This is a genomic window from Arsukibacterium sp. MJ3 (genome assembly GCF_000987765.1).
GTDB lineage: Bacteria > Pseudomonadota > Gammaproteobacteria > Enterobacterales > Alteromonadaceae > Alishewanella.
This window is the reverse complement of sequence record NZ_LAHP01000020.1, coordinates 1-57,671: the sequence shown is the minus strand read 5'-3', so window position 1 is coordinate 57,671 and position 57,671 is coordinate 1. Positions and strand designations below refer to the sequence as shown.

The 57,671-nt window shown below is 46.9% G+C and carries 51 protein-coding genes and 1 pseudogene; 23 read left to right on the top strand and 29 right to left on the bottom strand.

Annotation, left to right across the window (positions count from 1 at the left end):
* Nucleotides 1-88 precede the first annotated feature (88 nt).
* Both VT06_RS13840 and VT06_RS13835 read left to right on the top strand, forming a co-directional pair.
* Nucleotides 89-1,117 (top strand): RDD family protein, encoded by a 1,029-nt coding sequence (locus VT06_RS13840; protein ID WP_046554914.1) that lies wholly within the window; start codon nt 89-91, stop codon nt 1,115-1,117.
* Nucleotides 1,118-1,320: 203 nt separating this feature from the next.
* Nucleotides 1,321-2,877 carry a peptide MFS transporter gene (locus VT06_RS13835; RefSeq protein WP_046554913.1) on the top strand — a complete coding sequence of 519 codons (1,557 nt, stop codon included), beginning with the start codon at nt 1,321-1,323 and terminating at the stop codon, nt 2,875-2,877.
* Nucleotides 2,878-2,932: 55 nt separating this feature from the next.
* On the opposite strand, the gene VT06_RS13830 is transcribed toward VT06_RS13835, so the two are convergent.
* From VT06_RS13830 to VT06_RS13805, 6 genes are all read right to left on the bottom strand, one after another.
* Entirely contained in the window at nt 2,933-3,409 is a 477-nt protein-coding gene (locus VT06_RS13830; protein WP_046554912.1) for an NYN domain-containing protein, read from the bottom strand.
* A gap of 25 nt (nt 3,410-3,434) precedes the next feature.
* Nucleotides 3,435-3,998, bottom strand: a complete 564-nt coding sequence (locus VT06_RS13825) for a hypothetical protein (RefSeq protein WP_046554911.1) — start codon at nt 3,996-3,998, stop codon at nt 3,435-3,437.
* 101 nt (nt 3,999-4,099) lie between these two features.
* Complete coding sequence (locus VT06_RS13820; protein WP_235357436.1) at nt 4,100-4,687, bottom strand: TMEM165/GDT1 family protein; 588 nt, start codon at nt 4,685-4,687, stop codon at nt 4,100-4,102.
* 195 nt (nt 4,688-4,882) lie between these two features.
* Nucleotides 4,883-7,957, bottom strand: coding sequence for an efflux RND transporter permease subunit (locus VT06_RS13815; protein ID WP_046554910.1), 3,075 nt, complete (start codon nt 7,955-7,957; stop codon nt 4,883-4,885).
* Nucleotides 7,954-11,202, bottom strand: a complete 3,249-nt coding sequence (locus VT06_RS13810; RefSeq protein WP_046554909.1) for an efflux RND transporter permease subunit — start codon at nt 11,200-11,202, stop codon at nt 7,954-7,956. The genes VT06_RS13815 and VT06_RS13810 overlap by 4 nt, the downstream gene beginning before the upstream one ends.
* Before the next feature lie 51 nt (nt 11,203-11,253).
* Nucleotides 11,254-12,309: an efflux RND transporter periplasmic adaptor subunit gene (locus VT06_RS13805; protein ID WP_046554908.1), complete on the bottom strand. Its 1,056-nt coding sequence runs from the start codon at nt 12,307-12,309 to the stop codon at nt 11,254-11,256.
* Nucleotides 12,310-12,712: 403 nt separating this feature from the next.
* Between VT06_RS13805 and VT06_RS13800 the strand changes: the two genes are divergently transcribed.
* Nucleotides 12,713-13,393: a DUF4136 domain-containing protein gene (locus VT06_RS13800; RefSeq protein WP_046554907.1), complete on the top strand. Its 681-nt coding sequence runs from the start codon at nt 12,713-12,715 to the stop codon at nt 13,391-13,393.
* Between the two features lie 268 nt (nt 13,394-13,661).
* On the opposite strand, the gene VT06_RS13795 is transcribed toward VT06_RS13800, so the two are convergent.
* A complete protein-coding gene (locus tag VT06_RS13795) occupies nt 13,662-14,840 on the bottom strand; it encodes an MFS transporter (protein ID WP_046554906.1) in 1,179 nt (392 codons plus the stop codon).
* A 132-nt stretch (nt 14,841-14,972) separates the two neighbouring features.
* On the opposite strand from VT06_RS13795, the gene dinF reads away from it, so the two are divergent.
* Nucleotides 14,973-16,370: an MATE family efflux transporter DinF gene (gene dinF / locus VT06_RS13790; protein WP_082122539.1), complete on the top strand. Its 1,398-nt coding sequence runs from the start codon at nt 14,973-14,975 to the stop codon at nt 16,368-16,370.
* 120 nt (nt 16,371-16,490) lie between these two features.
* Entirely contained in the window at nt 16,491-17,102 is a 612-nt protein-coding gene (locus VT06_RS13785; protein WP_046554905.1) for a DUF5610 domain-containing protein, read from the top strand.
* Here the strand turns inward: VT06_RS13785 and VT06_RS13780 are convergent.
* On the bottom strand, nt 17,099-18,394 hold the full coding sequence (locus tag VT06_RS13780) for a hemolysin family protein (protein ID WP_046554904.1): 1,296 nt from the start codon (nt 18,392-18,394) through the stop codon (nt 17,099-17,101). The two genes, VT06_RS13785 and VT06_RS13780, sit on opposite strands and share 4 nt — an antisense overlap.
* Before the next feature lie 200 nt (nt 18,395-18,594).
* Here VT06_RS13780 and VT06_RS13775 point away from each other — a divergent pair, with 200 nt between their 5' ends.
* From VT06_RS13775 to VT06_RS13765, 3 genes are all read left to right on the top strand, one after another.
* Nucleotides 18,595-20,700, top strand: coding sequence for a GGDEF domain-containing protein (locus VT06_RS13775; protein WP_046554903.1), 2,106 nt, complete (start codon nt 18,595-18,597; stop codon nt 20,698-20,700).
* Nucleotides 20,701-20,774: 74 nt separating this feature from the next.
* Complete coding sequence (locus VT06_RS13770; RefSeq protein WP_046554902.1) at nt 20,775-22,664, top strand: propionyl-CoA synthetase; 1,890 nt, start codon at nt 20,775-20,777, stop codon at nt 22,662-22,664.
* 137 nt (nt 22,665-22,801) lie between these two features.
* Nucleotides 22,802-23,125 carry a DUF6170 family protein gene (locus VT06_RS13765; RefSeq protein WP_046554901.1) on the top strand — a complete coding sequence of 108 codons (324 nt, stop codon included), beginning with the start codon at nt 22,802-22,804 and terminating at the stop codon, nt 23,123-23,125.
* 76 nt (nt 23,126-23,201) lie between these two features.
* Here the strand turns inward: VT06_RS13765 and VT06_RS13760 are convergent, their stop codons facing one another.
* Nucleotides 23,202-24,659 (bottom strand): sodium-dependent transporter, encoded by a 1,458-nt coding sequence (locus VT06_RS13760; RefSeq protein WP_046554900.1) that lies wholly within the window; start codon nt 24,657-24,659, stop codon nt 23,202-23,204.
* Between the two features lie 186 nt (nt 24,660-24,845).
* Here VT06_RS13760 and VT06_RS13755 point away from each other — a divergent pair, with 186 nt between their 5' ends.
* Nucleotides 24,846-25,145: a YciI family protein gene (locus tag VT06_RS13755; RefSeq protein WP_046554899.1), complete on the top strand. Its 300-nt coding sequence runs from the start codon at nt 24,846-24,848 to the stop codon at nt 25,143-25,145.
* Nucleotides 25,146-25,161: 16 nt separating this feature from the next.
* Nucleotides 25,162-26,181 carry a UDP-glucose 4-epimerase GalE gene (gene galE, locus VT06_RS13750; protein WP_046554898.1) on the top strand — a complete coding sequence of 340 codons (1,020 nt, stop codon included), beginning with the start codon at nt 25,162-25,164 and terminating at the stop codon, nt 26,179-26,181.
* Nucleotides 26,182-26,197: 16 nt separating this feature from the next.
* On the opposite strand, the gene VT06_RS13745 is transcribed toward galE, so the two are convergent.
* The 6 genes from VT06_RS13745 to VT06_RS13720 form a co-directional block, all read right to left on the bottom strand.
* Nucleotides 26,198-27,298, bottom strand: a complete 1,101-nt coding sequence (locus VT06_RS13745; RefSeq protein ID WP_046554897.1) for a hypothetical protein — start codon at nt 27,296-27,298, stop codon at nt 26,198-26,200.
* Nucleotides 27,299-27,500: 202 nt separating this feature from the next.
* Complete coding sequence (gene rluB / locus VT06_RS13740; RefSeq protein WP_235357435.1) at nt 27,501-28,481, bottom strand: 23S rRNA pseudouridine(2605) synthase RluB; 981 nt, start codon at nt 28,479-28,481, stop codon at nt 27,501-27,503.
* A complete protein-coding gene (scpB, locus tag VT06_RS13735) occupies nt 28,481-29,065 on the bottom strand; it encodes an SMC-Scp complex subunit ScpB (RefSeq protein WP_046554896.1) in 585 nt (194 codons plus the stop codon). Before scpB ends, rluB begins: the two co-directional genes overlap by 1 nt.
* On the bottom strand, nt 29,065-29,886 hold the full coding sequence (locus VT06_RS13730; RefSeq protein ID WP_046554895.1) for a ScpA family protein: 822 nt from the start codon (nt 29,884-29,886) through the stop codon (nt 29,065-29,067). The genes scpB and VT06_RS13730 overlap by 1 nt, the downstream gene beginning before the upstream one ends.
* A 6-nt stretch (nt 29,887-29,892) precedes the next feature.
* Nucleotides 29,893-30,513 (bottom strand): L-threonylcarbamoyladenylate synthase, encoded by a 621-nt coding sequence (locus VT06_RS13725; RefSeq protein ID WP_046554894.1) that lies wholly within the window; start codon nt 30,511-30,513, stop codon nt 29,893-29,895.
* A 39-nt stretch (nt 30,514-30,552) separates the two neighbouring features.
* Nucleotides 30,553-31,413 carry a PHP domain-containing protein gene (locus tag VT06_RS13720; protein WP_046554893.1) on the bottom strand — a complete coding sequence of 287 codons (861 nt, stop codon included), beginning with the start codon at nt 31,411-31,413 and terminating at the stop codon, nt 30,553-30,555.
* A gap of 117 nt (nt 31,414-31,530) precedes the next feature.
* On the opposite strand from VT06_RS13720, the gene VT06_RS13715 reads away from it, so the two are divergent.
* The 8 genes from VT06_RS13715 to VT06_RS13680 all read left to right on the top strand — a co-directional run bounded on the left by VT06_RS13715 (nt 31,531) and on the right by VT06_RS13680 (nt 39,253).
* The gene (locus VT06_RS13715; RefSeq protein WP_046554892.1) at nt 31,531-31,722 is read left to right on the top strand and encodes a DUF6435 family protein; all 192 of its coding nucleotides are present in this window, start codon (nt 31,531-31,533) and stop codon (nt 31,720-31,722) included.
* A 261-nt stretch (nt 31,723-31,983) separates the two neighbouring features.
* A complete protein-coding gene (locus tag VT06_RS13710; RefSeq protein ID WP_046554891.1) occupies nt 31,984-33,555 on the top strand; it encodes an anthranilate synthase component 1 in 1,572 nt (523 codons plus the stop codon).
* 20 nt (nt 33,556-33,575) lie between these two features.
* On the top strand, nt 33,576-34,166 hold the full coding sequence (locus VT06_RS13705) for an aminodeoxychorismate/anthranilate synthase component II (RefSeq protein WP_200897989.1): 591 nt from the start codon (nt 33,576-33,578) through the stop codon (nt 34,164-34,166).
* On the top strand, nt 34,163-35,212 hold the full coding sequence (gene trpD, locus VT06_RS13700) for an anthranilate phosphoribosyltransferase (RefSeq protein WP_046554889.1): 1,050 nt from the start codon (nt 34,163-34,165) through the stop codon (nt 35,210-35,212). The genes VT06_RS13705 and trpD overlap by 4 nt, the downstream gene beginning before the upstream one ends.
* Complete coding sequence (gene trpCF, locus VT06_RS13695) at nt 35,202-36,635, top strand: bifunctional indole-3-glycerol-phosphate synthase TrpC/phosphoribosylanthranilate isomerase TrpF (protein WP_046554888.1); 1,434 nt, start codon at nt 35,202-35,204, stop codon at nt 36,633-36,635. The genes trpD and trpCF overlap by 11 nt, the downstream gene beginning before the upstream one ends.
* Nucleotides 36,632-37,858, top strand: coding sequence for a tryptophan synthase subunit beta (gene trpB, locus VT06_RS13690; RefSeq protein WP_046554887.1), 1,227 nt, complete (start codon nt 36,632-36,634; stop codon nt 37,856-37,858). Before trpCF ends, trpB begins: the two co-directional genes overlap by 4 nt.
* Nucleotides 37,858-38,658, top strand: coding sequence for a tryptophan synthase subunit alpha (trpA, locus tag VT06_RS13685; RefSeq protein ID WP_046554886.1), 801 nt, complete (start codon nt 37,858-37,860; stop codon nt 38,656-38,658). The genes trpB and trpA overlap by 1 nt, the downstream gene beginning before the upstream one ends.
* A 115-nt stretch (nt 38,659-38,773) precedes the next feature.
* Entirely contained in the window at nt 38,774-39,253 is a 480-nt protein-coding gene (locus VT06_RS13680) for a peptidylprolyl isomerase (RefSeq protein ID WP_046554885.1), read from the top strand.
* Between the two features lie 6 nt (nt 39,254-39,259).
* Here VT06_RS13680 and VT06_RS13675 read toward each other — a convergent pair whose 3' ends face one another.
* Entirely contained in the window at nt 39,260-40,354 is a 1,095-nt protein-coding gene (locus VT06_RS13675) for a PQQ-dependent sugar dehydrogenase (protein WP_046554884.1), read from the bottom strand.
* A 1-nt stretch (nt 40,355) separates the two neighbouring features.
* Nucleotides 40,356-40,832 (bottom strand): hypothetical protein, encoded by a 477-nt coding sequence (locus VT06_RS13670; protein WP_046554883.1) that lies wholly within the window; start codon nt 40,830-40,832, stop codon nt 40,356-40,358.
* A gap of 214 nt (nt 40,833-41,046) precedes the next feature.
* On the opposite strand from VT06_RS13670, the gene hemH reads away from it, so the two are divergent.
* The gene (gene hemH, locus VT06_RS13665; protein ID WP_046554923.1) at nt 41,047-42,132 is read left to right on the top strand and encodes a ferrochelatase; all 1,086 of its coding nucleotides are present in this window, start codon (nt 41,047-41,049) and stop codon (nt 42,130-42,132) included.
* A gap of 10 nt (nt 42,133-42,142) precedes the next feature.
* Nucleotides 42,143-45,214 carry a transglycosylase domain-containing protein gene (locus VT06_RS13660; RefSeq protein WP_046554882.1) on the top strand — a complete coding sequence of 1,024 codons (3,072 nt, stop codon included), beginning with the start codon at nt 42,143-42,145 and terminating at the stop codon, nt 45,212-45,214.
* On the opposite strand, the gene VT06_RS13655 is transcribed toward VT06_RS13660, so the two are convergent.
* Nucleotides 45,211-46,200, bottom strand: coding sequence for a GGDEF domain-containing protein (locus VT06_RS13655; protein ID WP_046554881.1), 990 nt, complete (start codon nt 46,198-46,200; stop codon nt 45,211-45,213). The genes VT06_RS13660 and VT06_RS13655 overlap by 4 nt on opposite strands.
* Nucleotides 46,201-46,330: 130 nt before the next feature.
* Complete coding sequence (locus VT06_RS13650) at nt 46,331-46,933, bottom strand: HAD family hydrolase (RefSeq protein WP_046554880.1); 603 nt, start codon at nt 46,931-46,933, stop codon at nt 46,331-46,333.
* Nucleotides 46,934-47,138: 205 nt separating this feature from the next.
* Here VT06_RS13650 and VT06_RS13645 point away from each other — a divergent pair, with 205 nt between their 5' ends.
* On the top strand, nt 47,139-47,840 hold the full coding sequence (locus tag VT06_RS13645; RefSeq protein ID WP_046554879.1) for a YebC/PmpR family DNA-binding transcriptional regulator: 702 nt from the start codon (nt 47,139-47,141) through the stop codon (nt 47,838-47,840).
* Between the two features lie 220 nt (nt 47,841-48,060).
* Here the strand turns inward: VT06_RS13645 and VT06_RS13640 are convergent, their stop codons facing one another.
* A complete protein-coding gene (locus VT06_RS13640) occupies nt 48,061-48,498 on the bottom strand; it encodes a cytochrome b562 (RefSeq protein ID WP_082122540.1) in 438 nt (145 codons plus the stop codon).
* A gap of 117 nt (nt 48,499-48,615) precedes the next feature.
* Between VT06_RS13640 and VT06_RS13635 the strand changes: the two are divergent.
* A pseudogene (locus tag VT06_RS13635) lies at nt 48,616-49,020 on the top strand (membrane dipeptidase); the annotation flags it as partial.
* 36 nt (nt 49,021-49,056) lie between these two features.
* On the opposite strand, the gene VT06_RS13630 reads toward VT06_RS13635, so the two are convergent.
* The 4 genes from VT06_RS13630 to VT06_RS13615 form a co-directional block, all read right to left on the bottom strand.
* On the bottom strand, nt 49,057-49,779 hold the full coding sequence (locus VT06_RS13630; RefSeq protein WP_046554878.1) for a hypothetical protein: 723 nt from the start codon (nt 49,777-49,779) through the stop codon (nt 49,057-49,059).
* Between the two features lie 104 nt (nt 49,780-49,883).
* Complete coding sequence (locus tag VT06_RS13625) at nt 49,884-51,380, bottom strand: hypothetical protein (RefSeq protein WP_046554877.1); 1,497 nt, start codon at nt 51,378-51,380, stop codon at nt 49,884-49,886.
* A 150-nt stretch (nt 51,381-51,530) separates the two neighbouring features.
* Complete coding sequence (locus VT06_RS13620; RefSeq protein WP_046554876.1) at nt 51,531-52,409, bottom strand: PPK2 family polyphosphate kinase; 879 nt, start codon at nt 52,407-52,409, stop codon at nt 51,531-51,533.
* An 81-nt stretch (nt 52,410-52,490) separates the two neighbouring features.
* The gene (locus tag VT06_RS13615; RefSeq protein ID WP_046554875.1) at nt 52,491-52,778 is read right to left on the bottom strand and encodes an encapsulin-associated ferritin-like protein; all 288 of its coding nucleotides are present in this window, start codon (nt 52,776-52,778) and stop codon (nt 52,491-52,493) included.
* A gap of 195 nt (nt 52,779-52,973) precedes the next feature.
* Here VT06_RS13615 and VT06_RS13610 point away from each other — a divergent pair, with 195 nt between their 5' ends.
* Nucleotides 52,974-53,669, top strand: a complete 696-nt coding sequence (locus tag VT06_RS13610; RefSeq protein WP_046554874.1) for a 2OG-Fe(II) oxygenase — start codon at nt 52,974-52,976, stop codon at nt 53,667-53,669.
* A gap of 178 nt (nt 53,670-53,847) precedes the next feature.
* Here VT06_RS13610 and VT06_RS13605 read toward each other — a convergent pair whose 3' ends face one another.
* The 5 genes from VT06_RS13605 to istA all read right to left on the bottom strand — a co-directional run.
* Nucleotides 53,848-54,336 (bottom strand): hypothetical protein, encoded by a 489-nt coding sequence (locus VT06_RS13605; RefSeq protein WP_052750280.1) that lies wholly within the window; start codon nt 54,334-54,336, stop codon nt 53,848-53,850.
* Complete coding sequence (locus VT06_RS13600; RefSeq protein WP_052750279.1) at nt 54,330-54,914, bottom strand: type II toxin-antitoxin system MqsA family antitoxin; 585 nt, start codon at nt 54,912-54,914, stop codon at nt 54,330-54,332. Before VT06_RS13600 ends, VT06_RS13605 begins: the two co-directional genes overlap by 7 nt.
* A gap of 10 nt (nt 54,915-54,924) precedes the next feature.
* Nucleotides 54,925-55,350 (bottom strand): hypothetical protein, encoded by a 426-nt coding sequence (locus VT06_RS18475; protein WP_046554872.1) that lies wholly within the window; start codon nt 55,348-55,350, stop codon nt 54,925-54,927.
* 253 nt (nt 55,351-55,603) lie between these two features.
* Nucleotides 55,604-56,356, bottom strand: a complete 753-nt coding sequence (istB, locus tag VT06_RS13590; protein ID WP_046554871.1) for an IS21-like element helper ATPase IstB — start codon at nt 56,354-56,356, stop codon at nt 55,604-55,606.
* Nucleotides 56,349-57,671 (bottom strand): IS21 family transposase (gene istA / locus VT06_RS13585; RefSeq protein ID WP_046554870.1); only part of this gene is annotated, 1,323 nt, incomplete at its 5' end. The genes istB and istA, both read right to left, overlap by 8 nt.

Genomic DNA, 57,671 nt, shown 5'->3' with positions numbered 1-57,671 from the left:
GCGCCTTAGGCTCTTTTAAGCACAGTGTAGCAATGACTGTTAAGCTTGTTTGCAGTAATTTTAATTTCATTAGTTTGAGTAAACCGGCATGAGCCTGCACCATTTTGACGATAATGTTAGCATTACAGAAGCATCCCCAGGGGTATATATCGACCTTAATGGTAATCAGCTAACTGATAAGCAGGTGCGCCAGGTAGTAACACCGCATGACTTTACCGTCGCTAATGCCTTAATTGGCAGAGATTTAGCACGCCCCTGGCGCCGGGGTTTGGCTATAATTCTTGATGTATTAGTTATTGCCCTGCTTGCCTCTGGCAGCTTTTTATTAGTGTTACCTGTCGCCTGCTATCTTGCATTTCGTTGTCACCTTCAACAACAGCAAAAACGACGAAATACGGTTATCGCTGTGGCAGCGCTGCTGTTAATACTACTGCCGATATTACCTGACAAAGGAGACGACAATAACGAAAACAAAGTTGCCGCCGGTATACTAGTTGCTGCAAGCGCTATCGCCCTTACTAATACTGATTGCAACGCGGTTTGCGCCGATAAGCAACTCGATAATATCATCACACAATTACGTGGCAGCATGTTATCTGATGCTGATGTAGAAGCAATGGTTACAGAATTGCTTAGTGAGTCGATATTAACTGAAGCAGAACAACAAGCGGCGCTGAGTAAAGTGATGCGTGATATTAAACAGCATCGTAAACTCGCGGCAAAGCAAGCAACAGACCAATTGATTCACGTGTCGACGCAAAGTAGTGCACAAGTGTCATGGTGGCAAACATTGCAGCAATCAGATCACAGCGTGCTGAAGTGGCTGCAGGGTATTTTAACCGATCTTGGTATAGGTTATGGGTGGGCAGTGGCTTACTTTACCTTATTTATCAGTTGGAATAATGGTCAAACTATTGGTAAAGCCATGTTGGGTATAAAAGTGGTGCAGCTAAACAACACACCGTTATCACTGTGGCAGTCCTTTGGCAGACAAGGCGGTTACAGCGCCGGTTTTGCTACCGGCTTGCTGGGTTTTATACAAATTTACTGGGATCCAAACCGGCAGGCAATACAAGATAAGGTAGCCGACACCTTAGTGTTGCAAATGAGATTCTAGCGCTAAATTCATAACCTGAGATTAAGGTTAACGTAATTAAAGCAGAGCAAATTGTGGTAACACCGCATAAAAATCGTTTGATATGTTCTTTTTATCTTATCGAGTCAGCCGCGGTGGTGACAACATGGGCGAACAGTTGCATACTCGGCTTAGCTTCTGCCTAAAGAGTGAAGCGAATAATTCTAAAAAAACCTGGGGAATCCATGACTGATTCAAGTATTACTGCGGCGCCACCTGCCAATCAGCCGCAATTTTTCGGCCATCCGGTCGGACTCTATGTGTGCTTTCTTACCGAGATGTGGGAACGTTTTTCGTTTTACGGTATGAAATATCTACTGTTATTATATTTAACAAAGTATCACCTGTTTAGCGATGCTGGCGGCCTGGATGTGCTGGGCAGTTACGCTGGTTTAGTCTACGCCATGCCGGTTATCGGTGGCATGTTAGCCGACCGTTATTTGGGCATGCGAAAAGCCGTTACCTTTGGCGCTATTTTGCTCTGTCTGGGCCATTTAGGGTTAGCCTATGAAGGGTTTCAGGCCTTTGTGCAGGACGGCGTGGTAGTGCAAGATACCGGCGCCATTCAGGTGTTTTATTTCTCACTGGCACTGATCATTGCTGGTGTCGGCTTTTTAAAGCCGAACATCTCTACTATTGTTGGTCAGCTCTATGGCAAAGAAGATGCACGGCGCGACTCTGGCTTTACCATCTTTTACATGGGTATTAACACCGGCTCTTTTATTGCCACCTTATTGGTTACTTTCATCGGTGAACGCTATGGTTGGGGTTACGGCTTTGGTTTAGCCGGTATCGGTATGGTACTGGGTTTAATCGTGTTTTTAACTGGCCAGAAATATCTGTATGGCTTAGCAGAACCTGCTAACCCTGCCAAATTACAACAAAAAATATTTGCTGGTCTAAGCCGGGAATGGATCATTTATCTGGCAACACTACCAGCACTGTTGGTGATATGGCAGCTGGTGCAATACAACCCCATAGTACACAACACGCTACTGGGCATGTCAGTAGTGGTATTAATTGGCATTATCTGGTTTATGGTAACGCAATGTACCAAAGTAGAACGTGACCGGATGATGGTGTTAATCGTACTAACTATCTCTACGGTGGTGTTTTGGGCGTTGTTCGAGCAATCAGCCTCATCGATGACCTTATACGCAGACCGGGTAATGGACCGCAACGTGTTTGGTTTTGAAACCACCGCTGGCCAATACGGCGCCTTAAACCCGTTATTTATTATTACCCTGGCACCGTTTTTTGCTTGGTTATGGGTTTTTCTGGCAAAACGCAACTTAGAACCCAGTACTCCGGTTAAATTTGCTTTGGGTATTATGCAGGCTGGTTTAGGCTTCGGTGCGCTGGTATTAGGTGCACAATTCCCGAACGAAGCTGGATTAGTAGGCGCAGGCTGGATGGTGTTGGCTTATATGCTACACACCATGGGCGAACTGTGTTTGTCACCGGTTGGCTTATCAGCGGTTACCAAGCTGGCCGTGCACAAAGTTGTTGGGGTAATGATGGGGGCATGGTTCCTCGCCACCGCCTACTCTGAGCTGTTAGCAACCCAACTGGCGAAACTGGCCGCTATTGACACGCCACGAGGTGAAGTAGTTGACGTCAGCGCTGCTCTGGCAGGCTACACCGAGCTGTTTAACTTCTTATTGTATGTTGGCATAGGCATTGGGGTATTTATGTTGATTATCAGCCCCTGGCTGAAAAAACGGATGCACGGTGTGCATTAACATTGAGAAGGCCTGCAACTGCAGGCCTTTTTTATGGTAACACCATTAACGGGTATTACTTCAACAGCAACGGTGGGCCTATAGCAACAAACCGACTAGCGGCGTTTACCAGGCCCTGCGCTGTCAGGCTTGGCACACCATATACTTCAACCTCGGTCTGATACTTGTCGATTAGACGCTCAGCCAGTATGGCAAAATCACCATCGCCCGAAGCGAGCACCAACACATCGCTGTGCTGGCCATATTCTATGGCGTCCAAGGTAATACCCACATCCCAATCACCTTTGGCTGAGCCATCGGCACGCTGAATAAAAGGCTTAAGTTTTACCTCAAAGCCAATAGCCCGCAAAATATTCTGAAACTGCCGCTGTTTTTCATCACCACGCTCAATAGCATAAGCAACAGCTTTGGTAACGTTACGATTAGCCGTTACTTCGGCCCAAAACGCATTGTAATCAAAGTTTTGCTGATACGCCTGTCGGGTGGTGTAGTAGATGTTTTGTACATCGACCAGAATGGTAACTGAAGTCATACCGCTCCTAGGGTTTACCTACCGGTTATGGCGTTAAGTTTGCTGCCTGAGCAGGCAATATGCTGCCCGGCAAGCGAGTGGCTAAATTAATTAAACGCTGGCGTTGCTGACCCAATGCCACTTTATCGGCATCGCTTAAGCAAGGCCCAATCACTGTGGTCATATTATCGGTTTGCGCCAGAAACTGTTCGGCCTGCTGGCGCTGTACCTGCGGTAAAAAAGGTAACGTTTGCCGGGTAATACTTAGTACTGGTTGTAGCGATTCCAGTACCGGCCAGCTGCCTTTTGCGCTTAGCTCCATAAACATGGCAGCATTAAGCTGATGCGAGGCTAATATCTTATCTACCTCAACCAGATAATCTTTACCTTGCTGCTGAGCTCTTACTTCACGGGCATGCCTTGGCCAGTCGCAGTGGCGCTGCAATCTGACATGTTGCAGCGAACCAACATCGTCCTGTTGAATTTTAGCCAGCTGAGGTAATGCGCTCTCTAGCCGGCTAAGGTTTTGCTCAGTGAGCACCGTATCGGCCAGCGCCTGCCCGGATAATAACGCCAACATCCCAAAGTTAAACAATAGTGGTTTAAGCATAAAAGTCTCTCCCATTACCCGCTGTCGGTAATATTGGTGTATAGCATAGCAGCCATCAGAACCGATCCTCGCTGAACCCTGGCTGACGGCAAGCCCTAAGCTTAGGCGGTTAAAATAGTAACCGTGCCCAGTATAATAAACACAACACAAGCAACGCGACGAGCCCAATCTAACGATACTTTTTGCAACAGCCAGCTACCGGCATAAATGACCGGTACATTAGCAGCAAGCATCCCCAACGTGGTACCCCAGATCACCAGCCAAACCGCATCATCAAAATTGGCCGCCAAAATAACCGTGGCTATCTGGGTTTTATCGCCAATTTCTGCCAGAAAAAATAAAATACAGCTGGCCGCAAAGGCACCGTATTGCAACACACCGGTTTCGTTACTGTCATCTTTATCAGGAATTAATAACCAGAGCCCAACCACGATAAAAGAGCCACCAAGTAACCAGGGACCTATAGCCGGCGCAATAAACTGGGCCAGCCATACTCCAAGCCAGGCCGACGCAGCATGGTTTAGTAAGGTAGCCAGCAGAATACCAGCGATAATAGCGCCTTTGGCCCGGAACCGTGCCGCCAGAAATAAGGATAATAATTGCGTTTTATCGCCAATCTCGGCGATTGCAACCGCAGTAAATGAAGAAAATAAGGCGTCCATCAATTGCACTCTGGCGGGAAATAACATAAGACACAGAATGGCTCCCGCGGTGGGCCACTATTGTGTCTTAAGTCTCATCAATTCAGCTGGCGCTGAACGCTATGACCATATGCAGGTGGCATAAGTATGTTGACCATAGCGCTACCGTTTAGCACGGTAGCAGATTACTCCCTCAAGAACGGCAGGATGCTATCCCGTTTGCCTGCCAATAACAATATTAATTTATTGTTGCGACGGTTTTGCGGCCAGCAGCACCTTGTCGCTTAACACTTTGCTACGGTTAAATAACCGGCTGGTTGCGCCGCGCAGTTTAAGCAATCCATAATAGGTTAATGGCACCAACAACAGACTGGTGAAGGTAGAAAATAACAAACCACCAATAATGGCAATTGCCATCGGTGCATAACTAGGGCCACCGCCACCTATCTGGGTACCTCCCATCGCTAGTGGCAGTAAGCCCAGCACCGTGGTTGCAACGGTCATTAAAATGGGTTTTAAGCGGGCTTCGCAGGCATCAATAATGGTAGTTTTCAAATCTTGTAATGGCAGTAAAGCCCGGTCTTGATTAATCCGGTCTACCAGCACTATGCCGTTGTTAACTACTATCCCCATTAGTACCAGCATGCCTATCATGCCCATTACCCCCATACCCGTTCCGGTGAGCAAAAAAGTCCAGAACACGCCAACGAGGGAAAACAATAACGAGCCAATAACTGCGGTGGGTAATAACAGCGATTCAAACAACGCTGCCATCACAATATAAATCATCGCTACCGCCAGAAGCATGTTTACCATCATCACCTGTTGCTCTTCATCCTGGCGCTGAAAACTACCACGAAATGACCAACTGTAGCCGTCGGGTAACGCCACGCTTTTCATTAATTTTTCAATATCGGCGCGGGCAATATCAATACTGCTGTCTTTAGCCGGGTTCATCTGAATGGCAATGCCGGTAGCGCGATCAAAACGCCTAATGGTCGATAAGCGTGGCATAATCTGCAGCTTAGCCAATTGTGCCAGTGTAATAGCCACGCCATCAGCACTGGTAACCGGCAGTTGGGCTAACTCAGCTAATGACTGGCTAATTCTCTCATCGTAAATAAGCCGTAGCATTAATTCGCCCTGCTCCGGGCTTCGAAAGGTGCGCAAGTTAACACCGCGCAGCGCCAGAGAGACATTTCTGGCTACTTCATCAGCGCTAACACCGTAACGTTCCAATTGTTGATGATCCAGCATAATTTGCACTTCCTGCTGACCGCGGCTTAAATCAGAAGTAACATCTTCCAGGCTAGGTAAGGCTTTTAATAACGGCTGCACCATTTCAGACAACTCCATTAATACGTCGGTAGAATTACCCAACAAATGCAGCTGCATACCTTCACCACCACCAAAACCAAACACCGGCCGGGCCCGCACTAACGGCGGCCATTGACTGCGAATTTTCTCTTTTAACAGCTCCAGGCTAAGCGGTAGCTGTTCTTTTAGTAAAATAATCGACATGGCATAACCCGCAGTGTAATAACTGTACACCGACTCAATATGCAACTCGTCCTGACGGCTATACAGGTAAGCTTCCATCTGGCTCACTTCAGCACGAACCTCATCCAGGCTGTAATTACCCTGAATATGATAATTTAAAAATAAGCGGCCGTTGTCACCATTATCTTCATTAGCCGATCCCATCGAACCCATCGGAATGGCAATACTCGCCAGCACTAACAAGGCCGCCAGAGTAGCCAGTTTTGGCCAGTTCATTACCGCTTGTAAACTGCGTTTATAGCGCCGATCGAGCCAACTACCCTGACTATTTTCAGCCGGTAACACCTTTAATTTAGTGGTTAATAGCGGAATTAACGTCAGGGCCATAATCAGCGAAATAGCTAAGCATAAGCAAATAGCAATGGCTACATGCTCTAAAAAGATCGTAAGCTGCATTTTCTGGCCAATAATATTAGGTAAAAATACAATTGCCGTGGTCGCCGTACCGGCCAATACTGCCAAACTTACACGGCGCACACCACGCTCGGTGGCCGCGCGCACATCACCACCCGCGGCCCGCTCCCTAAAAATACTTTCGGTAACTACCACCGCGTTATCAACCAGCATACCAATAGCCAGCATTAGCCCCATCATGCTTAAAATATTCAGGCTGTAACCCATAAAGTACATGGCGCCGAGTGCAATAATAATGGCACTGGGAACAGATAACACCACGACTAAGGTGGTAGTTAAATGGCGCAAGAATAAGTACAGCACCACAAAAGACAACAATGCGCCTATAGCACCGGCCTGCAGTAAGTCTTTTAATGAAGTGGTCACGCCGTCCGCGACATCGTCCATTATATAGAGGTTAATGCCATTAAAGGCCGGGTTACTGTCGGCCGCTTTTACAACGGCCATGGTGGCTTTAGCAACTTCAACCAGGTTAGCTCCTGACTCTTTAAACACATTCATACCAACAGCATAGGTTTGATTTAAATGCCGGCCATCTTCGCGCTTAGGGAGTTCCAGCGCGATGCTGGCGACATCACGCAGCATTAAACCGGGTCGCACCGGGAGTTGTTCAATTTCTGCCAATTGCCGATATTCACCCAGCGGTTTAACTAAGATACTTTGCTCAGCGTTACGCAACTCACCAGCAGTAATCGCAAAGTTACTGCCTCTAAGCTGGGCCAGTAAGGCGTTGGCATCAACATTAAGTGCTTTTAGTTTGTCAGGATCCAGCCGAATGATTACCTGGCGCTTTTCTACGCCATATAGCTCAACCTTTGATACACCCTGCACCCGCTCTAACGGCCGCTTTATTTGTTGTTCCAGCAAATCGTAGGCCATTGCCAGATCACGCTCGGAGGAAATGCGTAGCTGAAATATTGGCATATCGTCAGTATTAAACTGAAATACCAGCACCCGCTCAACATCGGCTGGCAGCAAATGACGCACCGTGTCTATGCGCTCCCGCACTTCGAGGCTTTTACTGCTGATATTTTCGCTCCAATTAAATTCCAGCGAGACTTCACCACTGTTTTCATTAGAAAAACTGCGCATTTGTTTAATGCCGCTAACCGTCGCTAACGCTTCTTCTAATGGTCGGGTAATTAAGCGCTCTACCTCGGCCGGGCTGGCGTTATTGTAAGGCACGTTGACATAAAGCTGTGGAATATCAATGCCGGGAAACATTTCCAATGGCAGCATCCTGCTGGCTAAACCACCAAACAATAGTAGTGTAATAAACAACATGGTCACCGTTACCGGCCGGCTTAATGCCAGGCGGGTAATCGCCAGTGGTTTTTCAGTCATAATGCCTCCTGCGTATTAGCGGTTACTGGCTGGCGGCTAACCACACCATACAATACCGGAATAAATACCAGCGTTAACATGGTAGATAGCATTAAACCAAAAATTACCGTTATAGCCATAGGAGCCCTTATTTCGCTGCCATCGCCACCGCCCAGCGCCATTGGCAGTAAACCAAGCACGGTGGTTAAGGTGGTCATTAGTACCGGTCGCAACCGGCTAGTACCACCTTCAATAATGGCCTCGGCCAGCAACACCCCGCTCTGACGCAATTGGTTAATGCGGTCTATCAACACAATGGCGTTATTAACCACAATACCGGCCAGCATAATTAAGCCAATAAATACAATAACGGATAAACGGGTGTCGGTTAGCCACAAGCCTACTATTGCCCCGGCGCCTGCTAAGGGTACCGTAAATAGAATTAACAAAGGCTGCAGTAGGTTTTCAAACTGCGATGCCATTACCAGATACACTAAAAACACCGCCAGTAATAATGCCATGGTCAGTGAACTGTATGCCCGCTGCATTTCTTCGCTTTGCCCTGCTACCACAGCCGTTATGCCAAATGGCAAGGCTTGTGCTGCCACTATTGCCTTAGCGCTAGCGGTAGCTTGTTCTAAATCGCCAAAACTTAAGTTAGCACTAACAATAGCTACCCGCTGCTGCGCTACCCGGGTAATTTCACTGGGGCCGAGCTCGCGGCGAATTTCGGCAACGGCAGATAAAGGTAAAGGCTGCGCACTGTCCGGGTTAATAATAAGCGCCGCTAATTGTTGCTCGCTTTGCCGGAACTGCTCGGCTAAACGCACCCGGATATCAATTTTTCGATCATTTACCGAGTATTGCCCTGCGACCTCGCCCCCCACATAAACCGCCACTCGTTTGGCCACTTGTTGCGCCGTCATGCCCAGCTGAGCCAGTCTGGCATGATCAAAATGCAATGTCAGCTCTGGCTGACCTGGCCGTAAACTGGTTTTAACGTCGGTAAAACGTGGCTCTGCTATCAGGCTAGCCAGTAATTGATCGGCAGCTTGCTTTAGCTCAGGTAGCTCATAGCCGGTTAACTCAATTTCCAGCGGTGTGGCAAAACTAAATAACTCAGGCCGGTCAAACCGGGCTTTTACCCCAGCCATAGTGTCAATATGCTGGCGCAACAACATTATTGTTTGCTGCTCGGCTTGCTCATCGCTACCAGGCTGCATCACAATATTTAAGCGGCCCCAGTGGCTACCACCAATGGCCGGGTCAACGGTCATTTGTGCCCCGGTGCCCACCTGACCATAACTGCGTGCTACGCCAGCCAGAGGCGAGGCCACGGCTGCCAGCTCTTTTAATACGGCATCTGTTTGCTCAATGGCGCTGCCAATAGGCAACTGAATTTCAACGTAAAACTCGCCCTGACTTAACTCCGGAATAACATCAGCACCTAATTGAGGTAATAAGCTGTAGCACAAACCTGCCAGCAGCAAGGTACAGCCAATAGTCAGCGCCTTAGCCTGTAGCGCGCGGGTTAGTAAGCGTCGATAACCCTGGGTAAGCCAATCAAGACCGACTTTGACAACATACAATAACGGCGTAAACAGCAGGCCTAATACACGACTCACTAACCGCCAAAGCAAAGTGAACAAGCTTAATAGTCCTAATAACAGAAAATACAACCCTTTAAACATCAAGCTAAATGGCCATAGAATGCCGCGGCCAAGCTTATGATACCAGCGGTTGCCTTTAACTCTGGTTGCAGCAGGTTCAGCGTCAGCAACGCTCACTCTCCGCTGACGGGCCGCCATAGTGGGAATTAGGGTAAGCGCCACTACCAGTGACACCAGTAAGGCAAAGGTTACCGTAAGAGCTTGATCTTTAAACAGCTGACCGGCAATACCTTCTACAAACACCAGCGGGAAAAATACCGCTACCGTAGTCAGGGTAGACGCGGTAATCGCCATCGCGACTTCGCCGGTGCCAATTCTGGCCGCCTCTGGCGCCGATTTTCCCTGCTCTTTATGCCGGGCAATATTTTCCAGCACTACAATAGCATTATCAACCAGTAAGCCCACTGCCAGGGCAATACCGCCTAAGCTCATCATATTTAAGGTAATACCCTGGCCGTACATCAGATTAAAAGTAGCAATAATAGAGACCGGAATAGACACTGAAATAATCACCGTGGCCCAGACATTGCGTAAAAACAAATACAACACCAGCATTGCCAACAAGCCGCCCACAATACCCGCAGATTTTACTTCGCTAATCGCCTGTTTTATAAAAGCAGATTGATCATAAACCAAAGTCAGGCTATAGCCTTGCGGCAGCCCTTTTTGTAAAGCTGGCAATTGTGCAAGCAACGATTCAGCCACATTAACGGTATTAGCATCACCTTCTTTGTAAATAGCCACTTCAATGGCTTCGGCGCCATTGATATAAGTAACACTTTTTCTATCGGCAAAGGCATCTACCACGGTGGCGACATCCTTTAAACGAATTTGCGAGTCTGCCACGGTAGCAAGGTATAAGTTTTCAATCGCGCTTAAATCGGCAAACTGATTAATAGTACGTACCAGGTAATCATAACCCGGTGTTTCGAGCCGGCCGCCGGCTAAGTTAATATTTTCCTGGGCTAACCGGCTGCTGATTAAGCCAATATCAAGTTGCAACTGGCTCAGTTTATTTGGGTCAATCAGCACCTGAATTTCCTGGCTTAAGCCGCCATCAGGGCGCACCGCTGCAATACCCGGCATGGCTTCCAGTTTGCGGCGTAAATCTTCTTCAGCGTAGGTGCGTAACCTGACTAAATCTTGCTCGCCTTTAATACCGTCCTCACGGCTTAAGGCTAAGCGCACCACCGGATCTAAATTAGGGTTAAACCTTAGCAATAATGGCTTTTCGATATCCAGCGGCAGCATTAATACATCGAGTTTTTCCCGTACTTCTAACATGGCTAAATCCATGTCGGTGCCCCAGTCAAACTCCAATACCACATCTGAGCGGCCAGAGCGCGAAACCGACTGCACCCGATGCACACCTTTGACAATGCCAAGCGCTTCTTCAATCGGTTTACTGACCAGTTGCTCAACCTCTACCGGCGCAGCACCGAGGTATTCGGTACGGATGGTTAAGCTGGGGTAGGATAAATCGGGCAGTAAATTAACAGCTAAGCGGCCGACAGACACCATGCCGAAGAGTAAGATCCCTAAGGTGAACATCCATATTGTGACCGGACGAGCCACAGCTACATCAACCAGTTTCATAATCCATTCCTTTTTAGCATTTTATTATTATTTTATGTTGATGCAGACGCCTTAAAACTGGCGGGTAGTTACAATAGTGACTAGACTTTGCTCTTTTAACGCCCCCTGCCCGGCAATAACCACTTGCTCACCCTCGGTTATACCGGCTAAAATTTCGACAGCAGTATCCGAGCTATAACCCAAATTTACTGACTTGCGGCTTACTTTACTTTCAGTATCGACCACGAAAACACTATGCTGGTTGTCAGTAGTAATAACGGCACGCTTGGGCACCAATAGCGCTGCTGATTTAACATCAAACTTCAGCTCTACCTGGGCAAACATTCCTGGCCGTAATTCGCCGGTGCTGTTATCAATAATTAAGGTGGTACGAACAGTACCAGACTGGGCATCAACCACCGGTGAAATACGGCTAACATTAGCATTTACCGGTAACATGCCGGCGAAATTTAGGATAGCGGCCTGCCCCGCTTTAGCCTGAGCCAGTTGCTGCTCTGGGATATGCACCACCGCTTCCAACTCAGCATTCGCTACTAAATGATATAACGACTGTGGCGCCATCTGGCTAATGAGTTGACCTGTTTTGACATAGCGGCGCGATACCACGCCGGCAATCGGCGCGCGAATTTCAGTTTCTCTGACATTTAACTCAGCTAAAGCAACCGAAGCGCTGGTGGCATCATATTGCCAGCGTAATTTTTCATAAACATCAGTACTTATCAGCTTGCGTTGGTACATTTCAGCCATTCGTTTTAGCTCACTGTCTAACCGGCTCAGCTCGGCTTGCTCTTTAGCCAGCATGTAGCGCTGCCGCTCATTGTCTAGTTGAGCCAATAACTGACCCGCAACAACGTAATCACCCTCCTCCACCAGCACTTGCTGCACTATGCCACTGGTTTTGCTGATAACGTCGGTTTCAGCTCTGGCCGCCAACGTAGCATTAGTATGATAACTGCTACTAATTTCACCGCGACGGGCCAGGGCGGCTTCCACCGGAATAGCGACTATTTCAGCGGTGTCACTATTATTGCTGCTATTAGCCTTATTACAGCCGCTTAGCAACGCTGCAGAGCATAATAACATCGCCACCAGAGATAATTTTTTCATTGTGTAAGTTCCTTGTTATGCCTTGCCGCTTTAGTAAAATGTGAGCGACAGGCTCGAATTTGCAATCACCAGTGCTATCAACTAATGCAGACGGTATGCCAGTATGGATTTTATATTTTTATTATTAATTTTCAATCGGTTAAGTAGCTTTAATGTGTAATGAAATATTTTAGACGAGCTGCTGTTAGCGAATTACGCTAATATTTAGTGAAAAGCAGCGAATTGAAATGTCAGGTGAGCCAAATACCAAAAAACCCTCAGCCGCCATTCAGGCAAACTGAACTACTGTAGCTGTTTGCTCGTTATTACACTATCACACTCTAATTTAACCAAACTTATTGGTTAGCCTTGGGTCTTAGCTACTATACACTTAAGCTACCGGCTTACTCTTAATGAGGCAATTATGGCTATTATTAACAACATTTTAGTTCGCCAATGCAGTCTTGCTGGCGCGCTGATACTGGGGCTTACCGCCTGTTCCAGCCCTCGTCAGGCTACAGTAGACTTTGACCATAATGTTAATTTCCAGCAGTACCAGACCTATGGTTTTTATCAAGCTGAGCCTGTCGAGCAAACAAAAGATCAGCAAACCGCGGCAGCAGCAGCGCCTTTGACCGAGGCAACAAAAGCAGACACCATTAATAACGCCGAAGCCGAAGCCTATACCAGCTTATTGGATCAGCATTTTAAAACCGCTATTAATGCCGAAATGGCCGCGCTGGGGTATCAGTACAGCGAACAAAATCCGCAGTTATTGGTCAACTATATGAGCAATGTTGAAACCCGCAGCGATGTGCGTAGTTCACCGTTTTCGATCAACGCCGGCTATGGTTATTACAACAGAAGCAGTAGCGTTATGTTTGGCATACCGCTATTTGGTAACCAACTGGAAAAAACCAACTATAAAGTGGGCACCGTTACCATTGATGTCATCGATGCCCGCGAGCAACGCTTGGTGTGGCAAGGGCTGGTTGATGGCCGCCTAACCAAAAAAGCCATGGCTAACCCGCAACAGGCAATTAGCGACACGGTGCAGCTTATTTATCAACATTACCCTACCCGGCTAGCAACAGAGAATAAATAACAACAAAAATTAAAAAATTGGGAGCCGAAGCTCCCATCACTATCCAGCGTGAAAATCCAGGAAGGAGGGTGTAACGAGACTTAGTATTACAGCTATTAATGGCAGTAATATGACAAGCCAATATTTTTTGATAATGATTAAAGGCAAAGTGGATTGCCCAAAGTGGTCATTGCTCTCGCCGCTCTGCCGAGCGATTAATTATCGAAAGCCGATTCGATAAAGTCTCTAGTGATTTATTACTGGCTTACCTCGATAAATCAATGTCTATCTATTTTTTGCTACGCCGCCATAGCAATAATGCCAGCACCAAGGTTAGACTGTACATAGCAAGCGATGCTAACACTACCCCCGTCCAGCCAAGCCATTGCCAGAAAGGTTGAAAATAAAAACTACCGATACTGGCGCCAACATAATAAAACACCAGATACAATGCACTGGCACTGGCTTTAGCACGCTGGGCGTGCTGATTAACCCAGCTGCTAGCAAGTGAATGACACAGGAAAAAGCCAAAAGCACTGATAAAAAAACCACAGACAATAATTATTAGCTGACTGTGCAAGGTAACCAGAGTACCGAGCATCATTATGATAATACCCAGCACCATGGCCAGTGGCGAGGACATTTTAGCGCCAATTTTAGCCGACAACGCTGAGCCAACCGTACCGGTAAAGTAGGTAATAAACAGTAGCCCTAATACCCCACTGCTTAACAAATAAGGGGGTGCTGCCAGCACAAAACTGATAAACGTATACTGATTTAAAAAGACTAAAAAATTAAGGCCGCCTATTAAATAGGTTAATAACAGCAACGGCTGGCGCAAGTGAAAGCCCTGATTTTGCAAGGCATGCCACAGCCGGAACCGCTGCGGGATAAATTGGGCTGAGTCTGGCAGATAACGCCAGATAAGATAACAGCTTAGTGCACTTAACCCGGCCATTGGCCAAAATACCCATTGCCAGTGTCCCATATCAGCCAGGGTGCCTGCCAGCAAGCGACCACCAATGCCACCCAAAGAGTTAGCACTAATGTAATACCCCACCGCCGTAACAAGCGCAGCGGGCGAGTATTCTTCACCCATCCAGGCAATCGCCATGGCCGGCAGACCGCCCAAGCAAACCCCTTGAATTGCCCGCCAACACAGCAACGCCGTAAAGCTTTCAACCTGAGTTAGCGCCAACGTGCTAACGGTCATGCCCAATAAGGTTATCAGCAACAGTGTTTTACGACCCCAGGCGTCAGATAACGACGCATACACCAATAAAGACAAACCCAGACCAAAGGTAGCAATGGTATAACTTAAACTGGCCTGCAATGGGCTAAGTTGAAATTCGCGACTTAGCTGCGGCAATAGTGGCTGTAACAAATGCAAATTAGCAAATACCACCATCGCCGCCAAACATAAGGCGAAACAACTGCGATAAAATGCGGCTGACTTATATTCAATCACCTCTTGCTACTCACAACATTGTTATCCATTAGCTAAAAGCAACAGTATACTGGCTTTAGCCATGGCTTTCGAGCAGGTTGCATCAGGCAAAGCCGCTGGCAACAACAGACAGGCCGTGTATGATAACGCCAGATGTTATCAGAACAGGTGACCAGGTTGCTGTCTGTATTGTTAAATGCGCCGCTACATAAAAAAGTGGCTGCTATTGCTCTGCCAATGGTATTTTCTAATTTATCAGTGCCGTTACTGGCATTGGTAGATACTGCGGTTAGCGGCCATTTAGAACATGCCTGGTACCTGGGTGGTGTGGCGTTAGGCTCGAGTTTAATCAGCTTGTTGTTTTTTTTATTGGGCTTTTTACGCATGAGCACCACCGGCCTTACTGCCCAGGCTTATGGCGCCAATGATCAGGCTGGTCAGCTACGCTTTCTAAGCCAGAGCCTGCTACTGGCGTTGCTATTGGCTGCACTACTTTTAATACTGCAATTTCCACTGGCACAACTGGCATTTAGCCTCAGTAAGGCCAGCGCAGAAGTAAACCAACAAGCCCAGCTGTATTTTAGTATCCGAATTTGGAGTGCCCCGGCTACCTTAATCAATTTAGTGCTAATGGGTTGGTTTTTAGGTCGGCAGAATGCCCGCTATCCGATGTGGATGTTAATTTTCACCAATCTGGTGAACATCGTGCTGAATATAGTGTTTGTATTAGGCTTTGGCTGGCAGGTTGCTGGCATTGCCGCCGCCTCGGTCGTGGCGGATTACAGTGGATTATTACTGGGTGGCTATTTATTACTGCGTTTATTGGCTAAAACAACTCAGCACTGCGCCAGCCACACCCAGCTGACAAAAGAGTTATTGGCCGCCATGGGTAGCCATTTGCAGCAACTCGCCGGACTACGCCGTTTATTTACGCTTAATTGTGATATTTTTCTGCGCAGTTTGTGTTTACAAAGTGTTTTTGTATTTATCGCCTTTCAGGGGGCGGCGTATGGCGACAACACGGTAGCCGCTAATGCCGTGCTATTAAGCTTTTTAATGCTGGTATCTTATGCTATGGATGGCCTGGCTTACGCCGCTGAAAGTTTGGTGGGTAAGGCTATTGGTGCGCGCAATAGCCTTTTACTGGGCAACACCTTGGGCTTACTGGCACTCTGGTGTTTGATACTGGCGTTGTTATTTAGTGTCGGTTATGGCCTGTTTGGTAATGGCTTTGTTGCCTTGCTAACGTCTTTACCCGAGGTACAGCAGCATGCCCGGCTGTATCTGGGCTGGATGATACTACTGCCGTTACTGGCCTGCTGGGCCTATTTTCTCGATGGCGTATTTATTGGTGCCACTCAGGGAAAAACGTTGCGCAACAGTATGGTTATTGCGCTACTGGGCTTTACTATCAGTTTTTACTTACTGCAAAGTTGGCAAAACCACGCACTGTGGGCAGCATTAGCGGTATTTATGGCCCTGCGTAGCATAAGTTTGGCCATAGTACTGCGCTACCAGTGGCGTACAGGTAAATTTTTACAAACATCCTGAAACCAGAACACCTGCGCCGATTTTTAAGGTAAAAAAAGCCTAAAGTTTACACAAGCACGGCCGTTAACCTCGTTACGCTATACCTTACTAAACCCCATTAAACCGTAAGAGGTGACCTTTATGGCTATTACTTCCAGTAATAACGCGGCACAAATTGGCAGTACGCCACAAGCTAAACAGCCGGTTAAAACAGATGAAAACCGAACAGCTGACAATAAGAGCATTGATAATAAAGGTATCGAAAATAGTGCTGCTAAAGCCAAGCAAGCCCAAAATGTGGCCATTTTAAAAGCGAATGAGCAAGTGTCGCTTAGCAGTAATAACGACTCGTTAAGCTTGCTTTACAAAACAGCTTTAGAGGGCATAAACGCCGAGCTGGAACCGGTGCTGGGTGAGAATGCTGCGCAAAAAATCTATGATTCAGGTATTGATACTTCGCCAGAGGCTACAGCTGATCGCATTGTGGCTTTTGCTACTGGTTTTTACAGCCGCTATAAAGAACTTAATCCAGGACGCTCCGAACAACAACAGCTAGACAGTTTTTTATCGGTTATTGGCAGTGGTATTGAAAAAGGCTTTGCCGATGCCAAAGATATCCTAAAAGGCTTAAAAGTGTTGGAAGGCGAAGTGGCTGACGGCGTTGATCAAACTTACAGCAAAGTAATGGCCGGGCTGGATAGCTTCCGGCAAAAAATGTTAGAACTGGCTGAACAAACGGCGTTATCTGGTTAAGTTTCCAGGTTTTCTACCCGAGTTACCAATAGCTGGTCTATTTTATAGCTGTCGATATCAACGACTTCAAATTTATAGCCAAAATGTAGCACAAAATCGGTGCGTTTGGGTATTTTACGCAATGAAAACATCATAAAACCGGCAATGGTTTCATAATTTTCTGGGTTAGGAAAGCTGCTAATATCCAGCACCCGCATCACATCAGCCAACGGCGTTAATCCTTCTACCAGCCAGGAATTAGCGTCACGCTTCACTATTTGTTCTTCTTCAGAGCTTACCAGCTCACCCATAACAATACTCATTACGTCTTTTAAGGTAATAATGCCGACCACTAAGGCATATTCGTTCATAATAATTGCAAAATCTACCCCGGTAGACTTAAAGTGTGCCAGCGCTTCGTACAGCGACAACGTATCCGGAATAATCAGTGGCGAGCGCACTATGCCTTCTTTTTTTAACGAGATTGGCTGATCATGCAACACCTGCATCAAAATATCGCGGGTATCAACATAGCCTACCACCCGATCAAGCACCTCGTTACACACAATAAATTTAGCATGCGGATGTTCAGCAATTTTGGCTTTAATGTTGTCTTGTGATTCGTTATTAGTAAAAAAAATCAGGCTTTCCCGTGCGGTCATGGCCGAGGTCACGGTACGTGACTCCATATCAAACACATTTTCCAGCAACTGATGTTCGTGTTGTTGTAATATCCCGGCCTGCGCACCGGCATCCATCATCGCCATAATATCGTCAGGCGTTATATCGTCTTTACGCATCGTTGGCACATTAAACAAACTAAAACATAAATTCGCTAAACCATTGAACAACCAGACCAACGGTTTTAACAACACAATTAATAACGACATTGGCCGGACAATTTTCACCGCAATTTTTTCTGGCGCAATCATCGCCAGCCGCTTGGGCATAAGATCAGCAAACAAAATAAATAGCGAGGTAACAAAAAAAACAGATAAAATAAAGGCCGCAGCAGGCACCCAGCTAGCGTTAGTAAATACCGCCAGCAGTGACGAAAAGTAAGGAGTAAAAGCTGACTCACCCAAAATACCGCCTAAAATAGCTACCGCATTTAAACCAATTTGTACTACCGTGAAAAAATTACCCGGATGCTCCTGCAGCATTAAGACCTTTTCAGCACTGACATCGCCCTGCGTCGCCATCATCCTTAAACGCATTTTTCGTGACGCCGCTAACGCTATCTCAGAGACAGAAAAAAACGAACTAGCCGCCACTAACAACAACATAATAAACAGGTATTCGAGGGTACTCATAACACTTCCACACTAAACCGCTGGCAAAACATAGCCCGCGGTTTTATTAAGATGAGCGTTATTATAGCGTTAATTAGTGGCTAATTACCCTAAGCAGCTGAAAATATTCAGACAGTAAGCTTATTTCAGTGTGGTTTTAAGCTGTAATTGTTGGCTAAATACGCTATCTTCTTAGTTATTGTTTTATCTGGAACTGGCCAATGTTTCTGCTTTTTGTCCCAAATCGCTTTGCTTTTACCCGGCAGATGGGCGCAGCTATACTGCTGCTTAATCTTTTACTCAGCCCGGCTGTTGCACAACTACAAACAAGCGAGCCGTTAGAGCAACAACTGGATCAGTATCTGGTTACTACTTTTGATGATACTGCTGCAGCAGATATATTTATAAATTCATTATTCGAACGCTATTATGTTAACGCAACCACGGACATTGCTTTTGCCAGCAAAGTTCGCTTACTGTCATATCAAGCCAGCGCATTTTTGTACCAACAGCAACAACAACAGGCTGACAACGTACTAACTGAGTTACTGGCGCTCTTAGATCAAAGCAACGACGCTGATGCCCTGAGTGAAATTTATGCTACCGAAATTGAATTTTTAGTTTATCAGCGAGAGCTGACAGCAGCAGTACTAAAGGCTGATCGGTTAGAGTTAATTGTTAAACAAGCCAACACGCCGCGGGTTCGTTATTATGCCCATAACTTACTAGGCCGGCTGCTTCGGGCAGATAGTCAGTATGAACAAGCTCTGCAACATTTTACCGATGCTCTGGATGCGGTTATTGAGACTGATGATCAATTTACCCTGCGCCGCCGCTCCTTTTTAAATTACGCTATCGCTCAGGTTTATACCGATTTAAAAAAATGGCCGGAAGCAAAAACGCTTATCGATCAGCTTATTGTTGATGCTCAAAAATATCAGTTTCAACAGTTTCTACCTGATCTTTATTTAATGCAGGGCTTTATTACTGCTGAACAACAGGATTTCACTGCCGCTATTTTGAGCAATACACTCGGCATTGCCGCAGCGCAAGCCAATAACCAACCTGATATTGAACTGACGTTTCAAAATAACCTTGGTTCTATTTACATGGAGCAGGAAAATTATAGCGCGGCTAAACAAACCTTGCGGCTAGCGGCGACTAAAGCAGAACAACTTAACAACAACTTTATCAGCCATTCCATCGACTTTAATCTGGGTTATATTGCCGTTATGGAAGGCAACTATGACGATGGCCTTAGTGCCATGCTAACCGAGTTAGATTTTTTTAAAAATAACGACAGCAAAGCACAATTTGAACCTACCTTAGGCTGGTTAGCCCGAGCTTATGGCAAAGCCGGCAAGTTTCAGTTACAAGCAGCAACACTGCAGCAACAGTTAACATTACGCGCAGAAATTCTGACCAGTGAACGAGAACAAAGCGTTCTTGAGCTGCAAAACCGTTACGATACTAAAGCTAAAAGCCAGTTAATTACTATTTTAGAGCAGGAAAATAACTTAAAAGCACAGTTGTTGGATAATCAGAAACTGCAGCAGCAACTGACAGGCTTATTTGCCTTGGTGCTTATTTTTGCCGCTATTTTGCTGTACCAGCTTTACCGTAAAGTGCGCCTGTCTAACCGTAAATTACGCGAAGCCAATAAGCAATTAGAGTTCCAGTCGCTGCGCGACCCGCTTACCGGTTTATTTAATCGCCGCGCCCTGCAAGAACATATGCAGCGCCGGGATAAGTTTGGCCGGCGTCAAACTGATGCGAATGAAAAAGCGAATGCCTTTCTGCTATTAGATATTGATTTTTTTAAAAAAATTAATGATAACAATGGCCACGCTGCCGGCGATGAGGTACTAAAACAACTGAGTGACCGCTTAAGCAAAGTATGCCGCGAGCATGACTTAGTGATCCGCTGGGGCGGTGAAGAATTTTTACTGTATCTGGATAATATCGCGCCAGAACAAGTGACTGGCTTTTGTCAGCGGATCCTCGAGGTTATAGCCGGCGAGCCGGTGCCATGCGATAACAAGCTGATTACCGTCAGTGCCAGCGGCGGTTTTATTCATTTGCCGTTCGCTGGAATTGATGAAGCCGAACTTAACTGGGAGCGGGCGCTGCAAATTGCGGATATGGCACTATATTTAAGTAAGGTAAATGGCCGTAATCAGGTATATGCCATTACCGGGCTACGCTGCGATTATGACGCTGCCCGCCAACCACTTACCGATGATTTACAAGGTGCCATTCGGCAAAATATGGTTGATTATATTACGATCAAAGGCCCAGCGTTGACGAATAAGAACGCCGCAGAATAGTAGCCATAAGTCTAAGTGGCAAACCGGGCGTTTTTCTGTACATTAAGGGAAACGTTCGCCACAAGGATCTTCGCATGTCTTATCACACAGAGTACCAAGCCGCCTGTCAACAGCCCGAACAATTTTGGGCTGACAAAGCAAGCAAGCTTGCCTGGTACAAAAAACCGCAGCAAATACTGCAAACTGACGGCGAGCAATATCAATGGTTTGCCGATGGCGAGCTGAACACCGCCTATCTGGCACTGGACTATCATGTTGAGCAAGGCCGGGGCGGGCAAACGGCGCTTATTTATGACTCACCGGTTACTGGCAGTCGCCAACAATTTAGCTATCAGCAATTAACTAATGAGGTGGCATTATTTGCTGGTGTCTTAAAAGCGCATGGGGTTATGAAAGGCGATCGGGTCATTATCTATATGCCGATGATCCCACAAGCCGTTATTGCCATGTTAGCAGTGGCCAGGTTAGGCGCCGTGCACTCGGTGGTATTTGGCGGTTTTGCCGCCCATGAACTGGCCGTGCGTATTGATGATGCCAGCCCCAAAGTCATTGTGTCGGCTTCTTGTGGTATTGAGATAAACCGACTTATTGCTTACAAACCACTGTTGGATAATGCGCTGACGATGGCCAAGCACCAACCCGACAGCTGTATTATCTGGCAACGACCACAATTACTGGCTGATTTAACCACCGGCCGTGATTACGACTGGCAACAATTGCTGCAGACTGCCGAGCCTGCAGCTTGCGTAACGGTTAAAAGCACCGATCCGCTGTATATTTTATACACCTCAGGTACTACCGGTAAACCCAAGGGAGTAGTGCGTGATAACGGCGGCCATGCGGTAGCATTGCATTACAGTATGCAGGCTATTTACGGTATGCAACCCGGTGAGGTGTTTTGGGCAGCCTCTGATGTTGGCTGGGTGGTAGGACACTCTTATATCGTCTATGGCCCGTTACTGGCTGGCTGCACCAGCGTATTATATGAAGGCAAACCCGTTTACACTCCTGATGCCGGTGCGTTTTGGCGGGTGTGTGCCGACTATAAAGTAAAAGCGCTATTCGCCGCCCCGACCGCGTTTCGGGCCATTCGTAAAGAAGACCCCGATGCCACATTACTACAACATTATGACTTAAGTGCACTTGAGCGCATTTATATGGCGGGTGAACGGTTAGACCCTGCGACCTACGACTGGACAGTGCTGCACAGTAATAAACCCGTGGTTGACCACTGGTGGCAAACCGAGACGGGCTGGGCTATTTGTGCTAACCCTGCGGGTATCGAATTATTGCCGACTAAAGCAGGCTCTGCCACGGTGCCCGTGCCGGGTTATCAGGTGGCCATTCTTGATCATAATGGCCAAGCTATGGCAGCTAACCAACAAGGTAATATCGCCATTAAGCTACCCTTACCACCGGGTTGCCTTACCACTATCTGGCAAAGCCCTGAGCGCTATAACAGCGGCTACCTGCGCCAGTTTCCAGGCTACTACGCCAGTGGTGATGGCGGCTATATTGACGATGACGGCTACCTGTTTGTGATGGGCCGCACTGATGATGTTATCAACGTTGCCGGCCATCGTTTGTCTACCGGCGAAATGGAAGAAATTGTCGCCAGCCATCCAGCGGTAGCCGAGTGTTGCGTTATTGGCCTGGCAGATGCCTTAAAGGGCCAGCAGCCGGTGGGTTTTGTGCTACTTAAAAATGGTATCGACATCACCGAAGCCCAGTTGCAAGCCGATTTGGTGCAGCTGGTGCGCGAGCAAATTGGTGCTTTAGCTTGTTTTAAAGTTGCCTTAATCGTGCCGCGTCTTCCCAAAACCCGATCAGGTAAAATATTGCGTAAATTATTACGACAAATTGCCGATGGTGAAGAATATATCGTACCTTCTACCATTGACGACCCGGCAAGCTTGAACGAAATTGCTGGTTGTATGGCAAAGCGAGGTCTGATCTCTTTATAAAGGAGCTTTTTATAAAAAAGCTTTTTATAAAGGATAACTGCTAAAAACGCTGATCGCTTAACAGGTAATAGCTGTAAATACTGGGTATAATAGCCATATTTTTATATGCGGTTTTATTACCAGAAAGGACTTAGTAAATGTTGTACTTTAACAGCCAGAAAATTCCCGAGCTTCAGGGCCTTAACTTTTCTCAGCGGATGCAGGTAGTACGCACTGCAGCAGATAAGCTACCCACCCCAACTAAAGTAGGGTTAAACACGCTAAAATTAATTATTTTGTTTGGCTTGTTTATTCTGGTGGCCCGGGCCGATGGCTGGGCTATTGCTGGCTATGTACTATTACTGGTGATGGCCTATCCGTTGGTTACCCGGCCTATTACTTACGCGTTGTGTCAAAGCGAGTTTGCAGCAGTGCGCCGTCAGTTATTTACCCAAAAAAGTAGCGACCAGGCTAACGATTAAGCGCCCTACTACTCTAGCCAAAAAAGAGAACCCCAAAATGGGTTCTCTTTTTGCTTTAAGCACGTTATCGAAGCGGTTAGTTAAAGCCAATACGCTCGAATAACAGGGTCAATAAGTTATGCCCAAAATAAATGGTCGATACCGTATTCACAAAGATAATCGCCAGAATAGCCGGAATAAACGTACCCAGTGAAAAATTCACATACTTTTGCATTAATGAACCGGCAAAGCTGGCATTGCCCTGGCTCATTTCCGCGTCCAGATTTTGCTTTTTCCAGCGATAAATCACGAATATACACAATAATAAGCCATTTAACGGCAGTATCGTTTCATAAAACATGTCATAAATTAAATCAAAAAAGGATTTAACAATAGGCTGCCCTGTTGCATCTGCACCATAGCTGGTAATACCGCTTAGCATATCAACCCGGCCAAACGACAGCGCGCTGATAATCGCCAACACCACCATAGCACTACCCAGTGAATACAACGCTTTGCGCCGGCTTAAGCCCTTGCCATCCATAATGCTGGCTACAGGTACTTCAATAATCGATACCAAGGAGGTCATCGCCGCAAAAAACACCAACAAGAAGAAAAAAGAGGCAATAAAAGAAGCGCCAAAATAACCAATGTCGGTTTGCAGCGCTAAAAATATTTTCGGTAAAAACATAAAAATCATACCGATACTCGATTCCGATAACTCACTGATTTCAATATCCGGGTTAAACGAAAACGCTGCGGGTAAAATCAATAATCCCGAGCAACAAGCGACCAACAACGATAACCCTGCCACCATTTTCCCGGCCGAGACAATGTTATTGTTTTTCTGAATGTAAGAGCCGTAAGTAATTAAAATACCCATGGCCAGTGACAAGGAGAAAAATGCCTGAGCCAAGGCGCCATTTAATACCTGGCCGGTAATTTTAGTAAAATCAGGCACCAGGAAAAACTTCACGCCAAGCATAGCGTTTTCTAGGGTCAGTACATAGATTACCAGCGCTATCAACATAACAAATAATAACGGCATTAACACCGTAGTGGCTTTTTCTATCCCTCTTTTTACCCCGCCTTGCAGAATTAAAAAGGTCAGGCCAATAACTAATGCCATATAGGCAAACAACTCGTTGCTGTTTATAAACACGCCAAAACCGCTAGGATCGGCCAACTGATCAAGCTGGCCCATGATGGCTTTACCCAGGTAACCGGCAATCCACACAGTGATAACCAGGTAAAACACCCCAATCATAAAAGGGGTAATAACCGATAACCAGCCCACGGTGCGCCAGGCACGGTTCTGGCCAATTTCAGTGTAAGCACCTAATGGGTTTTGCCGGGTATGCCGGCCCAGGCTCATCTCGGCCAGCATTACCGGCAGACAGACAAAAAACACAAAAAAGGCATAAATGATTAAAAAGGCGGCACCACCATTTTTACTGGCCATTACCGGAAAAGCCACCAGGTTACCTATACCGACTGCCGAACCGGCGGCCGCCAGAATAAACCCCAGGCTGGAGCTAAATTGTTCACGTTTCATTGAATTGCAAACTCCCTGATTTTTTTTATTAGAATAGTTTTTTTGCTATTTTTATAATGTTCGCAACGCATGCTAACAGTAGGCTGCAGCAAATCCTAGCCCGACTTCACAACAAAGGCTGTGCTAATTGGTTTTGCCGGGCAGATCTGCTATCTTGCAGCGACAAACCACTAAGTGAGTTTTACCATGTTCTATATGATTTACTCTGAAGATGCGGCCAATAGTCTGGAAAACCGGCTGGCAACCCGCCCGGCGCATCTTGAACGTTTACACACCTTAAATGACGCGGGTCGCTTATTATTGGCCGGGCCGTTACCGGCAATCGACAGTAACGAGCCTGGTGGTGCCGGTTTTACTGGCTCGTTAGTGGTGGCTGAATTCACCTCGTTAGCCGATGCCAAAAGCTGGGCCGACAGTGACCCTTTTTTAGCGGCAGGTGTTTATGTGCAGTCCACCGTAAAGCCCTTTAAAAAAGTATTACCTTAAATTAGTTAGGATTGTCATGGCATACATTCTGCTTACCGGCGGCGCCGGCTATATCGGTAGCCACACCGCCCTTGCCTTACTGCGGGCTGGCTACAAGGTTATCAGCTTCGATAACTACAGTAATTCTTCCACCACGGCATTGCAGCGGGTTGAGCAGCTGGCCGGGGCTAAAGTAATTAGCATCAGTGGCGATATTCGCGACGAAGCGGCTTTGCAAACGGTATTTCGGCAGTATCCGATTAACGCCGTGGTGCATTTTGCCGGGCTAAAAGCTGTGGGAGAATCGACCAAAATGCCACTGCATTATTACGACAATAATGTTGCTGGCACCGTAACCCTATGCCGGGTAATGCGGGAGCATAAGGTTAAAAAGTTAGTGTTTAGCTCTTCGGCTACGGTGTATGGTGATGCGAAAACCGTGCCTATAGCGGAAACTGCTGCCCGCTCTGCCACTAATCCTTATGGTCAAAGTAAGTTGATGATTGAGCATATTCTGGAGGATTTAGTGCAAGCTGAACCAGACTGGAGTATTAGTGTGCTGCGCTATTTTAACCCGGTGGGTGCTGACAGCAGTGGCCAGATTGGTGAAGACCCAAACGGCATGCCCAATAACTTAATGCCATTTATCGCACAAGTGGCCGTGGGTAAACGTGCCTCGCTTAGTATATTTGGTAACGACTATGCCACCCATGACGGCACCGGCGTGCGCGATTATATTCATGTAGTTGACTTAGCCGCTGGCCATTTAAAAGCCTTGCAATACCTGAGCAAGCATCAGGGTATTGAAGCCATTAACCTCGGCACCGGCACCGGCTATAGTGTACTGGATATGGTTAAGGCCTTTAGTAAAGTGAATAACGTAGCAGTACCGTATAACATTGCACCGCGCCGCGCCGGTGATATTGCCAGCTGTTACGCTCAGCCTGATAAGGCCTTTAACTTACTGCGCTGGCAAGCAGAAAAAACCCTGGACGACATGGTACGAGACAGTTGGCGCTGGCAACGCCAAAACCCCAATGGCTATAGCAACAGCTAACTAACTACTTTAAATATTAGGGCAGCGGCATGCGCATAATGCCGCCTTTATACAAGCCAAAATACACCACCTGTTGTGTCCCTTCAGCTACTAAAATCATGCTTCGCACGCCACCAAAAAAATTACTGCCACCCGGGTACTGGTATTGCTGCCAGCTCTGCCCACCGTTATCTGTCCATTCAATAATTAACGGTTGTGGCTCAGTAAAATTTTTCGCCCAACCGGCGGTAAAAATGCGCTCGGGTGTTACCGGGTCAATCACCACATCGAAATAAAAACGGAAATCGACATCGCCTAAAATAGTTTGCCAACTCTGGCCATGGTCGTTGCTGCGAACAATGCCTCCTTCGGAGCTGACATACACCGTTTGCGGATCATCAGGCGCATAACGAATAGCTTTAATAGAGCTGGGATTAGGGAATAAATCGCTGAACAGCACCGCCTGACCACTATTTAAGTCATACTGATATAACATTCCATTTTCAATAGCACCCTGGCCGCCATACCAAAGGGTTTGGCGATCAGCCGACTGAGTTAACGCGCTTTTGGGCATGCCAAAGCCACCGAAATCGCCGTGGCTTACTTTCCAGCTTTGTCCCATATCGGTTGAGCTGGCTAACACACTAACTCCGGTGGCATAAATAATGTGTGCTACCTCGTCAAACAACAGGGCATAAATGGCTTCGTTCTCACCCGCTTGGCCAAACTGGTAGTTCACCTCATGCCAGTCACTGCCCGCATTAAAACTTTCAAACAGCAGGTAACGAGGATACCCGTCCGGAGCAAGTTGAGTACTTGATGCCAGCCAGTGTTGCTCGGTTAGCAACGCCATGGCCATAATGTCAAAATCAGTAAGTCCGGCCGCGTGCCAGTTATTTTCATTCGTTTGCCAATAAACCCCCGCATCACTGGCCGCGACTAACACGCCGCTATGCTGATACAGCTTATTGATAATTAAACCATCCAGCCCTTGAAAACTAAGACTAACCGGCGGCGGTGCCGGTGCTGGCGGTTGCTCCTGCACTGGTGGGTTGCTACTGCTACTGCCACCACAGGCGGTCACAAACAACACGCTTAAGCAAAGCCCACAAGCGATGGTAAACCCCTTAATTGTCATTGCTAACTCCATTTTGCTCAACAGTAAACCTACTGTAGCCTAATCCAACAAATTTATTGTAATTAAACGTTAACAATTAGTGTAATTAGGGTGTTTCGTATCAGCTTGCTTTCAACATTAGGCTTAGTCAGCAACTTAACAATATGACTAAACAAAAAAGGCGCCACAGCGCCTTTTTGTTAATTGAAACTTTTGTGAACTATCAGCTTTGCCCTTGTCGGGTTGGTTTTTTACCAGTGGGCTGGCGCTGGGTTGATTTACCCTTACTGGCCGGTGCGCGTTGCGGCTTGGCAGCCGGTTTAGGTTTTGGCTCAGCTTTTTTAGCCGGGGTTTTTTCGGCTATCTGATGCTTACGCACAGCCCGTTTCATACTGGCCAAGCGGCGGCGACGCTCCGTTCTGTCTTCACTTTTAACCAGCGTTTGCAGCTCTTCGCCTAAATGCACCAGCTTGCGCAGGTAGTTTACTTCATCCAGCGGGTACTCGGCATAGCCGCCGGCCGGAATATGTTTTGGCAGCAGTAAATCGCCATAACGCACCCGGATTAAACGGCTAACCACCGCACCTTGCGACTCCCACATCCGTCTTACTTCACGGTTACGGCCTTCGGTTAGCACCACATGAAACCAGCGATTAATCCCCTCGCCTGGCAGCGCTTTAATTTTCTTAAAATTCGCTTTGCCATCTTCCAGTTCCACCCCGGTTCGCAGGCGTTGGATCATGGCGTCGTTAATATCACCAAACACCCGCACCGCATATTCACGCTCTACTTCAAATTTAGGGTGCATTAAACGGTTAGCTAATTCACCGTCGGTGGTAAATAACAATAAACCGGAGGTATTAATATCTAAGCGGCCAATGGCTATCCAGCGTGCACCTTTAATGTTTGGCAAGCGCGAAAATACTGTTGGCCGGCCTTCTGGATCGGTGCGCGAACAAATTTCACCTTCTGGCTTATGGTAAGCCAGTACCCGGCAAATTTGCTGATCTTCACTAACAATATGTACCGGATGGCCGTCAACCCGCACCGCCTGCGCGCTACTAACTCTGTCGCCTAAGCCTGCCGGTTTACCGTCTACAGTAACCCGACCTTTACTGATCCAGTCTTCCATTTCCCGGCGTGAACCTACGCCGGCGCGGGCTAATACTTTATGCAGCTTTTCGCTGATAATTTTATCACTCATTAGTGTAACTCTCCTGTCATCTCGACGGTGGGAAGAAGATCGGCCGTTAACTCGGTAAATTCCGGCAATGACGGCAAATCGCTGAGGCTTTTTAAGCCAAAATAATCTAAAAATAAGGCGGTAGTAGCATATAACCCCGGCCGCCCCGGAACTTCTTTGTGGCCAACCACTTTAATCCAACCGCGGTCGAGTAAGCTGCGCATGATCTGGCTGCCAACGGCAACCCCTCGTACCGCTTCAATTTCACCGCGGGTTAACGGCTGTTTATAGGCAATAAGGGCCAAGGTTTCCAGCACCGCACGGGAATAGCGGGCGGTGCGCTCAGGCCACAATTGGGCTAAATCATCACTAAGCTCAGGTCGGGTTTGAAAGCGATAGCCGGAAGCCGTTTGCTGTAATTGAATGCCGCGGGCACTGTAATCCTGTTGCAATTGGCGAATTGTAACATCAATCCGGCCATTGCTAACACTAAAACGTTGCAGTACTGTTGCTTGTAGCTCAGCTATACTCAGTGGTTGCTCACTGGCAAAAATAGCCGCTTCAATAAGCTGTAACAGTTGAATATCATTAATTTTTTGAATCATTAGCGATTATCTCTGGCTACTTTGACATGAATTTGACCACATACTTCAACCTGAATAATTTCTACCAGTTTTTCTTTGGTCAGTTCCAGTATTGCCAGAAAACTCACTACTACGCCCTCGCGGCCTTCCGTTAACTCAAAACAATCGGCAAAGGCCAGATAACCGTGATGCTGTTGCAGTAGCGCTAAAATTCGGCTCATTCGCTCACGGGTAGATAAATGCTCACGTTTAATATGATGATGCTGAAAATCTTTAGCGCGTCGCATAATGCTTTGCAAGGCCAGCACCAGTTCGGTTAATTGCACATCGGGTAAGATCACTAAAGGGTTAAAATTATCAGCCAGTCTTGCCCGTGCACCGAAATAATCGCGCTCGTCACGCGGCAAGCTGTCTAGTTCAGTAGCGGCTTGCTTATACACTTCGTATTCCTGCAAACGCCGAATAAGTTCAGCTCGTGGATCATCTTCATCGTCTTCCGCCTGGCTATGGCGTGGCAGTAACAAACGCGATTTTATCTCGGCCAGCATCGCTGCCATCACCAGATACTCGGCTGCCAGTTCGAAATTTAAACCCTGCATTAATTCAATATATTCCATATATTGCAAGGTAATGTCATTGACCGGTAAATCGACAATATCAAACTTATGTTTACGGATTAAATACAATAAAAAGTCGAGCGGCCCCTCAAAAGCATCCAGCATTACTTCTAAGGCATCCGGCGGAATATACAAATCGTCCGGCCGCTTATGCACTGCCTCGCCGCGCACAAACGCCAGCGGCAATAGCTGCTGCACGGTTAAATTAGCCAACGATTTACTCATTAGGTGTTACAGAAATGGCGTTGCATCGCCGCGGCCTTGCCGCAGCACCACGGCGCCGTCTTCGGACAAATCGACCACCGTCGTTGGTGCTTCGCCAATAACGCCGGCATGCATAATTAAATCAACCTGGCGCTCCAACTGCGAGCGCATATCATCCGGATCAGCTTCGGCAAACTGCTGCCCCGGCAAAATTAAACTGGTAGACAATAGCGGCTCAGCTAGCTCCTGCAACAAGGCTAATGCCACTTTATGCTCCGGAATACGCAGGCCAATGGTTTTCTTTTTGTCGTTAAGTAAACGCCGCGGCACTTCTTTGGTGCCTTTTAAAATAAACGTATAAGCGCCGGGGGTATTATTTTTAATCAACCGAAATGCACTATTTTCCACGCGGGCATACACCGATAACTCCGATAAATCACGACACATCAACGTAAAATGATGATCACCACTAATTTGGCGAATTTTAGTGATCCGATCCATAGCGCTTTTATCACCAACGTGGCAACCCAAGGCATAACCACTGTCTGTGGGATACACCACGACGCCACCCTGCTTAATAATTTGCACCGCTTGTTTTAACAACCGTTGTTGCGGGTTTTCGGGATGAATATGAAAAAATTGACTCATTTTTTATTCTTCTATCATTAGTGTGCAGATTAACAGCATTTAACCCACTGCGTGGTTAAGTGCTGGCTCCAGCGCCCAGTTATGCCAAACCGGCGTAACGTCGTCAGTTAAATATAGATTTTTTCCAAGATCATTCCAGCTGGTTTGCTGATGAAAATCAGAACCAACTGAGGCCGTTAAGCCATGCAGCTGACACAACGCCCACAATTCACGTTTTTGCACCGGCGTTTGCTGCGGCGAAATAATTTCTATGGCATCGCCACCGGCACTGGCAAATTGCTCTGCCAGCCGCTTCACCCATTTAGTGGTTAATTGATATTTTAATGGGTGAGCCAATACCGCAACACCGCCGGCATTATGGATCCATTTCACAGCATCCGCCATGTCTACCCAATTGCTCGGCACATAACCTATTTTGCCGCGACCTAAATATTTTTTAAAGACATTATTCATCGAGCTGGCTTTGCCGATACTCACCAGGTGGCGGGCAAAATGTGTGCGGGTTAAGGCTGCACCATTAGCCAATGCTAACACTGCCGGCAATACATCAGCAATGTGGCTTTTCGCCAAGCGGCGCGCCATTTCTTCGGCTCGCTCCAGCCGGCGTTGCCGCTGCGATGCTAAGTGCGCTAAAAATTCCGGGCATTGCGGGTTAATATTTAGCCCAACAATATGCACTTCCAGCTCCAGCCAACGACAAGAGATTTCCACGCCATTAATTAGCGTTAGCGGCAATTGCTGGTCAATAATTGTTTGCTGCGCTAAAGCCAGGCCGGCCACGGTGTCATGGTCAGTAATTGCCAGCGCATCTACGCCACGTTCTACTGCTCGTGCAACCAGTTCTGCCGGCGATAACACCCCGTCAGAACATAGGGTATGGCTGTGTAAATCAAATTTCATTGGCACCTCTAAATAAGCGCACTATTGTCGCACAGCGCCTGCTTAACGCAAAATAAACTGAACTGGCGGCACCTTAATTGCGTAATATGAGCATCATGTCACTTTGCAGAGATAATTATGTTTAGCTTTTTAAAACCCGATCCGGTAAAAAAATTACGTAAAGCGTACGACAACAAACTTGAACAAGCTATGCATGCCCAGCGCAATGGTGACATGCGACTATTCGCCGATTTAACCGAAGAGAGCGAAAAAATGTGGCAACAACTAACCGAGCTGCAAAACTCTGTCGCCAAGCCTGTCGCAAAATAAAGCCATCTGGCCGCTTAAACGTTTTAAATTCTAGTTTATAACAAAACAGCACTTGACGAGCGCCACGTTTCGCGGTTTTATGTGACAACTTAATAGCAATAATCAAGAGATTAACGTTAATGCAATACGCAGCCGCTTTTAACCTGACCAACTGGTGGTGGCACATACCCAACGGGCATGTGTAGGCGTTGTATTAGCTGTAATTACCTAAGCCCGTTTCCTGACAAGAAGCGGGTTTTTTCTTTTTAAGAGATTAACATTATGATTTTTAGTCATATTACCGACCAACAAGGCGAAGTCGCCAGTATTAATATGCCGGTGGCCTATCATACCGATGCGTTGGCCAGTTTTGTTAGCTTAAGCGCCGACAGCCTTGGTGCGGTGTTATTGGAATCAGCCGAAATTGACAGCAAAGATAACTTAAAAAGCCTGATGCTGATTGATGCGGCACTACGTATTGAATGTAATGGTATGCAGGTAACGGTGAAAGCACAAAGCCAAAATGGTGCCACCTTACTGCCCTTTTTAGCCGGTAAGCTAGCCACCATTGCTAAGGTGACACAAACCGAGAATAGCCTGCAGCTTAGTTTCAGTAAACCTGACCCGCTGCTCGATGAAGTTAGCCGTTTAGTGCAGCCGAATCCCTTTTCGGTGCTGCGCATTATTCAGCATCAACTGAGCAGCCACAGCAAAGAAGACTTTGCTATTATGCTGGCCGGGGTAATTGGTTATGACATGGTTGCCAATGTTGAACAACTGCCAGAAGTACCGGATGGTGCCAATCAATGCCCGGATTATTTGTTTTATCTGGCTGAAACGGTATTGGTGCTCGACCATCAACGGCAACAGAGCCAGCTTATCGGCAATGTGTTTTGTGGTGAGCAGGCCCCCGCCACCTATTTTGTTATTGGCAAGCGGCTAGAGCAATTAAAGCAACGTTTAACCGCAGTAACGCCATTAGCGGCTGGTCAGCAAGGCAGTAATATTAGTTTGCAGGTAGATATTAGCGATGCAGCATTTAGCCAGCAGGTTGACGCTTTAAAAGAGCATATAATTAGTGGTGATGTGTTTCAGGTGGTGCCGTCGCGCTGTTTTAGCCTGCCTTGTCCTAACCCGCTGGCCGCTTATGCCAAACTTAAGCAGCTAAACCCCAGCCCTTATATGTTTTATTTAAAAGATCCGGCTTTTGTTTTGTTTGGCGCCTCGCCTGAGTCTGCACTGAAATTTAACGCCAGCGACCGCCAGGTTGAAATATACCCGATAGCCGGCACCCGCCGCCGTGGCTTTAATAAAGACGGTGGTATCGACCACGATCTGGACAGCCGTATCGAGCTTGAATTACGCCAAGATGAAAAAGAGAAAGCCGAACACTTAATGCTGGTCGATTTGGCCCGAAACGACGTCGCCAGGATCAGTGTTGCCGGCAGTCGTTATGTGAAAGAGCTGTTAAAAGTAGATAGATATTCTTATGTCATGCATCTGGTATCGCGAGTTATTGGCACCTTAAAACCTGAGCTGGATGCATTACACGCCTATCAGGCTTGTATGAATATGGGTACGCTAGTCGGCGCACCAAAAGTAAAAGCGGCTGAACTTATTCGTCAGGTAGAAGGCCAGCGCCGTGGCAGTTACGGTGGCGCGGTCGGGTATTTAACCGGTAACGGTGATTTTGACAGCTGCATTGTTATCCGCTCGGCCTATGTAGCAAATAATACCGCTTACATTCAGGCGGGTGCCGGGGTGGTTTTTGATTCAGTTGCACAGCTAGAAACCGATGAAACCCGTAATAAAGCGCAAGCCGTAATTAGCGCCATTATGGCTGCCGGCCACTAGCAGGCTAAATAAGGAAGAGTATGACTACCCTGTATTTATTAGACAATATCGACTCGTTTACCTACAACCTGGTGGATGAGTTTGCCCAGTTAGGGTATGCGCTAAAGCTGTATCGTAATACTGTGCCAGCCGATTATATTTACCAAAAAATGCAACAAGAAACCGGCCCGGTACTGCTGGTGTTATCCCCAGGGCCAGGGGCACCAGCCAATGCCGGTTCGATGCCTGAATTACTGCGCCTGGCGGCAGGCCACTACCCGGTGCTGGGTATTTGCTTGGGTCATCAGGCCATTACTGAGCACTATGGGGGTAGTGTTGGCCGCGCCGGTGAAACAGTGCACGGCAAAACTGCCAATATTACCTTACAAAAGCATAGCGTATTTGCTGGCCTACCCAATCCGTTTCCGGTAGCACGCTACCATTCATTAATGGCCACTGAGCTACCAAATGCATTAACCTGCATTGCCGCAGACAGACATATTCCGATGGCCATCATTCATGAACAGCAGCGCATGTTGGGCTTTCAGTTTCATCCTGAGTCTATTTTAACTACGCTGGGTAAGCCATTACTTGAACAAAGTATCCGCTATTTATTAAGGAGTGACGCATGACTACTGTTCAGGCTCAGCTGCAACAGGTACTTAGCGGCAAACCATTAAGTCGCGAGCAAAGTGCCCACTTTTTTACGGCTGTGGTTACCGGTGTGGTAGAACCCGTATTACTAAGTGCCTTATTAGTAGCGCTTAAAATGCGCGGCGAAACCGCAGATGAAATTGCCGGTGCGGCAGCGGCGCTGCGTCAGGCAGCTCTGCCTTTCCCGTTAAAAATTACTGGTAGTATTGATTGTTGCGGCACCGGTGGTGACGGCAGTAATACCATTAACATTTCAACCACAGCGGCTATTGTAGGCGCCAGCATGGGTTTGCCGGTGGTAAAACATGGCAATCGAAGTGTCTCATCCAGTTCTGGCTCAGCCGATTTACTAGAGCAATTAGGGGTGAATATTCAACAGTCACCGGCACAAGCTGCCCATTGTTTGCAACAAAGCCACTGCAGCTTTTTATTTGCGCCGCTGTACCATGCCGGTATTAAACACGCGATGCCGGTGCGCCAGGCGCTGAAAAGCCGCACGTTATTTAACTTGCTTGGGCCGCTGGTTAACCCGGCAGCACCTGATTTCCAGCTGTTAGGCGTGTATGATCCCGCACTATGCAAAATAATGGCAGAAGCACTGCAACAACTTGGTACAAAAGCGGCCTGGGTAGTACATGGCAGCGGATGTGATGAAATTGCCTTGCATGGCACAACCTATGTTTGCCAGTTAAAACAAGGGCAATTGACTGAATTTAGCCTTTCCCCAGAAGATTTTGGACTACGCATGCAACCACTTAGTAGCCTAGCTGGCGGCACGCCTGCCGATAATGCCGCTGCTACTTTGGCCATTTTACAAGGTAGCGGGCAGCCAGCGCATAACCATGCGGTGGCAATGAATGTCGCCGCCATGTTAAAAATTGCCGGTAAGGGTGACAATCTAATCAGTAATACCCAAGCGGTATTGGCATGTTTAGCCAGTGGTAAAGCGATGCAAACATTACAACACTTTAAGCTGCTTAGTAACCAGAACTTGGGTAACGAGGAAATAAATCATGGTCAATGACTTAACCGGCGTGCTGGCTACCATTATCCAGCATAAAACAGCAGAAGTTGCAGCACTGCAACTTGAGACACCATTACAACAGTTTATTGGTCAGCTTAAACCCAGTAGCCGCAATTTTTTAGCGGCACTGCAATTGCCGGGCAGCCGCTTTATTCTTGAATGCAAAAAAGCCTCACCGTCAAAAGGACTGATTAGGCAACATTTCGATTTATCAGAAATTAGTCAAGTGTACAATCAGTACGCTGATTGCATTTCGGTGTTAACCGATCAGCAGTTTTTTCAGGGCAGTTATCAGTACCTGGCTCAGATGCGTCAACTAAGTGATAAGCCTTTATTGCATAAAGATTTTATTATTGACCCCTATCAAATTTACCTGGGCCGGTTACACGGTGCTGATGCCGTTTTACTGATGTTGTCGGTATTAACCGACGAGGCTTATCAGCAACTGGCTGGCGTCGCGCAAAAACTTAATATGACCGTGCTGACAGAAGTGAGTAATGACAGCGAAACCCGACGAGCCGTTGTGCTGGGCGCCCAATTGATAGGTATTAATAATCGTGACCTGCGCGATCTCAGCACTGATTTAAATACCAGCTTTGTGCTCAGTAAGTTGATCCCAGATGGCATTACCGTGGTATCAGAATCAGGTATTTATCATAATCAGCAAGTAAGAGACTTACAAAAAGTGGCTAAGGCCTTTTTAGTGGGTAGTTCATTAATGGCGCAGGCGGATTTAGCTGCAGCCGCCCGCCGATTAATTATTGGTGAGCATAAAATTTGTGGTCTTACCCGTGCTGCCGATGTAACAGCCGCCTACCAGGCCGGTGCCTATTTTGGTGGTTTAATTTTTGCGCCGGCATCGCCGCGTTGTGTCAGTATTGAAGTGGCCAGTCAGTTAGTGAGTGCTGCGCCACTGCATTTTGTTGGGGTGTTTGTAGATGCACCGCAGCACGATATTATTAACATTGCCCGTCAGCTAAAACTGAGTGCGGTGCAATTACACGGTAATGAAAGCGATGCAGATATTGTGGCGCTAAGAGCCGCACTGCCCGCCAGTTGTGAAATTTGGAAAGCGTACCGGGTGGCCGAGCAGTTACCTGCCTTTACCCAACTGGCAGATAGGTTGCTGCTTGATGCGTATCATCCCGGCGCGCACGGTGGTAGCGGCCAGGTGTTTAATTGGCAATTGCTACAGCAACCGCTGACCGGGTTAACCACGTTGCCGATAATGTTAGCCGGTGGCCTTACCCTTGATAACCTGAGCCAGGCATTGCAGCTGCAGGTTGCTGGCCTTGATATGAATTCAGGGCTGGAGAGTGCGCCAGGTATTAAAGACAAGAGTAAAATACAAACGGCATTTGCCGTTATCAAAGCGTTTGATTATCAGAGCGTTTCACCAATAGAGCAGAGAGTTGCATTATGAGCGAGCTTAAACTTAACCCTTATTTTGGCCAGTACGGTGGCATGTTTGTACCGCAACTGTTGGTACCGGCGTTAAAGCAATTGGAGCAAGCGTTTGTTGATGCGTTGCAAGACCCGGCCTTTGATGCTGAATTTCAGCATTTATTAACGGAATATGCCGGCCGGCCGACCCCGCTGACCCTATGCCGTAATTTATCGCCTAATCCGCTGGTGAAAATTTATATGAAGCGGGAAGATTTACTGCACGGTGGTGCCCATAAAACTAATCAGGTGCTGGGACAGGCCTTGCTCACTAAACGCATGGGCAAAAAAGAAGTGATCGCAGAAACCGGCGCCGGCCAGCATGGTGTGGCCACTGCCCTTGCCTGCGCTCTGCTCGGCTTAAAGTGCCGTATCTACATGGGCGCAAAAGACATTGAGCGCCAGCAACCAAATGTGTTCCGAATGAAATTAATGGGCGCCACCGTGATACCGGTTACTGCCGGCTCTGGCACCTTAAAAGACGCGGTAAATGAAGCCATGCGAGACTGGTCTGGCAGCTACGACACCAGCCATTACATGTTAGGCACAGCTGCCGGGCCGCACCCGTTTCCGACTATCGTGCGCGAATTTCAGAAAATGATTGGCGAAGAGTCTAAGCAGCAAATATTAAAAGCGGAAGGCAAGCTGCCCGATGCTATTATTGCTTGTGTTGGTGGCGGTTCTAACGCCATTGGTATTTTCGCTGACTTTATTAAAGAAGAGGGCGTGCGGCTGATTGGCGTTGAACCCGGTGGTAAGGGCATTACTACGCATCAGCATGGTGCTGCACTAAGTACCGGCAGCTATGGTATTTTACATGGTGCCTATACGGCCATTATGCAAACCAGTGATGGCCAGATTGAAGAGTCTTATTCGGTATCAGCCGGCCTTGATTATCCGGCGGTAGGTCCACAACATACTCATTTACAACAAATTGGCCGCGCTGAATATGTGGCAATAAACGATGATGAAGCCTTAGCCGCTTTTCAACATCTGGCTATGGCAGAAGGTATTATCCCGGCACTGGAAAGCTCACACGCACTGGCTCATGCCTTAAAAATGGCAGCCGCAGCCACTGAACCCATGGTATTGCTGGTAAATTTATCAGGCCGTGGTGATAAAGACTTAAGTCATGTGCATAGCATTCTGGAGCAGCAAGCTGCAGCAACCAGCGCTAACAACACCCCCAATGGAGCCCATTAATGAAACGTTATCAACAAATGTTTGCCCGGCTGGCAGAGGAAAAACGTGGCGCCTTTGTCCCTTTTGTTACTGTGGGCGATCCGGATCCTGAGTTATCATTTGAGATTATTAAAACACTGATTGATGGCGGTGCCGATGCACTAGAACTGGGGATCCCGTTTTCTGATCCAATTGCCGACGGCCCTACTATTCAAAATGCCAATATCCGGGCCTTGGCCGCCGGCGTTACACCCGCTATCAGTTTTGAGATCATCCGGAAAATTCGTCATTATAATGCTGATATACCAATTGGTTTATTGGTTTACTCCAATATCGTTATGGCTAGGGGCCTAGAAAGCTTTTATAGCAAAGCCGCTGCCGCCGGTATTGATTCCGTATTAATTGCCGATGTGCCGTTACATGAAAGTAAAATGTTTCGTGAAGTGGCCATGGCGCACGATATTGCACCTATTTATATTGTGCCACCAAATGTAGATGATGATGACTTACGCGCCATTGCCTCTTATGGTCGCGGTTATACTTACTTGCTTAGTCGTGCCGGCGTAACCGGTGCTGAAACAAAAGCCGCTATGCCGACCGCCGAGCTAATCTCCCGCATTCGAGCCTACAACCCGGCGCCACCGCTACTCGGTTTTGGTATCTCAACCCCGGCACAGGTAGCAGACGCCATAGCCAGTGGCGCCGCAGGTGCTATTTGTGGCTCTGCCATTGTGAAAATTCTGGAAAGTAATTTACAACAGCCCGCTACATTGTTAACTGAATTAAAAACCTTTATTGGGCAGATGAAGGCCGCCAGTTAATGCCTCCTATCCCCCTCTGTTGAACAGCGGGGGATAATTTCAATAGCCTACTTCGGTTTTAAACCGCTATTCGTTATACTATTGCGCTTATTCCAGCCATCAAAAGAATTAACCTATGAACATCAGCAATAATGCCGTTGTGCAATTCCATTACACGCTAAGTGACGAAACCGGCGAGCTGGAAAGCTCAGCCGGCAATAAACCGTTATTGTACATGCATGGTCAAGAGCAAATGCTGCCAAAGCTAGAAGCCGCTTTAGAAGGTAAAGCCGCCGGTGACAAGCTTGAGCTTACTCTGGCACCAGAGGATGCCTATGGCGAGCTACAACAAAATGCCGTCCAGAGTATTCAGGTAAAACATTTACACGGTGCAAAAAAATGGCAACCCGGTATGAAAGCCTGGATCCAAACTGAAGAAGGGCAGCGCCAGGTTACAATTGTAAAAGTGGGCATGTTTAAAGCCGATATTGATATTAACCATCCTTTAGCCGGTAAAACACTGACCTTTAACGTTGAAATACTACAGGTACGCCAAGCCAGCGCCGAAGAAGTTGCCCATGGCCATGCTCATGGTGAAGGCGGCCATCAGCACTAAGCCCGATTATTGCGGTACCAGGCGCAGCAACTGACCATTGGCACTATCGGTTAACAGGTATAACGCACCGTCAGGCCCGGTGCGTACATCGCGCAATCGGCTGTTAAGCTCCGTTAATAGCCGCTGCTCTGCCACCACTTGGCCATTGACCATTTGTAGCCGGTGCAGCGCTTTCCCAGCCAGCGCGGTAATAAACAAGTTGCCCTGCCAGGCAGGAAATAACTCGCCCTGGTACAAGGTCATACCCGCCGGCGCAATAGAGGGGCTCCAATGCCAGATTGCGGTAATCATGCCAGGGTACTGCCGAAAGGGCGACACTCTGGCACCGGTATAATCAATACCCTGGGTCGCCACCGGCCAGCCGTAATTACCACCGGCCCGAATAATATTTAACTCATCACCGCCACGCGGGCCATGTTCATGGCTGTAAAGCAATTTATTACGCTGATCAAATACAATGCCTTGCACATTACGATGACCAAGGCTGAAAATCTCGGCAGCATAACCATCTTTAGCCACAAAAGGATTATCAGCCGGCACACTGCCATCAATATTTAATCTGATAATTTTTCCCAGATGATTAGCCGGGTTTTGCGCCTGCTCACGATAATCAAAGCCATCACCAAGCGTTAATACAATACTGGCATCGGGCAATTGCAACATTCGCCCACCGTAATGCGCCGCCCCCTGACGGTATGGTTTGGCTTTAAATATCTGCTGAATATCACTTAGTTGTTGCTGCTGCCAACGTGCTGACGCCAGGCAAACGGTATTGGCTTTGGCATCACCACAGACATAACTTAACAATATCTGCTGATTTTGCTCAAAGGCAGCCGGTAATAGCACCTCTAGTAAGCCTCCTTGCGCGCCAATGTAAAGCTCGGGTAAAGCGGCGGTAACCGCTGCCAATTGCTCGCCCGTTGCACCGACCTGTTTCAACTTACCGGTGCGCTCAGTCAGCAGATAACTGCCGTCAGGCATAAACGCCAGCGACCAGGGGTAATTAAGATTTTCAGCTACTGTCTGTACCTGATAAGGTGCCGCCAACAGCTTAACCGAAGCCAGTAACACCAACAAACAACCGGATAATCGTTTTTTCATTTCAGACCTTATGGTTATTGGTTAACTTGCCACTGCTGGTTAACCAAACGTACAGGGCGGCGCCTGCCGCTGCACACAGTGCTAATGCAACACTTCCACCCAGGCTGCGACTAGCCGCAATTAAGGTTGGCATCGGCGCTAGGGTGTTAATAGCCAATAAGGCTACCAAGAAACCCAATGCACTAAAAATGGTTGCCAGCCAATAACGGGGCAGTTTAATAATACTTTGCAACAAGCGGCTTGCCAGTAAAGCAAGTAGCAATAACGGCGTCATAATAACTAACATAGTGGGGGTAAAAGAGCCAAGATCAAACCAGATGGTATACAGCCAGTCACGCAGCGGTAATTGTTCAACTAAAGCCGCTATGGCCGCTAAATTAAACAGGCTTTGAGTAATACTACTTAGCACTGCCGCCACTATAACGGCGATAATATAGGCCAGCAGCATAGTGCCTTTACCCGACGGGTTACGTTGCATTTTTTATTCAACATAGTCATTAAGTCATAATACAAAAGCTTACTGGCATAATGATTGTTTTACCAGCAACTCAGCAAAGGCACGGCACTTTTAGTTACTGTTTAGTTACTGTTGAGCGCTTGAAACTGTTACCATTGCATATTGTTAACTAAACCAAACAATAGCCGGCAGCGTAAAGTCTGGCTGTTTATTCTGGCTTAATGAAGTGACGGCTATGGCATTTATTAATACTCCCGACTACCAGCACAACACCTCTGATAAAATTGGCGTGCTATTAACTAATCTGGGCACCCCAGACGCCCCAACGCCCAAAGCCTTAAAACGCTATCTAAAACAGTTTTTATCCGATCCAAGGGTAGTTGAAGTACCGCGCTTACTCTGGTGGTTTATTTTAAATGGCATTATTTTGCAAATTCGGCCACGCCGCTCAGCCAAAGCCTATGCCACGGTATTTACCGAGCAAGGCTCACCGCTGTTGTTTCATACCCGCCAGCAGGCTGAGGCTATTGCCAAAGCGTTTGCTGACGATGGCAACACTGATGTAGTCGTAGACTTTGCTATGCGTTATGGCAACCCGTCATTTGCCTCGGTGCTGGATAACATGTTTGCCAAAGGTGTGCGTAAAATTCTGGTACTGCCGTTATACCCTCAATATTCTGCGGCCACTTCAGGCTCTACCTTTGATGAACTGGCAAAAGATTTTAGCCAGCGCCGCTGGTTACCCGATTTACGGTTTATCTCGCATTATCATGATGATGCCGGCTACATCAACGCCTGCGTCGAGCGTATTAAAGCACATTGGGCTGAACATGGCCGCGCTGACAAGCTAATGTTCTCTTATCATGGCATTCCCAAGCGTTATTTACTTAATGGCGATCCCTATCATTGTGAGTGCTACAAAAGCTCACGGCTAATTGCAGAAGCGTTACAGCTGAATAAAGATCAGTACATGACCACGTTTCAATCGCGGTTCGGCCGCGAAGAATGGTTAAAACCCTATACTGATGAAACATTAAAAGCGCTGCCTGCTCAGGGCGTAAAATCGGTGCAGGTATTTTGTCCGGGTTTTGCGGCAGACTGTCTGGAAACTATTGAAGAGATTGGCGAAGAAAATCGCGAGTATTTTATGCACGCCGGTGGCGAGCAGTACCAGTATATTACTGCACTGAATAACCGACCACAGCACATTAATGCCCTGTACCAGCTAATAAAAGATAACCTGCAAGGCTGGCATGTTACTGATGATGCCAATCGGGCATTACGGGCAGATAAATTGTCGCGCGAAAAAGCAGGAAACTAAGTAGTTTAGTATGAGCCAACAGCACAGCAACCAGCCCAGAACTGAGCCGACACTCGGCCCCAAGCCGCTGGTAAAGCGCATGACGTTTGAGAATGTACGTGAAGCGGCTTACGTTGCCCCAGCACCACCCGCGGTGCGTTATTTACCCTGGTTGTTACTACTGCTGATACTGTCACTGGTATTAGCAGCCTATCAGGAAAGCCGAAACCACTATTATCAGTCAACCTTTTGGCACTGGTATGCCAATAAACTTACTTATAAAGTACAACAAGGCGCCGCCAGCCAGATTACTTTCCCGGCAACAGGCCCTTTTGATCAACGCTTCGGTTACAGCCAGTTAGCCAACTGGAGCAATACCTTGCCAGGTGCTGGCTTTGCTATTAGTCAGCAAAGTCAGTTTTCTGATAGTCTGCAACGCTACACCGGCTATGGTTTTACCCCGCCCTACCAAGAGAAAAGCAGTGCTGGGCTAAGCATTACCGGCTGCCAGCTGCAACCCCTGTATAGCACCCAGGCACCAGCAATGCAGTACGACCATTTATATAATGTGGCGCCACTAATTATTCAAAGCTTGCTGTTTGTTGAAGACCGAAGCTTGTTATCACCGCAGCATATTAAGGCTAATCCGGTACTAAATTTACCGCGCCTGGCTGCTGCAATCTGGTCGCAACTGCAGCGCGCAGTTGGTATCCCGGCAGCCGCAGCCGGTGGTAGCACCCTGGCAACCCAAATGGAAAAATACCGGCATAGCCCGCAAGGTCTTACTTCTGATATCGTAGAAAAATTCCGCCAAATAGTCTCTGCCAGCGTCAAAGCGTATCAACAGGGTGTTGATACCGGCCAAAGCCGGCAGACGATTGTGCTCAATTATCTTAACACGGTGCCCTTAGCTGCCACAGCAAGCTATGGCGAAGTTAATGGCATGGGCGAAGGCTTGTATGCCTGGTTTGGCGCTGATCCGGTACAAGTAAACCAATTACTGCGGCAAAACGCCCCATATAGCGATGCACAAGGCCTGGCATTAAAACAGGTAATGGCGCTGATTATTGCCCAGCGCCGCCCGTCTTATTATTTAGTACAAGGCCGCGCCGATTTAGAACAACTAAGTAATAGCCACCTGAATGTTATGCAGCAACAGGGAATTATTCCCGCCGCCTTGGCCAAAAAAGCCATGCAGCAGCCACTCCGTTTTAACGGCAAAGCGGCGCCCGCTGCGGTACTGGGCGAAGATTTTAAAGCAGTAACGATGGTGCGCACCCGGCTTAGTCATTTGCTCGGGCAAAGTTTGTATCAGTTAGATCGGCTGGATTTAAGCAGCCAAACTACATTACATAATCAGCTACAACGTGATGTAAGCCGGCATTTACGGCAAATAACCAGCGTTAGCGGTGCAGAGCAAGCAGGCTTGTTTGCCGATAAGTTATTACAACCGGGCCAGCAAAGTAAGGTTAAATACAGCTTTACCCTGTATCAACGCACCGCTAACAGCAATAAAGTTCGGGTGCAAACCGACAATACCACCCAGCCATTTGATTTAAATGACTCCAGTAAACTTGAGCTGGGTTCAACGGCGAAATTGCGGGTGCTGGTGAGTTATTTGGAAATTATTGCCGAGCTGCATCGTTTATATGCTGAAGAGGATGCCGACTCCTTACAGTTTTTAGCTATAGCCGCAGAAGACAATCTAACCAGCTGGTCTGTTAGCTACCTGACCGCTAATCCCGGTGTCAGGTTGGACACTATGCTGCAGGCGGCATTAAATCGCCAGTATAGCGCGGATCCAAAAGAAAGTTTTTACACCGGCGGCGGATTGCACACCTTTAATAACTTTCGAAAAGAAGACAACGTCATGACCCCCACGATAGCCGAAGCACTACAGCAGTCAATAAATCTGCCGTTTGTTCGCTTGCTGCAAGATATGGTTAATTACAGTATCTATCATGGTGAAAATAGTAGTTATCAACTGCTTGCTGATGACACTAATCCGCGGCGAGATCAGTATTTACGCCGTTTTGCCGATAAAGAAGGCAGCACTTTTATTCGCCGATTTTGGCAAAAATATAAAGATAAAACGCCAGAGCAACGGCTACAACTTTATATCGCCAGCAGCAAGCAGACGCCGGAACGCTTAGCGGTAGCGTATTTATCTATCCAGCCAAACAGTACTCCAGCCCAGTTTACCGAACTGATGCAGCAACAGTTTACTGGCCGGGAGGCAGATAACCAAGACTGGTTAAAACTGTACAAAAAGTATCAGCCCGATGCGTTCAACCTGACCGACCGCGCTTATTTATCCCGCAGCCATCCATTGGAATTATGGCTGCTGTCGTATTTAAACACAAGCACAGCAGCCACGCTGCAAAGTGCCATAGCAGACAGCAGCGATATCCGGCAGAACGTGTATCAGTGGTTGTTTAAAACCCGCTTTCGCAGTGCCCGCGACAATCGCATCCGCAATATGCTGGAAATTGAAGCCTTTTGGGATTTACACCAGCGGTGGCAACGCCTTGGTTACCCGTTTGATTACCTGGTACCGTCATTGGCTACGGCGCTTGGCAGCTCTGGCGATCGACCGGCCGCCTTGGCCGAACTAATAGGTATTATTATTAACGACGGCAAGCGCTTACCCAGTATCCGTATTGACCAGCTGACCTTTGCCAGCAATACGCCTTATCAAACCCACTTTGTGCGCCAGGCCTCACCAGCGGTGCAAGTACTAGACCCTGAGGTTGCTACCGCCGTTAGAAACGCCTTACAACACGTGGTTACAGCAGGTACTGGTCGGCGCTTAACATCAACATACCATATTGCAGAGTTTATCATTGGTGGCAAAACTGGCACTGGCGATAACCGGCTGGTACAACTGAACGCAAAAGGACAACAAATCAGCTCTAAAGCGCTAAACCGCACCGCGACTTTTGCCTTTTACCTTGGACAGCAGCACTTTGGCGTATTAACGGCTTACATACCAGACGCCGATGCCGGGCAATACCGATTTACCTCAGCTTTGCCACTGCAGGTAATGAATAGTATGGCACCAATATTACAGCCTTATTTGCAGCAGGCGCAGTGGTGCGATTAGCCACAAACCACTTGGTTGCGGCCCTGGTTCTTTGCCTGATAAAGCGCCATATCGGCCCGGTGCAACCAGCTTTCCCAGCTTTCATCTTGTTGTAATATCGCTACGCCGATAGAGGTAGTCAGTTTTTTACCATCGGGTAAAATTAGATGCTCGTTTACCGCAAGCCGAATTTTTTCGGCTAATTTTTGTAAGTCAGTTTGTTTAAGATCGGCTAATAACACCACAAACTCTTCACCTCCAAACCGGAAAACCGTATCACGCTGCCGCACCATTTGCTTTAGCACCGGCACCAGATCAATTAGTACCGTATCACCCGCTTTGTGACCATAATTGTCATTTACCTGTTTAAAGTAATCTAAATCTAATAACATCAAGCCAAATTCCGTACCCGTTTTCTGTTTATGGGTAATGGCCATTACCAGGGCCTCATCCAGCGTACGCCGGTTAGCGGCCCCCGTTAAACTGTCAGTGGTAGCCAGTAATTTTAAGGCCTCACGCTGGGTGAGTGTGCGATAAGCAAACATATAAGCAAATAAACTGGTTACCACGCTGGTAACGGTAAAAGACACTAACTGAAAAGGAGTAGAAAAAATTTGGCCGGGATATACTATCGAATAACCGACTAACACCGATACCGAAACCAGTAATAATAACAACGCTTTAAGTGGCGATACCAAAAAAAAGATAAAAACGATAAACGGGTAAACCCAAAATAAACCATCAACACCTAAGTTAATACAAACAAAAATAGCACCAACACAAAATACGATGGCCATCACTTGTCCGGGCGCCTTAGTGTTGCCGGTACGCCAGGCGAAAATAACACAACTAATACTAACAAATACCATAATCAGGTCAGCCACGCCCACCCAAACGTTACCGGTAGCTAAGCGGTAAAACGCATAGGGTGTTACGCAAATCGTAATTATTAAGCCCACCAGGCTTATCATTGCCAGATAAAAATTTGTTTTTAGCCGTGCCAGCAAACTCTTACACCCTACATTTATTATTAATCTGGCGCTAATATAGGGGGTTTAAACGCTAAAAAGCAACTAAATGCCCGAAAAAGTGTGCGCATTAACCGCCACTGCGCTTTTGCACTGGGTTAGAGGGGTATTAACGCCCCGCCCCCAGTTTACTGACCAGTTCCGGTAACTGATTAAAGTGATGAATACAATGATCGGCCTGCGCGGCAAAATGTTGATTGCTGCCATTCAGGTACAGGCAAGATTGACTCCCGGCATTGGCGGCTACCTGCAAGTCGAATACATAGTCGCCAACATATAATATCTCTGCACTGGATAACTGCAGTTGGCGGGCAATTAAGTGTAAGCCGGCCGGATCAGGCTTGGCAGCACAATCTTCACGGGTAAGTACCAGGCTAATCGGAATATTTAAACGCGTCATCACTAAATCGGTCGCGGCGCGCATATTGCGGGTTAATATCGCCAGCGGCCAGCCTTGTTGTTGTAACTGTTGCAAACTGTCGAGTACTCCCGGGATCCAGCTGGCAGCCTCAGCACCGGCTAATTCATGCTGGCGGATGATTTGCTCTACCCGATTTTTTTCAATTACACACTCTACCGTAGTCAGTTTTTCCAGCAGTGGCGTACCCTCTGGCCAGCCAATATCCTGGCAAATGGCGCTAAAATCCAGTCGGGAATCGACCAAGGTTCCATCAAGATCAAACACAACGGCTTTTATTGGCATTAGTGGCATGGTTTACTTCACCTATTTTACGATTACTTAAATTAACGCAGTGCTTAAACGCCTTTTGGCTGATTTCAGTTCAGGTTAAGCTGATATTTAGCTGTAGTTAAACATTCAATAGCACAATATTTGGCTTAAGCTTGCTATAAAAGCCTGCAATTGGCTAGACTAGCGCCCTGTTCGTTTTCATCGTTATGAATACAGGAGCGCAACAATGGGCGCACAATGGAAAGTTAAACACAAACAAGACGCCGCCAACGCCAAAGGCCGCATTTTTACTAAACTGGCAAAAGAAATTGCTGTTGCCGCGCGAAACGGTGCCGATCCGGATCTGAATTTTAAATTGCGCTCGGCTATCGATACGGCCAAAAAAGCCTCGATGCCCAGAGAAACGCTGGAACGGGCTATCAAAAAAGGCGCAGGCTTACTAGATGGCCCAGTAAACTATGAATCGGTAACCTATGAGGGCTTCGCGCCCTATCAGGTACCCGTTATTGTTGAATGCTTAACCGATAATAAAAACCGCAGTGCCCAAAGTATCCGCCAGTTATTTCGTAAAGGTCAGCTCGCCACGTCTGGCGCCGTATCTTGGGACTTTAAGCACTTAGGGCAAATTGAAGCCGAAGCATTAAGCGCCGAGGCTGATGTCGAGCTGGCCGCTATTGAAGCCGGTGCCCAGGATTTTGAAACCGGTGACGAGAACGAGGTGGTGTTTCTTACCGAAGCAACAGATTTAGATTTAGTCGCTAAAGCCTTACCCGATTTTGGCTATAACGTGTTAACAACCAAATTGGTGTATCGGGCGAATAACCCGGTAAGTTTAAACGAAGAGCAGTTAGCCGAGGTTGAAGCCTTTTTAGATGCCATTGATGCCGATGACGACGTGCAAAACGTTTATGTTGGTTTAGCCGGTTAATTTTACACTAATACGAACTAAAACCGGCCAGGTTACATTAGGTCATATTAAAAAAGGTTAGATTAAAAAAGTCATATGAAAAAAAGAGCCAGAGTGTTTATACACGCTGGCTCTTTTTTTGTTACAGCAAGCTAAATTAACTGCAGCTGCTATTCTGTTTTTGGCAATGGAAAGCCACAGTTAAGCTAGAAGTTAAGCCATGCCTTGCTCTAAAGCCGGCTTACCCAAACAACAATTGCCAGAAACTGACTTTTCGCTGTTTATGATAATGTTTTCGTAAATCTTCTACTTCGGCCAGTGCCAGTTTTAATTGTGGCTCGTTGTTGGTATCGGCGGCCGTTGCTGCTTTTGCCAAACTTAGTAATACTTTATCGAGGCCTGCAACATAGCTTTGCGCTTTATCTGCCGGGAAACTAGCCGTTTTAGCGCGCGTAACTAACGTAGTTAATTCACTGAGGTAAGGCTTTGCCGCTTGAGGGCTGGCCGCTTCTCTGGCGTTTTTTAATGCCAGCCCCATCTTTTTCATCGTCGCTTCAAGATCTATAGGGCTATTAGCGGTGCTAGAAAGCGCATTAGCAGCCATAGTGTCAGCCGAGGTTGACCACGCAGAAATCATTAGACAGCACAATACCAGACACAACAAAAAACGACTTATCATTAAGGCCACTCCACTAAAATTATAGCGCCAGCATAGCATAATTCGGCCGGGCCAGGCAGTAGCGAAGCGAAAGCCACTAACGTAGACAACCCTTGCAGCTAACCAGCAAAAAACGGTGGCGTAATGCAGGTAAACTTTGGTTCATCCTTTGTTACCGCCATGGCTAACCAGTATGGTGTGCTGCGTAAAGCGGCGGCAAAACAAGCCGGTGTCGCCGACGATGATGCCTTTGAGCTGGCGTTTCGTCAAACACAGCCTTACCCATTTGCCACCTTAGATACCGTGCTGGATCATATTGATCATGTCGTGAAATTAGTAGGTATTGATTATGTCGGCATAGGCTCAGACTATGATGGTGTTGGTGATTCACTGCCTATTGGTTTAAAAGACGTAGCCAGCTACCCCAACTTAATCGCCGGTTTACTGGAACGGGGCTACAGTGACGCGGATATTGAGAAGATTTTATCAGGTAACGTACTGCGGGTATGGCGCCAGGTAGAAGCTTACGCTGTCGCTCACTAACCCAGCATAAACCTGGCTGTCATCATTATTTATGGGCTAGAGAATAAAAGCCGCTAATAAACCAATAACAGCACCAAATACTCCGCCCCATACCACCAGCCAACCCAAATGCTGACGGATCATCTGCTGAATAATGTCTTTAACCAACTGCGGGGTTAGCTCTGCCAACCGCTGCTCGACAATATTTTCTACCTGGTTGCGCACGTTTTGTACTTGTTCTGGTTGCTCTAACTGAGCCAATACCAACTGGTTAAACTCTTCACTGCGCGATACCTCGGTTAAGGCGTCCTTTAAGCTGGCAATAAACGGCTCTTTTAACGGCAGTAACGCTGCGCTGCCGCCAAACATGCTGAGCATGCTACCAAAAGAGGACTGCTCGACAACGTTGAGTAATGAGTCAAAGGCGGGCGATAAATCACTTTTCGCGATTACCGGCTGAAAATCGAAGACCGGATGCCCTTTATTACCGGACTGGCTTTGCTGTTTGGCGGTTATAAAACGGTCGATATTGTCACTACTGAAAAACTGGGTCATTACCAGCTGGTAAATGCCCGCTTTAAATTCGGTAAAACGCGCCGGAATAACCCCAGAGCCGTATAAAAACGGCACTTTTTCAAACAACATATGCACTGCAAGCCAGTTGGTTAAGGCACCTGATAAGGCAAACAAACCCACACTAAGTAGCAACGGTTGTTGTAAAAACCAACCCGCTAACACCACAATTGCCGCTAAGCCATTGGTAATAATACTTTTATTCATGCCTGGTCTAAACCTCTATGCTTTACTGTGGCGCCGATTCTAATCAGCAATCCACCTGCAAGCAAGTGGCGCGGCTGGCTTAGCCTTAATTGTTAGCCAACACTTTACAGATAAGCACGACTAAACGATTCTTTTGACTGCTGCAAATAGCTGGCGGCTTTTTGGGCGTGGTTTTGCCAAGACTGCTTATCAGCGGCTTCAGTAAACGGGTTTTGACTGGCGTTAATAGAGCGCTCAAACCGATCATAATACGTTAGCATGGCTGAGGTGATCTGATTAAACTGATCTTTATAGCGTTGGGTTTGTTCCAGTTGCTCTGAGGTTTTCAGCACAAAACGTACTAATTCGGTATTGTTACGTTCATTAAGATAGCTATTGGCTTTTAGGCTAATATTGCCGGCAACGTCTTGCATCAGCTGCTGTCGAACTTTTTCATCCTTACTTAAGGCCCGGCTCATGGTTTCCTGCGAGCTCACCATACTGGCATGCTGCAAGGTGTCACGTAGCTGTTGCTCTAGATTACGCCGAAAGCTGTCGATATTTTTTTGAATGTTAACCAGATCGGTATCCAATACCGACACCTGCTGTAACTCTTTTTCCAACTCGGCCAGAAAGCGCTCGGCATCCTGATATATTTTTAAGCCATTTTTCTCGGCAAACTTCCGATCTGCCCGGCTTAAGCCGGCATCACTGTAGCTGGATTTATCAAAACTAACTGCCAAAAAGGATTTAAACGGTTCGGCAAATACTGAATATACGCCACCACTTACCACATTTAGCGTAGCAGCCGTTAAATCACCAAAGGGTTTTAACATCGAGTTTAACCGGGCCTGCTGTAATGGCGTGTTTACCCGGCGGGTATCACTGATAATACTGCGAAAACTGGCATAGGCCATCGGGTTGGCCATTTTGTTGCGCTCAGAGCCCGCCAACGCCAGGGTAATACCCGAATGCAGCGCATTAGCATATTCCAGGTATTGCCGCTGTAAATCCAGTTGTGCGGCATAGTTAACGCCAAGGGTACGGAACGACTCGGCTTGCAGCGGAATATTTTGATCCTGGCGTAAAGTTTCTAAAATACCACTAACAATACGTTGCTCGTTTTTTTGTAATGCGGTTGCCAGTAAAATGCGTTCAACCTGCAGATCGTCCAGCGTAATGGCGCCATTTGTGGTTTCTATGTCTACGCGTAAATAACGTTTACCCGGATCATCAATAGATAGTCGGTGCGCCTGGTAACTGATATCGCCGCCACTGTGCTCAATAAGGGCAACGGGTTGCCACAGTGCATTAATCGACGGTAAATCGGCTACCATCACCTGAATACGGTAAGCGGTGGCAGCGGTTTCAGGTTTAACCCAAAGCTCCAGTACCCCCATTTCACTAATGGCCTCTTTGCTAAACAAAATACTGTTGCCGGCAGTACAGTGCAGCGCCAGCTCACCAGAGCGCGGGGCCGCGGGCAGTGCACGGCAATCACCTAACTGGCGCCAAATTTCACTATCACCTCGCTCAAAGCCTTCCGTGAATACCACCGAGGTGGCTTTTGCAGCCACACCTGGCAACCAAACAGCCAGCAATAACGCTATTACAGTGCGCATTAACTCTCCGAAGAACAGTAAGGATACAATATCGCCGGTTGGCGGTGTTGGTCGATGTTTTATCACTGCGGCTATTTTAACAGCAGTCAGCGTAAAAGCGGAAGCGAACTTAACCGAGATCCGGTTAATTATAATGCCGCCGCCAAAGCGCTACTGCGTTAACGTTTGTGCTAATACGCTAAACCGCTTTTCATCATGTTTTGATACCAGCGGGTAATTAAGGTTCAGGCTTTTTAATGCCGCAACCACAAGTTGCGCCACACACATTCGCATGTAAGGTTTATTATCAGCCGGAATAGCATACCAAGGCGCCCAGGGCTTGCTGGTAGCATTAATGGCTGCCTGATAGGCCTGCATATACTTGGGCCACAGCGCACGTTCAGCCAAATCAGCTTCAGAAAACTTCCAGTTTTTTTCTGGCCGTTGCAACCGGGATAAAAAACGCGCCTTTTGCTCATCTTCAGACACATTCAACCAAAACTTTAACACCACGGTGCCGGTACGTGCTAAATGTAACTCATGATCCAAAATCGATTGGTAACGCTCATCCCACAAGGTAGTAATATTGTGGTATCGGCCTAGTCGGGCGGTATTTAACAAGTCGGGATGCACCCGCACTATTAACACGTCTTCATAGTAACTGCGATTAAACACCCCTATGCGACCGCGCTTTGGTAACTGCTTTACGCAGCGCCATAAAAAATCGTGTTCTAACTCTTCATTACTGGGTTGTTTAAACGAATACACCTGGCAGCCCGCCGGGTTAACGCCACTGAGTATATGGCGAATGGTACTGTCTTTTCCTGCTGCATCCATGGCCTGAAATACCAGCAATATCGAATGGTAGTCATTGGCATATAAAATTTGCTGTAATTCAGCTATCTCTTTTACCGCCGCTTTTAAGGCTTTTTTACAGGCTTTCTTGTTCAGTAAATCGCTGGCTAAATCAGCCGGTAATGTTGGCGATGTTTCTAACTGAAACGTATGATCAAACGGCACCAAATACGGGCTTTTAATAGCGTCAAACATACAAGGCTCCTTAATCGGGATATTGCCCGGGTGTTAAACAATAACCAGGGCGTGCTGACACCTATTCTTCGCCTTAGCGGGTTATTTATGCGCAATAGGTTTATCGATAAACAAATAATCTTTTAATTTTTTGTCCAAGAAAGGGTCTTTTCGTCTAATCCATTCCAGCACCATGGCAGCGTGTTCTTTTTCCTCATCCCGGTTATGCACCAGAATGGCTTTTAACTCTTCGTCTTTGCAGGCGTCAACGCGTTGATTATACCAATCAACCGCTTCAAGCTCTTCCATTAATGAGGTAATAGCCCGGTGCATATCCCGTGTTTCGTCGGTAAGCTCAGCAATTGGCTCGTGATAACCTTCATTGGCCATGTTTCCCTCCAGTAGGGTGGTTTTTGATTATGATTATGGCTATGTTAAAGATATTATAACCGTCGAAAAATGTGGTGCTTTAGTTTTAGGTAGCAAAGCTAATCAACTGGTTTTAGTCTAGTTGATTAACGTGGAAAGTTCCTGCTAACTTCTATTGGGTTTGGCCAAAGCGGCAATACTGAGTGAGTTGTTTTAATGTGGCTAAATGCAAAGCACGTTACCGATGCGGCAATAGGTTCCTATCAACAGGCGTTATTACGCGCCACCCCCCGGTATGTCGTTATTGATAATCTGTTTAATAACCAAAAGCTGCTCGACGTAATCGGCGTGTTACAGCGTGATCATTACTGGCAAATGCAGCAACACAGCTATTCTGCTTTGTATGTTGATAATGCTAAATGGCTGAAAACCCCCAAAAAGCAACGTTTTGTACAACGAGCTGTTTGGCAGCGTTCTGCGTTAATTGCCACCGACAACCCCGCTAATATCGCCCTGCAGTTTTTGCAGTTTTTACGTGGCGATGAATTTTTGTATTTGCTATCCCGTATTTTCAAGGTGCAGCTAACCGATATTACTGTGGCTAAACCCGACATTAATACCAATTACTTTCGCTTAGGCGCCAGAGATTTTGTTAATCAACATGCGGATGACTCACCCGGCAGAGAGGTATGTATGCTGTTGTATTTAAATAAAGACTGGCAGCACACTAACGGCGGTGAACTGGTTTTTATGGGTAAGGATAACAACCCCCTTCATATTGCGCCGTTATTCAACCGCTGCGTGTTGTTTGCCCCCTCCTCACCAGGCTCAGAGCACTGGGTAAACGCCCTGACAACGGCAGCGCCAGGCTTATATCGCTATAACGTAACCAGTTGGTATTGGTCAAAGTGACAATTAAATGAAAAAGGCCCACGCTTTTGGCGTGGGCCTTTTTCATTTAATTGGCGGGAGAGAGTCACTCGAATAATTTCGCTAAAGCTTTGTTTATAAATGAATACTATTAAAATCACTTGCCAGAAAACCCCCAAATAAACCCCAGAACGTTTCATTTTAAGCTGTCTACTGCCGATTAATCACTTTTAGGTTCTTCTTGTTTAACTTGGAACTGAGTTATAGGCAGCATTATTTTGGGTAATCGTAAACGCTCGCAGCTTGATGATAAAAGTTCTCGCCAATAGGGCCATACATGAAGACCACTGTTCTTCTCACCAAATGCCCTCAATGAATCAGAACTCAGGTCTTTTTTCATCGAATAGCACGCTATCAAGTCACTCTCAATGTGGGCAAGTATTTTTTTTCTATCAAGTGCTTCATTTTCTTCATCTGTTGAATCTTCATCAGCAACCCAACGAACACCAGCATCAAATTTAAAGCAAACAAGCTTATGCTCACCATCGTCTTTTATTTCAAACGAATGTAAGCCGAATTTCAATTGAATATTATGCTTTAACTGCTCTAAGTCCTGTGACCTATCAAAAACATTAGCGTTAATGTTGTCTATATAAACATCTTTAATCCGCAAACTATCAATAGAATCCTGCAATTCTGCGCTTAGCATTCCTGACATTCCGCCCACTGCGCTTTCTCAAAAGTAGAAACATTATACACTGCTTGAGTTTCTGCGACCTGCAGAAAGTTTTCGTCTACTATTTCTTCATTCGCTGCATCTTTCACAAACAGTTGCCATTTTGCAAGCTGTATAACATTTGATGGAGGATTTAGACCAGCATCATTTTTCAACTGCATCAACACCTCGGGTAAGCGATCTGCTAACCTCATTAGTTTATCCATAGCTTCAGATTGTGATACATCATCATTTTCATATTTAGAAAAGGCAACAACACCACCACCAAATACTTTTGCCGCCTCAGCTTGTGTAAGCCCAAATCGCTCACGAAGAGCGCGAACTTCAAAGCCTGTTAATAGACCATCAATTTCTTTTTTGAAAGCAGTCATTCGCCGCTTATTGTCGCGTGTTTGTTCAGGCAAAGCCATTTCAGTACCACAAACATCACACTCACAAAAACTCGTTTCGAGTCCCCGTGTATTATTTTTGTAGGTAACAGTATTCAAACCTTGTTTTACTTCTAAGGTTCCTTCCTGACACAGATCACACATCGTTGGATGTTTACTCATGTCTATTCTCCTATTGCGAAAGATGGCACGAAACCATCAAAAGAAGCTTACCCGACGAACCAATTGCAAACTTCAAGTAATATTGGCATTCCAATTCCTTTCCTGCTGCTTCAACCCATGCCTTGTCTGAAACTACATAAGCATCACAAGCTGCAATAGCCTTACTACTTAATCTACACCATACCGAGTTGACATAACGTCCTGCTTTAAGTGCTCTGGTAAGCAACTGGGCAAGGTCGTCATTTTCTAGCGCAAGCTCTTGAATATCTCTGGAACACTTTTGGGTTGATGGCCGTATAGTATTACTCTCAGTAATAAGAAGAGCCACCTCCTGAGCTTCGTAAAGTGGTCCACAGCTAATAGTACGATCTTTAGCATCCGCCCAGCCCTCTGGTGGACTGTCTTTAAATCGGCTGAGAATCTTATCACTTACCATTATGGTAAGTCCATTCTATTTTGCAAGTGCCATTTAAAAGAAAATGCTTCACTATTACTCCTGTCAAAATCCATCTTACTCAGAAGCCACCTCACGTTAGCAACATACTTTTTTAAGCTATGGTTCATAACTGCAAAATAACCACCATACCGTAGTAACGCCGTGCAAACGTTAAATTTTCACTGGAATCTATCTAGCGTCAATTATCCTGGCCGGTTTTCCGTCAATTATCTTGGCCGGTTGATACCGAATTTTAATTGCCCTTGCTAAGGGCTGCTTTGCGTCGGTAGCTTTCTCCTTCGCAATGAATAATGGTTGCATGATGAACCAAGCGGTCGATAGCCGCTATAGTCATCGTTGAGCCATCAAAAAGTTCATCCCATTGATCGAATGACGTGTTCGAAGTGATGATCATACTGTGTCGTTCATAACGATGCGCAATCAGTTCAAATAGCACGCTAGTTTCTTGTTCAGTTTTGCGAACGTAGCCAATGTCATCAACGATTAATAAGCTGTATTTATCGAGCTTTAAAAGTTCATCTTGCAAGCGCAAGTGTTGCTTAGCCTGCTGGAGCTGTTGAACGATAGCGGATGCAGCAATGAACTTAACGTGATGGCCTTGTTCGACGAGGCCATAACCGATGCTACTGGCGATATGCGTTTTACCGAGACCACTGGCGCCGAACAACAGTATGTTTCCACCTAATTTCAACCACCTGGGTTGATTAATTAAGTCTGCAACAAGATGCTTGCTGACACCTTCAACAAGGTTAAAATCGAAGCTGCCAAGGCTTTTACCCACTGGCAACTTCGCATCTTTCAAGAGCCGTTGCAGACGCTTATCATCGCGCGTCGCAAGCTCAATATGACAAAGCTCTGATAAATATTGCTGGGGACTCCATTGCTCTTTTATCGCTTTTTTACCAAGGGCATTCCACTGTTGAACCATGGTGCCAAGCCTTAATTGCTTGAGCATTAAAGGTAACGAGGCCGTTAAGTTATCCATGAAGGCCTCCAGGTATCATGCTGCTGTAAGAGCTCAAGCTGTGCTGCTTTATCGTCATTTTTGGCATGTTTCGTTCAATCACCAAAAACTGCTCTTCGCACTCTCGGATGGCCGGTAATTGTCGCTGAGTAATTGACGCGGCCACAAAACGTCCTAATTGACGCTCACAACCACTTTGTTTGGCTAAATGCAGTAGTTTTACCATGTAATAACTGGCGTCATCCGCTAAAAGATTCTCGTTAACGTATGTCCAGATAGCCTTGTAATTGTCGTTCGGTAGTAAGTCATCACGCAACTGTGAGTTACGGAACGCCAGCGGCTTTTTAACCAGCGCGTCAATGATGACATGCAAGTAACTAATATTGCGTGCACGGCAGCCTTTAGACGCGTAAACGCGCGCTAACTCTTGAACAAAGTTAGTACCATAAAATAGCGCTAAACGGCTGTCATATAAGCGAACGAGTAATCGGCTGCCGATAAGGCGAGAAGCTACGCTATAGGTAACGCGCTTCAAAGTGATAGTACTCGTGCGCGGCACGGTAAGATAGTGCTCGGTGTAATTGACGCTCATCACTCGTGGTAGTGCTTGTAATTGTCGCTGTTCGATTAAGTATTTATCACTTATACGGCGATTACGGCGCGCAACAATGTCAACGACAAAAGACTCATATGCTTCTCTCGTTTTAAAGTCGTGGCTACCACGGATTTTTAAAGCTTGTTCCACTTGCGATTTAAGATGCCCATGAGGGCTCTCAATGGCACCGTTCTCATGAGCAACACCGCGATTGTTACGGGTGGCCTTAAAGCTATAATGAGTTACAAGCTCGTTGAAGCGCTCAGTTAAATCGTCATCATTAGCATGATTGCGATAAGCGGCGCTAAGGCTGTCTGTACGCAGTTCTTTCGGAACACCGCCAGCTGCTTTAAAGGCGTTTTGCAAACCGTCAGAGAAGGCTACAAAGCTTTCACCACCGTAAATCACTTGGGCATAAGCCCAACCACTGGCAGACATGCGGTAATGAAATAGCATATGTTTGAGCGACTCGTTAGCAATGGTAACTGGCGACTTTACATGCGTAAAATCAGTAATACCCAACACGCCATATTCATGCGTTTGAAGGAATACCACATCTTTGCTTGCCCCATGTAATGCACGCCATTTATGAATACGACGCTCTAGGGTTCGCCGTGAACCCGGATTAAATAGGTCGGTGTGAAACTCGCAAAGGTGATCAAAAATACCCACCGGTGTTACGGTTTCATCACCTTGAAGTAGCGGCAACACAATACTATCCCAAATAGACTCAAGTGGATC

Bases quoted from the DNA above. Each gene is read 5' to 3' on its own strand.
- VT06_RS13805 (WP_046554908.1), bottom strand. From the start codon at position 12,309: ATGAAAAAATTATCTCTGGTGGCGATGTTATTATGCTCTGCAGCGTTG.
- VT06_RS13670 (WP_046554883.1), bottom strand. From the start codon at position 40,832: ATGCAACGTAACCCGTCGGGTAAAGGCACTATGCTGCTGGCCTATATT.
- VT06_RS13730 (WP_046554895.1), bottom strand. From the start codon at position 29,886: ATGAGTAAATCGTTGGCTAATTTAACCGTGCAGCAGCTATTGCCGCTG.
- VT06_RS13810 (WP_046554909.1), bottom strand. From the start codon at position 11,202: ATGAAACTGGTTGATGTAGCTGTGGCTCGTCCGGTCACAATATGGATG.
- VT06_RS13660 (WP_046554882.1), top strand. From the start codon at position 42,143: ATGAGCCAACAGCACAGCAACCAGCCCAGAACTGAGCCGACACTCGGC.
- VT06_RS13765 (WP_046554901.1), top strand. From the start codon at position 22,802: ATGTTGTACTTTAACAGCCAGAAAATTCCCGAGCTTCAGGGCCTTAAC.
- VT06_RS13715 (WP_046554892.1), top strand. From the start codon at position 31,531: ATGTTTAGCTTTTTAAAACCCGATCCGGTAAAAAAATTACGTAAAGCG.
- VT06_RS13820 (WP_235357436.1), bottom strand. From the start codon at position 4,687: ATGTTATTTCCCGCCAGAGTGCAATTGATGGACGCCTTATTTTCTTCA.
- VT06_RS13625 (WP_046554877.1), bottom strand. From the start codon at position 51,380: ATGCGCACTGTAATAGCGTTATTGCTGGCTGTTTGGTTGCCAGGTGTG.
- VT06_RS13630 (WP_046554878.1), bottom strand. From the start codon at position 49,779: ATGAATAAAAGTATTATTACCAATGGCTTAGCGGCAATTGTGGTGTTA.
- VT06_RS13840 (WP_046554914.1), top strand. From the start codon at position 89: ATGAGCCTGCACCATTTTGACGATAATGTTAGCATTACAGAAGCATCC.
- VT06_RS13815 (WP_046554910.1), bottom strand. From the start codon at position 7,957: ATGACTGAAAAACCACTGGCGATTACCCGCCTGGCATTAAGCCGGCCG.
- VT06_RS13770 (WP_046554902.1), top strand. From the start codon at position 20,775: ATGTCTTATCACACAGAGTACCAAGCCGCCTGTCAACAGCCCGAACAA.
- VT06_RS13710 (WP_046554891.1), top strand. From the start codon at position 31,984: ATGATTTTTAGTCATATTACCGACCAACAAGGCGAAGTCGCCAGTATT.
- galE (WP_046554898.1), top strand. From the start codon at position 25,162: ATGGCATACATTCTGCTTACCGGCGGCGCCGGCTATATCGGTAGCCAC.
- VT06_RS13835 (WP_046554913.1), top strand. From the start codon at position 1,321: ATGACTGATTCAAGTATTACTGCGGCGCCACCTGCCAATCAGCCGCAA.
- VT06_RS13675 (WP_046554884.1), bottom strand. From the start codon at position 40,354: ATGAAAAAACGATTATCCGGTTGTTTGTTGGTGTTACTGGCTTCGGTT.
- VT06_RS13800 (WP_046554907.1), top strand. From the start codon at position 12,713: ATGGCTATTATTAACAACATTTTAGTTCGCCAATGCAGTCTTGCTGGC.
- VT06_RS13680 (WP_046554885.1), top strand. From the start codon at position 38,774: ATGAACATCAGCAATAATGCCGTTGTGCAATTCCATTACACGCTAAGT.
- trpA (WP_046554886.1), top strand. From the start codon at position 37,858: ATGAAACGTTATCAACAAATGTTTGCCCGGCTGGCAGAGGAAAAACGT.
- VT06_RS13615 (WP_046554875.1), bottom strand. From the start codon at position 52,778: ATGGCCAATGAAGGTTATCACGAGCCAATTGCTGAGCTTACCGACGAA.
- VT06_RS13705 (WP_200897989.1), top strand. From the start codon at position 33,576: ATGACTACCCTGTATTTATTAGACAATATCGACTCGTTTACCTACAAC.
- VT06_RS13620 (WP_046554876.1), bottom strand. From the start codon at position 52,409: ATGTTTGACGCTATTAAAAGCCCGTATTTGGTGCCGTTTGATCATACG.
- dinF (WP_082122539.1), top strand. From the start codon at position 14,973: ATGTTATCAGAACAGGTGACCAGGTTGCTGTCTGTATTGTTAAATGCG.
- VT06_RS18475 (WP_046554872.1), bottom strand. From the start codon at position 55,350: ATGGTAAGTGATAAGATTCTCAGCCGATTTAAAGACAGTCCACCAGAG.
- scpB (WP_046554896.1), bottom strand. From the start codon at position 29,065: ATGATTCAAAAAATTAATGATATTCAACTGTTACAGCTTATTGAAGCG.
- VT06_RS13785 (WP_046554905.1), top strand. From the start codon at position 16,491: ATGGCTATTACTTCCAGTAATAACGCGGCACAAATTGGCAGTACGCCA.
- VT06_RS13760 (WP_046554900.1), bottom strand. From the start codon at position 24,659: ATGAAACGTGAACAATTTAGCTCCAGCCTGGGGTTTATTCTGGCGGCC.
- hemH (WP_046554923.1), top strand. From the start codon at position 41,047: ATGGCATTTATTAATACTCCCGACTACCAGCACAACACCTCTGATAAA.
- VT06_RS13640 (WP_082122540.1), bottom strand. From the start codon at position 48,498: ATGATAAGTCGTTTTTTGTTGTGTCTGGTATTGTGCTGTCTAATGATT.
- trpCF (WP_046554888.1), top strand. From the start codon at position 35,202: ATGGTCAATGACTTAACCGGCGTGCTGGCTACCATTATCCAGCATAAA.
- VT06_RS13720 (WP_046554893.1), bottom strand. From the start codon at position 31,413: ATGAAATTTGATTTACACAGCCATACCCTATGTTCTGACGGGGTGTTA.
- VT06_RS13780 (WP_046554904.1), bottom strand. From the start codon at position 18,394: ATGAGTACCCTCGAATACCTGTTTATTATGTTGTTGTTAGTGGCGGCT.
- VT06_RS13605 (WP_052750280.1), bottom strand. From the start codon at position 54,336: ATGCTAAGCGCAGAATTGCAGGATTCTATTGATAGTTTGCGGATTAAA.
- VT06_RS13745 (WP_046554897.1), bottom strand. From the start codon at position 27,298: ATGACAATTAAGGGGTTTACCATCGCTTGTGGGCTTTGCTTAAGCGTG.
- VT06_RS13725 (WP_046554894.1), bottom strand. From the start codon at position 30,513: ATGAGTCAATTTTTTCATATTCATCCCGAAAACCCGCAACAACGGTTG.
- VT06_RS13650 (WP_046554880.1), bottom strand. From the start codon at position 46,933: ATGCCACTAATGCCAATAAAAGCCGTTGTGTTTGATCTTGATGGAACC.
- istB (WP_046554871.1), bottom strand. From the start codon at position 56,356: ATGGATAACTTAACGGCCTCGTTACCTTTAATGCTCAAGCAATTAAGG.
- VT06_RS13830 (WP_046554912.1), bottom strand. From the start codon at position 3,409: ATGACTTCAGTTACCATTCTGGTCGATGTACAAAACATCTACTACACC.
- VT06_RS13775 (WP_046554903.1), top strand. From the start codon at position 18,595: ATGTTTCTGCTTTTTGTCCCAAATCGCTTTGCTTTTACCCGGCAGATG.
- VT06_RS13825 (WP_046554911.1), bottom strand. From the start codon at position 3,998: ATGCTTAAACCACTATTGTTTAACTTTGGGATGTTGGCGTTATTATCC.
- rluB (WP_235357435.1), bottom strand. From the start codon at position 28,481: ATGAGTGATAAAATTATCAGCGAAAAGCTGCATAAAGTATTAGCCCGC.
- VT06_RS13600 (WP_052750279.1), bottom strand. From the start codon at position 54,914: ATGAGTAAACATCCAACGATGTGTGATCTGTGTCAGGAAGGAACCTTA.
- VT06_RS13645 (WP_046554879.1), top strand. From the start codon at position 47,139: ATGGGCGCACAATGGAAAGTTAAACACAAACAAGACGCCGCCAACGCC.
- trpD (WP_046554889.1), top strand. From the start codon at position 34,163: ATGACTACTGTTCAGGCTCAGCTGCAACAGGTACTTAGCGGCAAACCA.
- VT06_RS13610 (WP_046554874.1), top strand. From the start codon at position 52,974: ATGTGGCTAAATGCAAAGCACGTTACCGATGCGGCAATAGGTTCCTAT.
- trpB (WP_046554887.1), top strand. From the start codon at position 36,632: ATGAGCGAGCTTAAACTTAACCCTTATTTTGGCCAGTACGGTGGCATG.
- VT06_RS13755 (WP_046554899.1), top strand. From the start codon at position 24,846: ATGTTCTATATGATTTACTCTGAAGATGCGGCCAATAGTCTGGAAAAC.